The sequence below is a fragment of the Acinetobacter shaoyimingii genome (assembly GCF_011578045.1).
GTDB lineage: Bacteria > Pseudomonadota > Gammaproteobacteria > Pseudomonadales > Moraxellaceae > Acinetobacter > Acinetobacter shaoyimingii.
In genome coordinates, this window is sequence record NZ_CP049801.1 from 1,557,127 (window position 1) to 1,614,797 (window position 57,671).

47 protein-coding genes, 2 tRNA genes, 3 rRNA genes and 1 pseudogene (2 of these 53 only partly in view) are annotated in these 57,671 nt (G+C 38.4%); 36 read left to right on the forward strand and 17 right to left on the reverse strand.

Annotated elements, in window-relative coordinates; translation table 11 throughout:
- A protein-coding gene (locus tag G8E00_RS06925; protein ID WP_166223035.1) for an OmpW/AlkL family protein crosses the window boundary here: on the forward strand, positions 1-203 show its end. 955 nt of this gene lie to the left of the window's left edge; the window shows 203 of its 1,158 coding nt (coding positions 956-1,158); its start codon lies off the left edge, out of view; it ends in the stop codon at positions 201-203.
- Positions 204-1,503: 1,300 nt separating this feature from the next.
- Here G8E00_RS06925 and G8E00_RS06930 read toward each other — a convergent pair.
- Complete coding sequence (locus G8E00_RS06930; protein ID WP_166223038.1) at positions 1,504-3,042, reverse strand: acetyl-CoA C-acetyltransferase; 1,539 nt, start codon at positions 3,040-3,042, stop codon at positions 1,504-1,506.
- 237 nt (positions 3,043-3,279) lie between these two features.
- Between G8E00_RS06930 and G8E00_RS06935 the strand changes: the two genes are divergently transcribed.
- The 5 genes from G8E00_RS06935 to dnaX all read left to right on the forward strand — a co-directional run bounded on the left by G8E00_RS06935 (position 3,280) and on the right by dnaX (position 10,263).
- Positions 3,280-4,671, forward strand: coding sequence for a 3-oxoacyl-ACP reductase (locus tag G8E00_RS06935; RefSeq protein ID WP_166011979.1), 1,392 nt, complete (start codon positions 3,280-3,282; stop codon positions 4,669-4,671).
- 268 nt (positions 4,672-4,939) lie between these two features.
- Complete coding sequence (locus G8E00_RS06940; RefSeq protein ID WP_166226467.1) at positions 4,940-5,794, forward strand: MaoC family dehydratase; 855 nt, start codon at positions 4,940-4,942, stop codon at positions 5,792-5,794.
- Positions 5,795-5,909: 115 nt separating this feature from the next.
- Positions 5,910-7,193 carry a serine hydrolase domain-containing protein gene (locus G8E00_RS06945; RefSeq protein ID WP_166223041.1) on the forward strand — a complete coding sequence of 428 codons (1,284 nt, stop codon included), beginning with the start codon at positions 5,910-5,912 and terminating at the stop codon, positions 7,191-7,193.
- 11 nt (positions 7,194-7,204) lie between these two features.
- A complete protein-coding gene (locus tag G8E00_RS06950; RefSeq protein WP_166223044.1) occupies positions 7,205-7,945 on the forward strand; it encodes a hypothetical protein in 741 nt (246 codons plus the stop codon).
- A 68-nt stretch (positions 7,946-8,013) separates the two neighbouring features.
- Entirely contained in the window at positions 8,014-10,263 is a 2,250-nt protein-coding gene (dnaX, locus tag G8E00_RS06955; protein ID WP_166223047.1) for a DNA polymerase III subunit gamma/tau, read from the forward strand.
- A gap of 20 nt (positions 10,264-10,283) precedes the next feature.
- Here dnaX and G8E00_RS06960 read toward each other — a convergent pair whose 3' ends face one another.
- Complete coding sequence (locus G8E00_RS06960) at positions 10,284-10,739, reverse strand: acyl-CoA thioesterase (RefSeq protein ID WP_166223050.1); 456 nt, start codon at positions 10,737-10,739, stop codon at positions 10,284-10,286.
- A 45-nt stretch (positions 10,740-10,784) separates the two neighbouring features.
- Positions 10,785-11,942: an iron-containing alcohol dehydrogenase gene (locus tag G8E00_RS06965; protein ID WP_166223053.1), complete on the reverse strand. Its 1,158-nt coding sequence runs from the start codon at positions 11,940-11,942 to the stop codon at positions 10,785-10,787.
- 113 nt (positions 11,943-12,055) lie between these two features.
- On the opposite strand from G8E00_RS06965, the gene G8E00_RS06970 reads away from it, so the two are divergent.
- The 5 genes from G8E00_RS06970 (at position 12,056) to G8E00_RS06990 (ending at position 17,291) form a co-directional block, all read left to right on the forward strand.
- Positions 12,056-12,577 (forward strand): low molecular weight protein-tyrosine-phosphatase, encoded by a 522-nt coding sequence (locus tag G8E00_RS06970; protein WP_166223056.1) that lies wholly within the window; start codon positions 12,056-12,058, stop codon positions 12,575-12,577.
- Positions 12,578-12,598: 21 nt separating this feature from the next.
- Positions 12,599-13,633, forward strand: a complete 1,035-nt coding sequence (murB, locus tag G8E00_RS06975) for a UDP-N-acetylmuramate dehydrogenase (protein ID WP_166226469.1) — start codon at positions 12,599-12,601, stop codon at positions 13,631-13,633.
- 18 nt (positions 13,634-13,651) lie between these two features.
- Positions 13,652-14,839, forward strand: coding sequence for a YdcF family protein (locus tag G8E00_RS06980; protein ID WP_166223059.1), 1,188 nt, complete (start codon positions 13,652-13,654; stop codon positions 14,837-14,839).
- Positions 14,839-15,867, forward strand: a complete 1,029-nt coding sequence (locus G8E00_RS06985; RefSeq protein ID WP_166223062.1) for an alpha/beta hydrolase — start codon at positions 14,839-14,841, stop codon at positions 15,865-15,867. The genes G8E00_RS06980 and G8E00_RS06985 overlap by 1 nt, the downstream gene beginning before the upstream one ends.
- Positions 15,868-15,935: 68 nt before the next feature.
- Complete coding sequence (locus tag G8E00_RS06990) at positions 15,936-17,291, forward strand: hypothetical protein (RefSeq protein WP_166223066.1); 1,356 nt, start codon at positions 15,936-15,938, stop codon at positions 17,289-17,291.
- A 37-nt stretch (positions 17,292-17,328) separates the two neighbouring features.
- Here the strand turns inward: G8E00_RS06990 and G8E00_RS06995 are convergent, their stop codons facing one another.
- Both G8E00_RS06995 and G8E00_RS07000 read right to left on the reverse strand, forming a co-directional pair.
- Complete coding sequence (locus G8E00_RS06995; protein WP_166223070.1) at positions 17,329-18,999, reverse strand: FMN-binding glutamate synthase family protein; 1,671 nt, start codon at positions 18,997-18,999, stop codon at positions 17,329-17,331.
- Positions 19,000-19,108: 109 nt separating this feature from the next.
- Positions 19,109-20,275, reverse strand: coding sequence for a ribosomal protein uL16 3-hydroxylase (locus G8E00_RS07000; protein WP_166223073.1), 1,167 nt, complete (start codon positions 20,273-20,275; stop codon positions 19,109-19,111).
- Positions 20,276-20,548: 273 nt separating this feature from the next.
- Here G8E00_RS07000 and G8E00_RS07005 point away from each other — a divergent pair, with 273 nt between their 5' ends.
- On the forward strand, positions 20,549-20,977 hold the full coding sequence (locus G8E00_RS07005) for a hypothetical protein (protein ID WP_166011992.1): 429 nt from the start codon (positions 20,549-20,551) through the stop codon (positions 20,975-20,977).
- Between the two features lie 260 nt (positions 20,978-21,237).
- Here the strand turns inward: G8E00_RS07005 and G8E00_RS07010 are convergent.
- Positions 21,238-21,858: pseudogene (locus tag G8E00_RS07010) on the reverse strand (Maf family protein).
- A gap of 27 nt (positions 21,859-21,885) precedes the next feature.
- Positions 21,886-22,269, reverse strand: coding sequence for a DUF2237 family protein (locus G8E00_RS07015; protein WP_166011993.1), 384 nt, complete (start codon positions 22,267-22,269; stop codon positions 21,886-21,888).
- A gap of 140 nt (positions 22,270-22,409) precedes the next feature.
- Between G8E00_RS07015 and G8E00_RS07020 the strand changes: the two genes are divergently transcribed.
- The 6 genes from G8E00_RS07020 to G8E00_RS07045 all read left to right on the forward strand — a co-directional run bounded on the left by G8E00_RS07020 (position 22,410) and on the right by G8E00_RS07045 (position 28,047).
- Positions 22,410-23,597, forward strand: coding sequence for a phosphoglycerate kinase (locus G8E00_RS07020; RefSeq protein ID WP_166223076.1), 1,188 nt, complete (start codon positions 22,410-22,412; stop codon positions 23,595-23,597).
- Between the two features lie 169 nt (positions 23,598-23,766).
- Positions 23,767-24,459, forward strand: a complete 693-nt coding sequence (locus tag G8E00_RS07025) for a hypothetical protein (protein WP_166011995.1) — start codon at positions 23,767-23,769, stop codon at positions 24,457-24,459.
- Positions 24,460-24,610: 151 nt separating this feature from the next.
- A complete protein-coding gene (locus G8E00_RS07030) occupies positions 24,611-24,856 on the forward strand; it encodes a hypothetical protein (RefSeq protein ID WP_166223079.1) in 246 nt (81 codons plus the stop codon).
- Positions 24,857-25,017: 161 nt separating this feature from the next.
- Positions 25,018-26,055, forward strand: a complete 1,038-nt coding sequence (fba, locus tag G8E00_RS07035) for a class II fructose-bisphosphate aldolase (RefSeq protein WP_166223082.1) — start codon at positions 25,018-25,020, stop codon at positions 26,053-26,055.
- Positions 26,056-26,197: 142 nt separating this feature from the next.
- Positions 26,198-27,055 carry a DMT family transporter gene (locus tag G8E00_RS07040; RefSeq protein WP_166223085.1) on the forward strand — a complete coding sequence of 286 codons (858 nt, stop codon included), beginning with the start codon at positions 26,198-26,200 and terminating at the stop codon, positions 27,053-27,055.
- A gap of 233 nt (positions 27,056-27,288) precedes the next feature.
- A complete protein-coding gene (locus G8E00_RS07045; RefSeq protein ID WP_166223088.1) occupies positions 27,289-28,047 on the forward strand; it encodes a hypothetical protein in 759 nt (252 codons plus the stop codon).
- A 39-nt stretch (positions 28,048-28,086) separates the two neighbouring features.
- Here the strand turns inward: G8E00_RS07045 and G8E00_RS07050 are convergent, their stop codons facing one another.
- Positions 28,087-28,740 carry an A1S_1983 family putative colistin resistance protein gene (locus tag G8E00_RS07050; RefSeq protein ID WP_166223091.1) on the reverse strand — a complete coding sequence of 218 codons (654 nt, stop codon included), beginning with the start codon at positions 28,738-28,740 and terminating at the stop codon, positions 28,087-28,089.
- Between the two features lie 100 nt (positions 28,741-28,840).
- On the opposite strand from G8E00_RS07050, the gene ispF reads away from it, so the two are divergent.
- On the forward strand, positions 28,841-29,329 hold the full coding sequence (gene ispF, locus G8E00_RS07055; RefSeq protein WP_166012001.1) for a 2-C-methyl-D-erythritol 2,4-cyclodiphosphate synthase: 489 nt from the start codon (positions 28,841-28,843) through the stop codon (positions 29,327-29,329).
- Between the two features lie 51 nt (positions 29,330-29,380).
- Here ispF and G8E00_RS07060 read toward each other — a convergent pair whose 3' ends face one another.
- The 7 genes from G8E00_RS07060 to G8E00_RS07090 all read right to left on the reverse strand — a co-directional run bounded on the left by G8E00_RS07060 (position 29,381) and on the right by G8E00_RS07090 (position 36,545).
- Positions 29,381-29,908: a protein tyrosine phosphatase family protein gene (locus G8E00_RS07060; protein WP_166012002.1), complete on the reverse strand. Its 528-nt coding sequence runs from the start codon at positions 29,906-29,908 to the stop codon at positions 29,381-29,383.
- 55 nt (positions 29,909-29,963) lie between these two features.
- A complete protein-coding gene (locus G8E00_RS07065; RefSeq protein ID WP_166012003.1) occupies positions 29,964-31,055 on the reverse strand; it encodes a 3-deoxy-7-phosphoheptulonate synthase in 1,092 nt (363 codons plus the stop codon).
- A 127-nt stretch (positions 31,056-31,182) separates the two neighbouring features.
- Positions 31,183-32,070 (reverse strand): sulfite exporter TauE/SafE family protein, encoded by an 888-nt coding sequence (locus tag G8E00_RS07070; protein ID WP_166012004.1) that lies wholly within the window; start codon positions 32,068-32,070, stop codon positions 31,183-31,185.
- 115 nt (positions 32,071-32,185) lie between these two features.
- Entirely contained in the window at positions 32,186-32,503 is a 318-nt protein-coding gene (locus G8E00_RS07075) for a hypothetical protein (protein WP_166012005.1), read from the reverse strand.
- Complete coding sequence (locus tag G8E00_RS07080) at positions 32,500-34,056, reverse strand: PepSY-associated TM helix domain-containing protein (protein WP_166223094.1); 1,557 nt, start codon at positions 34,054-34,056, stop codon at positions 32,500-32,502. Before G8E00_RS07080 ends, G8E00_RS07075 begins: the two co-directional genes overlap by 4 nt.
- 3 nt (positions 34,057-34,059) lie before the next feature.
- The gene (locus G8E00_RS07085; RefSeq protein WP_227591251.1) at positions 34,060-34,371 is read right to left on the reverse strand and encodes a hypothetical protein; all 312 of its coding nucleotides are present in this window, start codon (positions 34,369-34,371) and stop codon (positions 34,060-34,062) included.
- Between the two features lie 41 nt (positions 34,372-34,412).
- Positions 34,413-36,545 carry a TonB-dependent siderophore receptor gene (locus G8E00_RS07090; protein ID WP_227591413.1) on the reverse strand — a complete coding sequence of 711 codons (2,133 nt, stop codon included), beginning with the start codon at positions 36,543-36,545 and terminating at the stop codon, positions 34,413-34,415.
- Between the two features lie 286 nt (positions 36,546-36,831).
- Between G8E00_RS07090 and lpxB the strand changes: the two genes are divergently transcribed.
- Positions 36,832-38,004 (forward strand): lipid-A-disaccharide synthase, encoded by a 1,173-nt coding sequence (gene lpxB, locus G8E00_RS07095; protein WP_166223100.1) that lies wholly within the window; start codon positions 36,832-36,834, stop codon positions 38,002-38,004.
- 67 nt (positions 38,005-38,071) lie between these two features.
- On the opposite strand, the gene G8E00_RS07100 is transcribed toward lpxB, so the two are convergent.
- A complete protein-coding gene (locus G8E00_RS07100) occupies positions 38,072-38,944 on the reverse strand; it encodes a DUF2797 domain-containing protein (RefSeq protein ID WP_166012009.1) in 873 nt (290 codons plus the stop codon).
- Between the two features lie 32 nt (positions 38,945-38,976).
- Between G8E00_RS07100 and G8E00_RS07105 the strand changes: the two genes are divergently transcribed.
- The 8 genes from G8E00_RS07105 (at position 38,977) to G8E00_RS07140 (ending at position 47,939) form a co-directional block, all read left to right on the forward strand.
- Positions 38,977-39,504 (forward strand): DUF6231 family protein, encoded by a 528-nt coding sequence (locus tag G8E00_RS07105; RefSeq protein WP_166012010.1) that lies wholly within the window; start codon positions 38,977-38,979, stop codon positions 39,502-39,504.
- A 137-nt stretch (positions 39,505-39,641) separates the two neighbouring features.
- Complete coding sequence (locus G8E00_RS07110) at positions 39,642-40,247, forward strand: YidB family protein (protein WP_166223103.1); 606 nt, start codon at positions 39,642-39,644, stop codon at positions 40,245-40,247.
- A gap of 452 nt (positions 40,248-40,699) precedes the next feature.
- Positions 40,700-41,299, forward strand: a complete 600-nt coding sequence (locus tag G8E00_RS07115) for a fimbrial protein (RefSeq protein ID WP_166012012.1) — start codon at positions 40,700-40,702, stop codon at positions 41,297-41,299.
- Positions 41,300-41,331: 32 nt separating this feature from the next.
- Entirely contained in the window at positions 41,332-42,045 is a 714-nt protein-coding gene (locus G8E00_RS07120; RefSeq protein ID WP_166223106.1) for a fimbrial biogenesis chaperone, read from the forward strand.
- Positions 42,046-42,051: 6 nt separating this feature from the next.
- Positions 42,052-44,583, forward strand: a complete 2,532-nt coding sequence (locus tag G8E00_RS07125; protein WP_166223109.1) for a fimbria/pilus outer membrane usher protein — start codon at positions 42,052-42,054, stop codon at positions 44,581-44,583.
- Positions 44,584-44,591: 8 nt separating this feature from the next.
- The gene (locus tag G8E00_RS07130) at positions 44,592-45,722 is read left to right on the forward strand and encodes a fimbrial protein (RefSeq protein WP_166223112.1); all 1,131 of its coding nucleotides are present in this window, start codon (positions 44,592-44,594) and stop codon (positions 45,720-45,722) included.
- A 151-nt stretch (positions 45,723-45,873) separates the two neighbouring features.
- A complete protein-coding gene (locus G8E00_RS07135) occupies positions 45,874-46,350 on the forward strand; it encodes a hypothetical protein (RefSeq protein WP_166223115.1) in 477 nt (158 codons plus the stop codon).
- Between the two features lie 2 nt (positions 46,351-46,352).
- Positions 46,353-47,939 carry a GMC oxidoreductase gene (locus G8E00_RS07140; protein WP_166223118.1) on the forward strand — a complete coding sequence of 529 codons (1,587 nt, stop codon included), beginning with the start codon at positions 46,353-46,355 and terminating at the stop codon, positions 47,937-47,939.
- Between the two features lie 124 nt (positions 47,940-48,063).
- Here the strand turns inward: G8E00_RS07140 and G8E00_RS07145 are convergent, their stop codons facing one another.
- Positions 48,064-48,729: a YczE/YyaS/YitT family protein gene (locus G8E00_RS07145; RefSeq protein WP_166223121.1), complete on the reverse strand. Its 666-nt coding sequence runs from the start codon at positions 48,727-48,729 to the stop codon at positions 48,064-48,066.
- A gap of 524 nt (positions 48,730-49,253) precedes the next feature.
- On the opposite strand from G8E00_RS07145, the gene G8E00_RS07150 reads away from it, so the two are divergent.
- The 8 genes from G8E00_RS07150 to G8E00_RS07185 form a co-directional block, all read left to right on the forward strand.
- Positions 49,254-50,791: ribosomal RNA gene (locus G8E00_RS07150) — 16S ribosomal RNA — on the forward strand.
- Between the two features lie 61 nt (positions 50,792-50,852).
- Positions 50,853-50,930, forward strand: a tRNA-Ile gene (locus G8E00_RS07155).
- A 74-nt stretch (positions 50,931-51,004) separates the two neighbouring features.
- Positions 51,005-51,080 (forward strand) — tRNA-Ala (locus G8E00_RS07160).
- Between the two features lie 472 nt (positions 51,081-51,552).
- A 23S ribosomal RNA gene (locus G8E00_RS07165) occupies positions 51,553-54,447 on the forward strand.
- 212 nt (positions 54,448-54,659) lie between these two features.
- A 5S ribosomal RNA gene (rrf, locus tag G8E00_RS07170) occupies positions 54,660-54,774 on the forward strand.
- The 16S, 23S and 5S rRNA genes sit together here with 2 tRNA genes alongside, the layout of an rRNA operon.
- 817 nt (positions 54,775-55,591) lie before the next feature.
- Entirely contained in the window at positions 55,592-56,941 is a 1,350-nt protein-coding gene (locus G8E00_RS07175) for an MFS transporter (protein WP_166223124.1), read from the forward strand.
- 90 nt (positions 56,942-57,031) lie between these two features.
- The gene (locus tag G8E00_RS07180; RefSeq protein WP_166223127.1) at positions 57,032-57,364 is read left to right on the forward strand and encodes a hypothetical protein; all 333 of its coding nucleotides are present in this window, start codon (positions 57,032-57,034) and stop codon (positions 57,362-57,364) included.
- 80 nt (positions 57,365-57,444) lie between these two features.
- Positions 57,445-57,671 carry the 5' portion of a hypothetical protein gene (locus tag G8E00_RS07185; protein WP_227591407.1) on the forward strand. Its footprint extends 85 nt past the window's final position, so the window shows 227 of its 312 coding nt (coding positions 1-227); it begins with the start codon at positions 57,445-57,447; its stop codon lies off the right edge, out of view.

Consider the following 57,671-nt stretch of genomic DNA (forward strand, 5'->3'; position numbering starts at 1 on the left):
TTGCACCGCTTGTAACACTTGGGGCAACTTACGACATCAATGAAAATTGGTTTGGAATCGCATCGCTTTCTTATGCAAAACTGAGTAATCGAGCTAACATTGATGTGATTGATAAAAATACTGGTAATAAACTGATACGCTCGTCGACCAAAATTGATATTGATCCTTTAATTACTTATGTCGGTGTTGGTTATAGATTTTAATTTCTGAGGAATTTATTTACATACCTCGTTTTTAAAAACTGTGTAATAGTTTCGCTTTAAAAAAGGCTCAAAGTTTATCTTTGGGCTTTTTTATTTCTGTGTAGAATTTAAAATGTTGTGGGTATATACAAATGAATAATATAGAGCGTTTTTAAACTTTAATTTTTCATACATATTTTCTAGAAGCAAGTATGGCACTTTATTCATACATTAAATTTGAAATAATGATTCAACTGCTTTGGTGAATTATTTATAACCAATTAAAATTCACAATACATTTCTCACTCCTGAGCAAGTTTTAAAGCACGTTACTGCATTAAAATAAAGCGCAAGTGATGAGCTTCTTCAGAATGTGATCTAAGTGCGCAAGGGAGTGGTTATTTTAAGTTTAATACCCTTCATCTTAACCTTCTCCCTGAACTATATATGGGGCGAGAGAAGGGAGTTTAAAAGGTTTGGATTCTGAGTCAATGATCATTGATTGATTTTTGAAAGAACTTTATTGATGTTTCGTATTTGTATAAAAACTTTGATTAGCTTTAAGTATAAACTACGAATAGGATAATAAAAAGCAAAGTCGAGGCGGACTGAAGAGATCGAGGCCTCGACTTTGAAAAGGGAAAACCAATAACAAATTTAAAAATTAGCTACGGTTAAATGGATAATCTTTAAATTCTTTAGAACTCTGTTCAAACTTTAAGAAACAGCAGTTACCATATCTAGTTCATCTGAATCTAAAACCTTTTTATAAGACTCAGTATGAACAAAACTTTTCATTGGATTTGTTCATCACATAGATAAAATAATTGTTGTAATTTTATTCAATTCTCTATCTCCATAAATAACTACTCAATTGATATTTAGGCATTATTATAAACAAAAAACTAACTTTTGTTGGATAAATCGAATGACATTGGTCGGAAAAAAGTGTGTGATAAAACAATCATTTAAATTATTTTGTGTCTATTATTATATTAATATGTTTATTGTGGGAATTTGATAAGTTGTGGAGTTTATAAATATATTTATCAATAATCATAGGAATAATTAAAAAACATTTATATGAACAAACACATTTAAATTACACCAAATATTGATTTTAACAATGCAAAGTCTAAGAACTTAAAGAAAATAAAATTTTCAGATTGTATTTTAGTCTTATCTGATGGAAGTATATATTTTTATAATTTCAATTTTGTTTAACTTTCACAAACATTGATCATTTTCTTTAATAACATTCGAGTTAACTCATAAAAAAGCACTTCAATAGAAGTGCTTTTTTAGACCGAATTCTAGGAAATTATTTTTCTACGATGGCTGTTACACCTTGACCGCCAGCCGCACAAATAGAGACTAAAATGCGACCAGAACCTTTTTCATTTAAAAGCTTAGCTGCAGTCGCTAAAATACGACCACCAGTCGCAGCAAACGGGTGACCAGCTGCAAGTGATGAACCTTTAACGTTTAATTTAGAACGATCAATAGAACCAAGCGGTGCATCCAAACCTAAACGCTCTTTACAGAATTTAGGATCTTCCCATGCTTTAAGTGTCGATAATACTTGTGATGCAAAAGCTTCATGAATTTCGTAATAGTCGAAATCTTGAAGTTTAAGACCAGCACGCTCAAGCATACGAGGGACTGCATAAGCAGGAGCCATGAGTAAGCCTTCTTTTTTACCAATAAAGTCAACGGCCGCAGTTTCAGAGAAGCTCAAGTAAGCTAAAACTTCATGTCCATTTGCTTTTGCCCATTCTTCAGAAGCGAGCAATACAACTGATGCACCATCAGTAAGCGGTGTAGAGTTACCCGCAGTCATCGTACGTGCATCACCTTTACCAAATGCGGGTTTAAGTTTTGCAAGTTTTTCAACTGTAGAGTCAGCACGCAAGTTGTTATCACGCTCTAAACCTAAAAATGGAGTGATCAGGTCATCGAAGAAACCTTCTTCATAAGCTTTCGCCATTTTTTGATGAGAAGATGCAGCAAGTTCATCTTGCGCTTCTCGTGAAATACCCCATTCAAGCGTAGTAATTGCTTGATGATCACCCATAGATAGACCTGTACGTGGTTCACCATTTTTCGGCGCATCAAGCAGATCTTTTACATTGATTTTAGTCAATGCTTTTAAACGGTCTTTTGCCGTTTTAGCGATATTCAGTTCAAGTAATGCTTTACGTAAACCATCACCAAAAGCAATAGGGGCATCAGAAGTGGTATCGACACCACCCGCAATACCTACTTCAATTTGACCCAAAGCAATTTTGTTGGCAACAGCAAAAGCCGCTTGTAAACCTGTACCACACGCTTGTTGAATATCATAAGCTGGCGTTTCAGGAGCAAGTTGCGTGTCGAGGACACATTCACGTGTCATATTGAAGTCACGACTATGTTTTAAAACTGCGCCTGCAACAACTTCGCCTAAGCGTTGACCTTGTAAATTAAAACGTTCAACAAGACCATTTAACGCAGCAGTCAGCATGTCAGAATTGGTTGCTTTAAAGTAGGCACCATTTGAGCGTGCAAATGGAATACGATTACCACCTAAGATTGCAACGCGGCGAACAGTATTTTGACTCATAGTTTTATCCTGTTGAGCAGAAATTGGTGTTGAAGTAGAAGTCTTGCTAGATTCAGACTTAGAAGTACTCGCAGTGTTTTTTTCACGAGGTGTTGTGCTACGAGGACGTGAAGTTTTTGTCGAAGTTGCGACTTGAGTTTTAGAATCTGTGTTCTTACGTGAATTCGTCGTACTCTTTGCAGAGTTCTTTGATGTATTTGACACAGATTCTTTGGCAGTATTTTCTGCTTGTGTGTTTTGTTGGTTTGTTTTGCTCATAAGGCTTTTCCAAGCATGTTGGCAATATTCTTAAGACTAGATTAGCATATTTGAAAAAAGGTCGTATTGACTATAATGACATTTAACCATGCGCTCAGGTCAAGACATACATAGCCTAACTCAAGTATCATCATATACATAATCTTGGATCATGATAAATTTAAGTGTTTGAGACTAAAATGAACTTCAATAAACACCATGGTCCACCCACATTCAATTTGTTGAGAGATCAAACTTATGACCGACCAATATCAAGCATTCGCAAAATCTCCGATTGGTAAATTCGTCATCAAAAATTTAGGTTTGCCATCACCAATCTCCCTTGACCGTTTTGAGTCCGCAGCACCAGTTGTGCAAGGCGCTGTTTTGGTGGGTTCTGCAGCGAAAAGTGTCTTTTCAGGCGAGATTGCTCAAGTCTTAAGTAATATTCATGCCAATGCTTATGCAGGTAATAATACTGAGCTCCAACAAGCTGCTGCAAAAGCTGGACTCAGCTTAAGTGCATTTAATGATGGCGATAAAGAGTCAAAATTTAAAGCAGTGGTTTTTGATGCGTCTGGTATTCAAGATTCTGAACAACTGAAAGCGCTTTATGCTTTCTTCAACCCAGTGGCTCGTCAAATCCAAACTTCAGGGCGTGTGATTGTCGTAGGTTTAACGCCTGAATCTGCACCAACTGTTAAACAAGCCATTGCTCAACGTGCGCTTGAAGGTTTTGTTAAATCTGTAGGTAAAGAGTTTAAAAAGGGTATAGCTGCACAACTGGTGTATGTCGATCAAGATGCAGCGCAAAATATAGAGTCAACATTACGTTTTGTTTTGTCTCCACGTTCTGCTTATGTTTCAGGGCAAGTGATTCGTGTGTCTAAAGGTGCTGTTGTCGATGTAGATTGGGCAAAGCCTTTAGCGGGTAAAACTGCAGTGGTTACAGGTGCGAGCCGTGGTATTGGTGAGGCGATTGCACATGTACTTGCGCGTGATGGTGCTCATGTGATTTGTTTGGATGTCCCACAACAACAAGACGATTTGGATCGTGTGGCAAGTGCCATTGGTGGTTCAACGTTGGCTATTGATATTACAGCTGCTGATGCGGGTGAAAAAATCAAACAAGCAGCGTCAACACGTGGCGGTTTAGACATTATTGTACAAAATGCTGGAATCACACGAGACAAAACTTTGGCGAACATGAAGCCTGAGCTTTGGGATTTGGTCATCAATATTAATTTGTCAGCGATTGAACGAGTAAATGACTATTTGCTGTCAAACAAAGGCTTAAATAAAAATGGTCGTATTGTTTGTGTATCTTCAATCTCAGGTATTGCGGGTAATCTAGGTCAAACCAACTATGCAACGTCTAAAGCTGGTGTAATTGGTTTAGTGAAATTCACTGCACCAATACTCAAAGATGGCATCACTATTAATGCCGTTGCACCTGGTTTTATTGAAACGCAAATGACAGCGGCAATTCCTTTTGCGATTCGTGAAGCGGGTCGCCGTATGAACTCAATGAGTCAGGGTGGTTTGCCTGTCGATGTCGCTGAAACCATTTCACTGTTTGCTGCGACAGCATCGACTGGTTTAAACGGTAACGTGGTTCGTGTATGTGGCCAAAGCCTATTGGGTGCTTAATCTTCATGATTAAGGATTGATTATTTAGCGTTAAAGTTAGATTGATCACCGTGTCATAAAAGGACAAAGAAAATCTTCTCACCTGAGTGGGATTTTCTTTGTTCTGTTTTTAATTAAGAATAATTTGCAAATATTATTGTTTTTAAATTATTGTTTTGTAGATTATTCTTTTGAAAATTATGCTATTAAGTCAAGGTGGAGCTTTATCGTATTCTTAGTAGGTGGAGCTTAATTCCCCATTGAAATTAAAACTATATAAAGGTTTATGATGATTACTCGCCATTTTAAAGAATTGCCAAAAGCCTATATGGCTTATCCAAAAGTGATTCAAGGGTTAATTTTTAAAAAGCAAAAAGGTGAAAAAGTTTTACCGCAAGTTGAATATGTTGTAGATGCTTATCGTGTAGATGTTGATCACTTAAAAGCCTATAACGAAATTTGTGGCTATAAAAATAATGGTTATATTCCTGCGACTTATTTGGCAGTGATTTCTCAGAGCTTGCAAATGCATATGATGACCTCTGAGGCTTTTCCATTTGCATTATTGGGATTGGTTCATATACGCAATCAAGTGAAACAATTACGTAAAATAGGTGTCAATGAAACCCTTACTTTGTCTTGCAAATTTGGTGAATTAAAACCACATGATAAAGGGCTGCAGTTTGATTTTCTGACCACTGCAAAGGTCGGAAATGAAGTGGTGATGGAAGGTTTAACAACTTACCTTGCTCGTCAAAAAACCGATGCTCAAGTTGCGCCAAAAGTGAAAGATGACAAAGTGTTGGATTATGCTGTGCAAGCGACTTGGGATGTTGCTGAAAATACAGGTCGCCGTTATGCAAAATCATCTGGTGATTATAATCTGATTCATATCCATGCATTTACAGCGAAAGCATTTGGCTTTAAGCAAGCCATTGCTCACGGAATGTGGAGTAAGGCACGGGCACTTGCAAGTTTAAATTTGCCTGATGCGTATGAAGCGGATGTTTATTTTAAGCTGCCGATGTATTTACCTTCAGAAGTCGAGTTCTTAACAGCTCAAGATGGCAAAGATCAACATGTTTTGATTCGCAATAAAAAGACCAAAAAACCGCATGTTTCAGGTGTGATTCACACACTTTGATGAAGAAACCCAAATCTCTAGATTTGGGTTTTTATTGTGTTAAAGACTTACAAAAAGTTTCTCAATATTCGCTATGCTGAATAAAGTAAAATAAGCTGTGCATAAGGACAATGGAATGAATGCAATTAAAGAGATCTTGTTTGCTGATCAAGATCACTATCACGGACATGTGGACGTTCGTTTTCAAGATGTGGCAAAAACCTTTAGTCGACTCCAAGATCATCGTGCTGAACAAGGTGGCGCTGCTTTAGTTGTTTATTTTCAAGGTCAAAAAGTCGTTGATATTTTTACAGGAAAAAAATCTTTAGATGAAGATTGGGCTGAAGATACTTTATCAATCTGCTATTCAACTGGAAAAGGTGTTATTGCAACGCTGGCGCATATTTTAGTCAGTGAAGGCATTTTGGATTACGACTCACCAATTTCAAACTATTGGCCTGAGTTTGCTCAAAATGGTAAAGCTGAAATGACTTTACGTCATGTACTGTGTCATCAATCTGGACTTTACGATATCCGAAATAATATTGATGCCGCAGTTGAAATGGCGGATTGGGCTCATATGCTCAAAGTTATGGCTCAAGCCAAACCCCGTTTTAAAATTGGGCAGGATAGTGCATATCAAGCACTGACTTTTGGTTGGTTGGTAGGAGGTATATTAGAAAAAGCTGCGAAACAGCCTCTTGCTTGGCTTATGCAACGTTATTTGGTCGATCCTTTAGAGTTGGATGGTGCTTATTTTGGTGTTCCTCAAGCTCAATTGAGCCGTGTTGCTCGCCCGTTTAAAATTAAAAAAGCACAGCAGGAAAATCAGTCATCCTCCGAACAAAAAACCAAGCAAGTGCAGTCAAAAGCTCAGTCAAAACCGAAATTCTCAATTTCTGAAAAATTCATACAATGGTCGGGTCAAAATCCTCAAGATTTTGTCGATGCCATGATTCCTAAAAAAATGCGTGATTTTAGTTTTTTTAGTGATCAAGGTATTCAGGCGGTTATACCAGCTGCAAACGGTGCGTTTACAGTACAAAGTTTGGCAAAAATATACGCCATGCTTGCCAATAAAGGGCAGTGGCAAGATCAAACTTTAATTCAACCTGAAACATTTAAAGCTTTGAGCAAAGTTCAAAGTACACGCCGTGATCGTGTCATGCCAATCCCAATGAACTGGCGTTTGGGTTATCACAGAGTATTGAGTATGGGTAAACGTGCGCCAGAAGGATTTGGTCATATTGGATATAACGGCTCTGGGGCTTGGTGTGATCCTGCACGTGAATTAAGTTTTGCGTATACGCATAATTTTGCCATTGGTTCGATTACAGGGGATTATCGACTGTGGGGATTAACCCAGGAAACTTTACGTTGTGCGGATGCTGTGTTAAAAGGTCGTAAAGGGTGGTTTTGAATTTTAAGTGAATGATTAAAAAAGAATTATCGATAACTGAATTGTTTGGGGTGTTGAGTATAATAGGAATAAGTATAACGGTCATATCCAATACTTATTTCTATTATCAATTAGATGCAATTTGGATGACATCGCTGTTATCACCAACATTTTATTTATTTGAAGTATTTAAGGTCATGTTGGTTTTCTGTTCAGCGGTCATATTTGTAGATTTTTTTGTTGAGAGATATGATACGTGTGCAAGATATTTATACAGAAAAATTTTGAGAAAAAAATCCTTTAAATTTGATGTACTAGGTCATAATCATTCGTTCATTAAAGCTCAGATGGTTGGATATTTTAATCGATATACATGTTTTAAGACTTTATTCTTAACTTTTTTATTATCAATTCCGATTATTGTTTTGAAATCAATGCATTTAGTTAATAAAGCAAACTTTTTTTGGTTATGTGTTTTACTTGGGTTGATTGCTGGTTTGCAAATTAATCGTCATATTAAGCAAGACAAAATTTTTCACTATTTCATACTCTTTTTAATTATTGTCATCTGCTCATTTATTACAGCGCATATAAAGCTTGATCACCTGAATGATCTTCCAATTGCTGTCCTGAAGAGCTCAAGCGATGATAGAAGTTGGTTGGTACTCGAAAGCAGTAATGATAAAACAATTTTATTAAATGCAATGAACCATCAAGATTTTAAAATTGTAAAATTCGAAGAAATTGATCGAATTATCTCAAAGAAAAAATAACTCTATGCTTCTTCATTCACTAATTGCAAAAAAAACAGTATCCTTAGACCTGTAATCAGGGAGCATTCATGTATCAGGTACTTGCACGTAAATATCGCCCACGTAATTTTATCGAATTGGTTGGTCAAAACCACGTATCACGTGCACTCACCAGCGCCTTAGAACGTGGGCGTTTGCATCATGCCTATCTGTTTACAGGAACTCGAGGTGTAGGTAAAACCACCATTGCCCGCATTTTGGCAAAATGCCTCAACTGCGAAACTGGGGTAACCTCTACACCATGTGAAGTCTGTGCAACATGTACCGCAGTCAATGAAGGTCGCTTTATCGATCTCATCGAGATTGATGCAGCATCACGTACCAAAGTTGAAGATACGCGTGAACTGTTAGATAACGTACCTTATGCGCCAACTCAAGGGCGCTTTAAAGTCTATCTGATTGACGAAGTGCATATGCTGTCAACGCATTCATTTAATGCGCTATTAAAAACGCTTGAAGAACCACCTGAACACGTCAAATTCTTATTTGCAACCACCGATCCACAAAAGTTACCAATTACGGTGATTTCACGTTGTTTGCAATTTACCTTACGTCCTTTGACAGTCGATGAAATTACCTCGCACTTAACCAATATCCTAAGCAAAGAAAGCATTCCTGCTGAATCAGATGCCATTTGGCAAATTGCAGAATCTGCGCAAGGTTCATTGCGTGATTCGTTATCGCTGACAGATCAAGCCATTGCCTATGGTCAGGGCGAAATTCGTCATCAAGATGTCAAAGAAATGCTTGGACTGATTGATCGAACGATTATTTATGATTTAATTTTGGCGATTCACCAAAACCAGCGTCAACGTGTCAGTGAGTTATTGCTACAATTTAGACAACAAGCTTTAGATGTGTCTTTGGTCTTAGATCAATTTATATCTACCTTGCATGAATTGGCATTACTGCAATATCTGCCAGATCTTGCATTGAAATATAGTGCTGAAATTAATCAAAAAATTATGCAACTGTCGGCGTTGCTGTCAGCGCAAGATTTACAGTTGTATTATCAAATTGCATGCAAAGGCCGTGCAGATTTACAAATGGCGGTGACCCAAGAGCAAGGCTTTGAAATGTGTGTGTTGCGCTTATTGGCATTTCGTCCAATGCAGCCCAATGAAGTTGTGGTTCAACAACATACGCAAGTTTCAACATCCCAAGTATCAGCTCAACAGTACTCATCTTCCGCATTAATTTCTCAACATGTCATTGAGCAAAAACAAGATGATTTGTCAGAAACACTAACAAATTTAAATCATGATGATGAAACACAAATCATCAATCAGGAATCAAAAACTGTTGATACACCTTTAGCCTCTGATTTTGATGATTTTCAAGGTTCATATGACGATGATGAATTCAGTCTGAATTCAAACGTAGAGGGGACTGATCAGGCAACTGTTCACGAGCCAAGTAGTGATGATTATTTGGAGGATGAAATCTTAAATGAAGACATCACCCCTCATTTGGACACGCTTGAATCATCGTCATCAAGTGCGATCGCTGCTGAAAATGATGTTGAACCTATACATGTACAACAAGCGATTCAGCATGAACAAACGTCTCAATTGGATGAACCTAGCTTAACTTCATTTGGAGAGCCAATTGTTGCTGAAGCAGTGCTAGCGACTACAGAACAGCAAGATGTATTTTTCTTGGCACCAGAGGCTGATGTTGCAGATGCTGTAGTCGATTCAAATGCTCAAACACCATCTTTGCCTTTAGATTCAATGCAGTTGGATACTGAACAAGTCATTGTGGATGAGGTTGTTGAAGATAACCAATCTACAGAAAATCCTGTACAGCATGCTGCAACATTGAAGCAAAAGATTGAACATTCTTCAGATTCAAAACTGCTTCCTCAAGACATTTTAAAGTTACAACCGCAAGAACTCAGTGGTGAATGGACTTTAGATAAATGGGAATATTGGTTTAGACAGAGTGATTTGTCTCCAGCTGTGCAAGAGCTGGCACAACAAGGCATTATGAGTGGTCAAATTGATGGTGCATCAACCTTTACTATTCCAGCTGAATACGAGCAAATGCTGACACAGCTACAACATGTGTTAGAGGGCGAGTTGAAGAAACAGTGGCCTCATACAGTATTTCATGTTCAGTATAAAGAGATAACAACTACGACGCCTTATACCTTACAAGCTGAACGAAAAGAGCGTGCATTCAATCGTGCTTCAGAGTTGTTACATGCAGAGCCTGTAGTGAAAAGCTTGGTTGAAGCCTTTGAAGGTGAAATTCATCAAATTCAATTAAAGCCTTAATGAAGTTAATATGCAGAGATTCAATGCATGAGTTGATGATTTTCTTTTGCTAGAAATTGATTTAAAGCATCTCGCATTTCTTGTGGAATCGGGGTGCTTTTTCGTGTTTCACGATCGACAAAAACATGCACAAAATGCCCCTGAGCTGAAGCATTGTCATCAGCACTTTTAAAAATAGCCAAGTCATAAATGAGTGAAGAATTGCCAATTTTTTCAATGCTGACACCCACCTCAATGATTTCAGGATATGACAATTCTTGATGGAACTTGCATGAAGACTCTACCACCAAACCAATAATTGGAGATTCACGGATGTCGAAACCACACTTTTCAATGAGCAATGCGTTAGCCGCAGTATCGAAATAGCTGTAATAGGTGACATTATTGACATGACCATACATATCATTGTCAGCCCAGCGAGTTTGGATAGGAAATATAAATTGATAATCATGTCTTTGTTTTATTTTAGGTCGCATATTTCATTCCATTGATTTTTTGATATCGCAAAATCATTTAAAATTTTAAAAAATGGCTTGATAGATGGCGAGGGCATCTTGCTCAGTCATGTCTTTTGGATTGTTTTGAAGCAGTCTGGTTTGTAGCATTGCATCTCGCGCTAGCATTTCTAACTGATGTTCTTTTACACCAAGCTGACTTAATTTGAGTGTTAATCCACTTTGATCTAAATGTCGTTGCATATGATCAATAAATAAATCACAAAGACCATCTGTACTGCCTTGGCTATAGGGGTCAAGCCATTGCATCAATTCAGCGTAATATTGTTTTGCTTCGGGTGCATTAAATTTCAAAACTTCAACCAAGACCAATGCATTGGTATGCCCATGAGATAAATGAAAATGCCCACCTAAGGGATATGCGAGTGCATGCACTGCACCTACAGGGGCGTTGGCAAATGCTTGACCTGCAAGCATAGACCCCAAAAGCATATTCTGTCTGGCTTCTAGATTTTGACCGTCTTGTAAAACGTATTTCAGATTTTTATTCAGTAGTTTTAACGCTTGTTTTGCCAGAACATCGGAATAGAAATTCTTTTTGATTTTTGATGTGTAAGCCTCTATGGCATGGACCATCGCATCAATTCCTGTTGCTGCGGTAATTTGAGCAGGCAAGGATTGGGTAAATGTTGCATCCAATATTGCTGTATCTGCATAGAGCACAGGGGATACAATACCCGTTTTGGTGGTTTCACCTGTGGTGACGATTGATATAGGCGTGACTTCTGAACCAGTGCCAGCGGTAGTTGGAATTAAAATAAGAGGAAGGCGCTGTGCTTTGGTATTGTTGACGCCGTAAATATCCTGAATGCTTTGTGTTTGTTTTGGATCGGCTAAAACAGCAATCACTTTGGCGACATCTAAAGAACTACCACCGCCAAAACCAATGATCGCATCAACTTGATGTTGCTTGGCAAATTCGACAGCATTGAGGACCACATGTTCAGGTGGATCGGCTTGAACATCTGCATATACTGCATAAGCTGTGCAAGTACTTGAAAAAATATCAAGAATTGGTTGATGTAACTGATGGGTGATCATGCCAGCATCGGTCACCAATAATACTTTCGAGTATGAATGTTCAAGCAGTATGGTTTTAAGTTCTTGCACAGTACCTAAACCAGAAATAATGTTTTTTACAGTTTGAAATTGAAATTGACTCATCGCGTATCCTTTTCAGTATAAATTAAACATTATTGTTTTCTTGCTCTATAGGATTCATCCCTTAAATAACTTAACATAAGCATCTGTAAAAGAAATGAACTTTTGAGGTTGTTATGTCGTCCAAAACGCCATATAAGGTGTTATGTGTTTGTTTAGGTAATATTTGTCGTTCTCCTACGGCTGAAGTAGTCCTTCGACACTTTTGTGACGCAGCGCAATTGAATGTTCAAGTTGATTCTGCAGGCACCAGTAATTATCATCCCAATAAAGCCCCTGACTTGCGTAGTCAAAAACATGCTTTAAAACGTGGCTATGATTTATCTGCACTTCGAGCAAGACAACTGACACAACAAGATTTCTTAGATTTCGATTTGATTCTCGCGATGGATTTGGAAAATTTAAGGGATATTCAAGCGCTTTTACAACATGCGATCATTCGTTTTGGTCAGCATCAAATCCGAGCTCAAGTTGCGCTGATGAGTGAGCACGATCCAAAGTATCTCAAACAAGCTTTGCCTGATCCTTACTATGGTGGCGATGACGGTTTCGAACGTGTCTTAGATCAATGTGAATCGGGTAGTCAAGCTTGGGTCAATGTTTTCCAAAATCAGTTCCAGACTTCAGCACAGCACTAAAATGAGTTATGAAATAAAATGATTGATGTTCAAACACAATTTCAATTGAAGTCATTCAATACCTTAAATTTGAATGCTGTGGTCTCTCATTACACACAGGTCCATTCGCAAAACGATCTTTGTGAAGCTTTGGCATATGCAGAGCAGCATGGCTTAAATGTTTTAATTTTATCGGGTGGCAGTAATATGCTGTTGCCTTCACACATCGATGCTTTAGCAGTTCACATGCAGATTCAGGGCATTGAAATTTTAGCCGAAGATAATACGACACATACTGTTCGTGTTGGTTCAGGACAAATATGGCATGACTTTGTGCTGTGGACGACTGAACATCAGATGTATGGGCTTCAGAATCTCGCTCTTATTCCAGGTTTAGTCGGGGCATCACCTGTACAAAATATTGGTGCTTATGGAGTTGAAGTTGGTGAATTTATTGATTATGTTGAAGTTTATGATCGTATAGAAAAGAAATTGACTCGAATCAATGCCCAAGACTGTCATTTTTCGTATCGTCATAGCATTTTTAAAGATGATCCAAATCGTTATGTGATTACCCATGTTGTTTTTAAATTGTTGAAGCAACCGAATTTAAAAATGAATTATGGTGATTTGAAAACCGCCATGGGGGATGACATCACGGCTGAGAATTTACAACGGCAGGTTATCCATATCCGTCAAAGTAAATTGCCCAATCCGAATGAATATCCAAATGCGGGAAGTTTCTTTAAAAATCCGATTATTTCACAAGCACAGTACAATGCATTGAGTGAATCATATCCTCAAGCGCCGCATTATCCGCAGGGCAATGATCAAGTTAAAATTGCAGCAGGCTGGTTGATTGATCAAGCTGGGTGGAAAGGAAAACAGCTTGGCAAAGTGGGGATGTTTCAGAAACAAGCGCTAGTCTTAGTGAATTATTCCGACGCAGATTTATCTGATGTACAAGCGACATATCGCGCTGTGCAACAAGATGTGGTAAAAAAGTTTAATATATTATTGGAACCTGAGCCTGTTTTGTTTAATGAAATTGGTTTAATTCAATCACATACAACATAATTTTGATTAAAGGACACTATGACGAAGCAACATTGGATGATTCGCTCAGTACGAGTAATGACGATATTTTTCGTTTTGCTCGGCTGTTTCATAGTGTTTTGGTATAGCCCATTTTATTCAAATATTGTGGTTAGAGCATTAAATGCTTTGGTTCCAGTTGAAGTTGATCAAGTTGCTGCACAAAGTCAACAAATGGCCGCTTTAAGTGAATCTGAAGGTTTAGAGCCAGGATCAGCAGCATGGATTGCACGTCAAGCTTATTTAAGGGTCATGGAAGAAGCGATTCACTCTGCAAATACCCAAGATTTAACCTTGATTCAAGCACGCTACAAGCTGCTCAAGGCAGAATTAGAAGAGCAACAATTGGAAGAAAGTGACAAAAAAGAGGAAAAGCCTCAAATTCCGTTGTTGCCAAAATATGAAGAGAGTAATAGCCCAGCTTCTGAGCCTAAAACCCAAAAGGTGGCTCTAGACAAAAATGCAGATGATGAAAGTGGTGCAAGTGAAGTACTGCAAGATAGTCCTTTTTTGCTCAATCAATATGATACTGAAGAAAATAAAGCGCTGATGGATAAGTTTTTAGCTTTTTTAAGAACTCATCCGATTAAAGAGGAGAACAAAGAAGCGATTGATAAAGAAATTTATCAAGATATTGCTTTAATCCAAAATCAGAGTAATGAAAAGAAAAAGTCTAATTCTGAACCTTATGCCATTGTGATCTTAGGTGGAGGATTAACCTTGGCTGAGAATAAATCAGATATTGTGGTCAATGACTATACTCGTTTAAGATTAGAAAAGACTTTAGAAATAGAAAAACAAACCCGTTTACCCATTGTGCTTAGTGGCGTTGAAGCAAGCTATATGCAAGCTTGGTTGAAAGAACGAGGGGTTGAAGCCAAATTATTAGAAGATCGAAGCATGAATACCTGTGAAAATACACGTTTCAGCTCATTATTATTACAAAAAAAAGGAGGTGCGCCGACCGTATTACTCATTACTGACCGTTACCATATGCCAAGAACGCGTCGCTTATTCGCTTTGAATGGAATTGAAACCATTCCCGTTGAAGCACCTATGCCGACACAGTTGACGCCATGGCAACCGAGTAAGAGTAATTATGATCACAGTCGTCGTGCCAATTATGAAATGTTAGCAACCATTCGAGATGTATTGTTTGGTTCAAGTGGTTGTCGAGAGGTGCCATAATGGCAGATATTCCATTTTTAAATCCAAATATACTCAAATCATTGGATTTGCCTGTACCAAGTCGTCAGGAAACACCACTTTTACTTGAACCATTGAATCTGAATCGTGCCTATGAACCGAGTAAGGCCCTTCAGGCTTATCGGCATTTATACGCTTTGGATAAACTGGATGCAGACTTTTGGCAGGGCTATATCAAAATGCCATTGTTTAAGCTGCATACGCAAATTTATCGTCCTAAAATTGATAACATCAAAGGTACTGTGTTTTTGCTCCATGGTTATTTGGAACACAGCGGTATTTATCAACCGATTATCCGTGAATTGTTAGAGCAGGGCTTTAGTGTCTTGACCTATGATTTACCGGGTCATGGTTTAAGTGATGGTAATGCTGCCAGTATCCAAAATTTTGATCATTATCAACAAGTACTCCATGCTGTACATCAGTATGTGAAACATGCTGAGCAACTGCCTCAGCCTTGGTTGGGCATTGGCCAAAGTACAGGTGGGGCAATTTGGATGCATCATCTTTTGGACTATGCACAGCAACGAAAAAATCCGATAGTTGAGCGGGTTTTATTGTTATCACCTTTGGTTCGACCTGCAAAAACGTCATGGTGGCACAATCCAGTCGGTTTGGGCATTATTCGCCGTATTAAGAAAGAAGTTCCCCGCCATTTTAAACGCAATAACCACAACCCTGAGTTTCTGCGTTTTGTACGCTTAAAAGATCCATTACAACCTCGTATGATGGGCATGGACTGGATTTTGGCCATGTCAAAATGGATGCAGGAAATGGAAGATCGCCCTGCGTGTCGAATTCCTGTTTGGTTGGCGCAAGGTGCGCAGGATCAAACGGTCGATTGGCGTTATAACATTGAATTTATTCGCCGTAAGTTCCGTTTACAAACCTTATTGATGTTAGAAGAAGGTTCACATCAACTTATCAATGAACGAGCTGATATACGAGCAGCACTGACAGGGCTTATTCCTGCTTTTTTACATGCACAAAGTACAAAGGATTATTATTAACCCTTTGTTTTAAAATACTTTAACTTTAAAAATCTAAACTTTATAACGATAATAATGGTCATTCGGCTGTGAAAGAATATCAGTTAAAAACCCATACCTTTAAACTTAACCATGTCTTAAAAGATAAAAATTCAGTACTGACACGTTTTGGCGCAGACAAAAATTTAAAGTATGAAATTTATATAGACAATGAACAAAAATTCTTGTGTCACAACGATCATGTCCAAGTGATTTATGAAGAACATAATCAGAAAATTTTAGCCGTACTCAATCAAACTCAACAGCTTTTGTATCTTGCACCTGTGTTAAATGCCTCACAATCAAAACCAATGGGTTATTCAATCAGGCGTTTCTCGCTGATTTGTATCATTTGCTTTGTATTTTGTTTTGCTATGGTCATTGTCAGTCAAATGATCCGTTACAGCGATATTTTCTTAGGTGACCTTTATGATGTGTTGCCGTATATTTCTTTGAGTGGTGGTGTAATAGCATTGTTCTGGTTTTGGACAACTGAAGTAAAAGCTAATGAGCATTTAGTCCAAGCCATTTATCAAACATTGGGATGGCCGAATATGAAACCGGAAACATTAATTTGTTTTCAGGCAACCAATTCGTATTTTGAATTACAAGATCATCTTTATGATGTCAGTGCAATTTTAAACGTCATTGAAAGATTCGATGTTGAAAAGGTAGAACATATACAGAAGTCTTGGTGTGAAGAAAAAGATGAGTTCAATTTATGCGAAGCTCAACGAAACCAGTTCAAGTTAGTAGAACAAAGTGGACAACTAAACACATTAAAATTAAAACAAATAGCAGATTCAGAAGAACATACAGATCCATTTACCCAGCTTAAAGCCAAAGTCGATGATATTCCAATTTATGGTTATGTGGATGAATTTTACACTCAAGACAAAAGCCAAGTCAGTGTTATTCGATCGTCATTTCGTGATCATTTAGGATATTATTTTTGGTATATGTATGATGAAAAGCGTTATCTATATATGGATGAGGATGCTGTTACGAGTCTCATTAACGTAACGTCGAATTGGAAAGCCAATTTATATATTTGGAGTTTTCTTATTGGCATGAATGTGATGTTTGCAGTGATTTGGGGCGTGATTGATGAAGGTGAGTTTGTTGATCAATTTGCCTTTGCTTTCTTACATATCCTTGCATTTTATTTGTTCGTAGGAGCATTGGGATGGGTATATCTGTTCTTTTTTAACGCCGAAGACAAATGGACGAGGCAGCGAAATATCAATCAGTATGTATTTCATCAACTTAAAAACATGATAAAACTTCCAAATTCTATGCATGTTGATGCTTTACAAAGTTTAAGAATGAAAAGAAGAAATAAAGATTTATTGAGTCGGACAGGTTTTGATCTGAAATCAAAATTAGGACGCTTTGAATATAAATAGCCTAAGCAAATTAAAGCCTTAATTTGCTTAGAAAGTGCTAAAAACGTTCACAGCTCGACATATTCCACATACGATAGTAGAAATTCTCATCATCTTTATTGTCACAGGTCAGCAGTTCACCATCTTTCAGCCAGAAATGTAATTGAGCATAATTTTTGATTTCACGATCATTGACTCGTTGTGCCAAATGATGCGCTTTAATATCCCTTGGATGGTCAAGGCCTGCAGCAGCAATCATCTCAGAGAGTGCATGTAAGGTATTTTCGTGGAAGTTAAACACACGCTCAGCTTTAGACGGCACATGTATCGCTTTTTGACGATCTGGGTCTTGCGTTGCAACGCCTACAGGGCACTGATTGGTATGACAACTCTGCGCTTGAATACAACCCACGGCAAACATAAAACCACGAGCTGAATTGACCCAGTCTGCGCCAATTGCAAAAGTACTGGCAATATCGAATGCACTGATGATTTTACCACTTGCCCCAATTTTGATTTTATCTCTAAGCCCAACACCCACCAATGTATTGTGCGTAAACAGGAGGGCTTCACGGAGCGGTGTACCAATATTGTCACTAAATTCAATGGGCGCGGCGCCTGTTCCACCTTCAGAGCCATCAACCACAATAAAATCTGGATAAATTCCCGTTTTGAGCATGCCTTTGACAATACTCATAAATTGCCATGGTTGGCCCAAACACAATTTAAAACCGACTGGTTTTCCACCTGATAAATCACGCAATTGTTGAATAAAATGCATCATTTCAATGGGATTATGAAAGGTCGAATGTGATGGTGGCGAAATACAATCACGATCTCGTGGTACGCCTCGAATTTTAGCAATTTCCTCTGTGATTTTGTGTTTCGGTAAAATCCCGCCATGACCTGGTTTAGCGCCCTGCGAAAGCTTCACTTCAATCATTTTAATACTGGGAAGTTTGGCTTGTTGCGCGAATTTTTCAGGATCAAATTTGCCATCTTCAGTACGACAACCAAAATAACCACTGGCAATTTGCCAGACAATATCACCGTTATTTTCAAGATGATAAGGGCTTAAACTGCCTTCGCCGGTATCGTGATAAAAATTCCCCATGTGCGCACCTAGGTTTAATGCACGAATGGCGTTGGCACTTAGACTCCCGAAGCTCATAGCCGAAATATTCATGATTGAAGCGCTATAAGGTTGTGCGCATTGTTCATTGCCAATGGTGATTCGGAACGTTTTAGGATCGGCAGGTAATTTGGGTGATAAAGAATGCGTGATAAAACGATAATCTTGCTGATAAACATCAATTATCGAGCCGAAAGGTTTATCGGCATTTTCATTTTTGGCACGTTGATAAACCAAGCTACGTTGCATACGTGAAAATGGCAGCGCATCTTGATCAGATTCTATAAAATACTGGCGAATTTCAGGACGAAAATCTTCAAAAATAAAACGAAAATGTCCCATAATGGGGTAGTTTTTTAAAATCGAATGTCGGTTTTGTAAAACATCATATAGCCCTACAAGGCTGAGCAGGCTGGTGATGAGCCATAAGATGTTTAGCGTTACATCTGACATGAAATAATAAATATAATGCAGATGATAAAACAACCTAAACCATGTGATGCTTAAGGCTATGATAATACAAAGAAACCAAATTGAGTGGCGAGAAAAAAAGGTATTCAGGAGCTTATGTCTTATTGCTTGCGATGGGCTTGCCATTATTATATTTTCCAAATTCTTTAATGATTAAAATAACGAAATTTAATCAATACTCGCAAGTAGTGATTTGTGAGACCTAAGTTTTTTTAACTTAGATCTCTTTAAAATATTATTCTTGTTCAGCTGGAATGAGCATTACAATTGAATCATTTAAAAGGTCAACCAAGTCTTCAAGCATATCTTGATCATAGAAATCTTCATTCAGCTCAACATATTCACCATTGGCAATCTGTTTGAGTTTTTCAACGAAAACTTCACTGATACATAGACTTTCACCATTCGCCCAGAAGCGAGTTTCACCTTCAATATCGCTATAAAGAAGACGTGAAGCCGGTTCAAGTTTGAGTAAGTAACCTTGATCCAATGCTTCTTCTAAATCACCTGTTCCTACAGGTTCATTTTCAGGAATATTATTTGGATAGCTGGGTTGTGAAAGTGAACGCATAATCGCTTCGTTCAGTACATGTGGATTATTGAGCTGAGCCAAAAGCTGTTCACGTAAATAATCGAGTTCTACAGTGCTGATTTCACCAATCGCTGTTGCTTGTTGGCGTTGAATATCGACGACTGGATTTTTGAGTATTTCATTTTCAGCAAGACAATCACCCACACTATCCATCATGTCTGAAACGTTTGGCATACGGAAACCAAATGAATAGGTTAAGCACTCATCTTCAGCAACACCATAATGTGACAGGCCTGGTGGAACATAGAGTAAATCACCTGGTGCAAGCACTTCATCAAAATGTACATCCATTGCAGGTAGTAGTTTTAGTGGCTGACCTGCTACAAACTCAGTATTTTCATCGCACATTTGACCCAATTGCCAACGACGATGTCCATAACCTTGCACTAAAAATACATCATAAAAATCGAAGTGTTTTCCGACCGAACCGCCTTTAGGGGCATAAGACACCATAATGTCATCACGTCGCCATTGTGGAACAAAGGGGAATTTATTCCACATTTCAGCCAAATCGAAAGAATAATGATCAACAGCTTGAACAAGTAAAGTCCAAAGCTTAGGCATCTTTTGAAAATCGCCTTTAATCAGTGGAGATGACTTAACCGTCCACTGATTGGGATCTTTATCTTTTTGCTTAATCAGACGAGCTGTGACTTCATCTTCAAGTGCCAGTTCCATGACATCATTGGGTTCTAATAGACCTGCAATTTCAGGCAATGCATTACGTACTAAAAGCGGTTTTTTTTGCCAGTATTCTGAGAGAAATTGTTCAGCGGTAATGCCGCCTAATACTTCTAAAGCTTGAGACATGATAAGGACTACAATTAAATTTAGTGTATTGTCCCTTGAACTGTGGAGGCACTGCAAGGGACATCGCTTTAAAAGCTATTATTTTGTTGTGGATGAGTGATATAAAAGGATATATTCAATGATTGAACATGGTAGTTTTTGAGAAATTAGAAATTTCTACTTTGGGGTTACAATTTCATTTCGTAACAGCCATTATTTTAAATAGAAGTCAAAAAACTCCAAGGAAATCGGTATACTATTAATATTTATTGAGTAGATAAGAGAATTAAATTAGTGAAATACTCAAATGAAAAAATAGTAAAAGCTCTCTTATTTGCTCCTTTACCGTTACTTTTTTTCACAGCAGTCCTGTTTATCGTAATGAATCAGGAGTACAGCTTATACTCGATTTTCGTGGTTCTGGTAGGGCACGGTCTTGTCTACTTGGCTTATTGTATTTTGACTGTGCCTTTTAGCTTCATATTCTCAATTCTTTTAAATCGTTATAACAGTCTTAATTTATTAACCATCTGTATTACCTCTATAATTATCGCTGCTCCATTTTTTATTCTTTTTGGATGGAGTCACACAGGACAAATTTCGAAAGAATGGTGGAAAATGTATACCAATACATGGACTATCCTTATGGCTTTATTTCCTGGCTTATGCTATTGGCTATTTCTGATTAGCCTAAAAGATAAGAAATCAAAGGATGTTGGATAAATCATTGCGTAGAGATTCTTAAATTTTCCTAAAATTAATATAATACACGTTATGCGAGATAATTTTAATTTTTAATAAATTTCATTATCTTATATTGATTTTTGGCGCTCGATTATTAATGGTATGGCTTTTTTGTTTAGTAAAATTAATTACGATCAGTTGTATTCATCTGAGCTAAGAGCAGACCGTTTTTTGAACGATTACATTACAATCAAAAAAAACCGAGTGATTCAACTCGGTTTTTTACGAAAAACAGAAAATCAAGGAACCAAAATTTTTAAATCTCTTAAAATTTCGCACAGCTTAATCATCGGCATACCCATCAATGTTGTTTGGTCTTGCCCCATCATTTGTTCAAAAAGACTAATACCAAGACTTTCACACTTAAAACTACCGGCACAATGCAGTGGCTGATCACGCTCAACATAACGCTCAATTTCGGTCAAACACAGTTTGCGAAATTTGACCTTTTAATGTTCAACCAGTGTTTCTTCAAAACCAGTCGATTTCTGTTGCACACTTAAGGCAGTACTAAAATACACAATGCGATCTGAATTGCCCTGCAATTGCTTAATGGCTTTTTCAACGGTTAAAGGTTTCCCTATAAAAATATCAGGAGCACCTTCACGCCAAGCCACTTGATCAGAACCAATCACGATAGCATCGGGATATTGTTCAGCAATCGCTTGGGCTTTTTCAAAAGCCAAACGTTTGGCTAAATCATCGGCATGCAGTTCACCACGAGGTGACTCATCAATATCAGGGGATATGCTGCGGTATTGAATTCCTAAACGATTCATCAAATCTTTACGTGTTTGGCTACTGGATGCCAGAATCAGATCAAGTGAGTCCCCAGCCTGTAGAATTCGATTATGTGTCATAGGTCATCGCCTTTGAAGAGTCGAACATTAAACGGCATATTCCATGAGTAAATCTAAAGGTACATAAGCCAAAACAGCTTGATGGCATGCTTGTAATTTCACATTAGGCGCTTTATCTGCTTGGTATGCTTCAACCCAACGGGTCACACAAAGACACCAAAAATCTCCAGGTTTAAGACCAGGAAAACCAATTTCTGGTAAAGGGGTGGTCAAGTCATTGCCGACACTTTGAGAAAAACTTAAAAACTCTGATGTCATTTCGACACACACCGTATGCTGTCCAAGGTCGGTTGTCGCTGTATGACAAAATCCATTCCTGAAATAACCTGTGATTGGGTCAAAACAACAACTGGCCAAGGGTTCGCCAAGAACATTTAAGCGATTGATATTTGGATCTGGATGAATAGACATAAGCTCACAATTTTAGTTGGTCTGTAACTATGATAATCAAATACACAGCTTTCGACAGCATTTCTGCAAAAGTTGCTAACTTTTTTTACCATAATCATTTAGAATCTACGCGATTTTAATATCTAAAAAGTGAGCGATACATGAACTTTCAGCGTATGACTGATCTGGATTTGGCAGGTAAGCGTGTACTTATTCGTGAAGATTTAAACGTTCCTGTTAAAAACGGTGTGATTACAAGTGATGCGCGTCTTCGTGCTGCATTACCAACAATTAAAGCAGCGATTGAAAAAGGCGCAGCGGTAATGGTTTATTCTCACCTTGGTCGTCCAGTTGAAGGTGAGCCTAAAGAAGAACAATCTTTAGCACCAGTAGCTGCTTACTTAACTGAAGCTTTGGGTCAAGACGTTAAACTCATTACTGAATACTTAGATGGTGTAGACGTTGCACCAGGTCAAGTGGTTCTGCTTGAAAACTGCCGTTTCAACGTGGGGGAAAAGAAAAATAACCTTGAATTGGCAGCAAAATATGCAGCACTTTGTGATGTTTATGTGATGGATGCATTTGGTACTGCACACCGTGCAGAAGCTTCAACTGAAGGTGTTGCGCGTTTAGCGAAAGTGGCTGCTGCTGGTCCTTTACTTGCTGCTGAACTTGATGCTTTAGGTCGTGCTTTACAAACACCTGAAAAACCAATGGTTGCAATTGTTGCAGGTTCTAAAGTTTCAACAAAACTTGATGTATTAACTTCACTTTCAGATATCTGTGATCAATTGATCGTGGGTGGTGGTATTGCTAACACATTCTTGGCTGCTGCAGGTTTCAATGTTGGAAAATCACTTTGCGAAAATGATTTGATCGACACGGCAAAAGCGATTGCTGCAAAAGTATCTGTTCCATTGCCTACAGACGTTGTTGTTGCAGATGCATCTGAAATTGATTTTGCGGATTTCTTAGGTTCGTTGGCTGCTGCAAAAGCTGTAGTGAAGAAAGTAGAAGATGTGTCAGACAACGACATGATCTTGGACGTTGGTCCAGAAACAGCAAAAGCATTTGCTGAAATTTTAAAAACATCGAAAACCATTCTTTGGAATGGCCCAGTCGGTGTGTTTGAAGTTGATCAATTCGGTGAAGGGACAAAAACACTGTCTTTAGCCATTGCTGAATCTGCTGGTTTCTCTATCGCAGGTGGCGGTGATACTTTAGCGGCAATTGATAAATACAATGTTGCGGACAAAATTGGTTATATCTCTACAGGCGGTGGTGCTTTCCTTGAGTTTGTAGAAGGTAAAACACTTCCAGCTGTAGCAGTGCTTCTTGAACGTGCTTAATGTCCATGTGATATTTGATATAAAAGGGGGAGCTTTGGCTAACCCTTTTTTATTAGAGGATATGAATGTTCTTGTGAATTTTAAAGATAAATGATTTTATGATGATATTTGAGTGAATTGGTCGTATATTAATTGGGTATAAACTTAATTTTATTTAGAAAATATACCAATGAAAACATATAGAAAAATTTTGGTTTTATCGATTATTTGTACTTCATTTTCTTGTTTAACAAAATCTGAAGAGACTCTCAATCATGTAAAAGTAAGAACAGAACCCCGAATTGATAAAGTTTTAGGTCAGAAAATTGATTTTTCTAATAGTTCCTTGTTTGAATATGAAGAATTATATGAGATTAATCTAGAATTTGATCATAGAAAAATCATATTAAATAAAAATAAAATGGATGTTACATTTTATACTGACCCTAAAGATAATTTTAATAAAATAAAAGCAAATATAGGTTTTGATTTATATGAAAATAATGTCCAACAACCTGGCCAATATCACTTAAATTTAAATTGTCCCGTAACTAAAGAATGGTTTACGGAGGAAAAAGTTTTACATCAAGAGCAGATCAAAGAGGGAAAGAAAATTTCAACTTATAATCTCATTTTTTATGTATTGAAGAGTGAAGTTGTAGATAAAGGTAGTTATGCTTTTAGTTTTAATCCTCAAGACTTGAAGCCTATAAAAATTGAAGAGACAGATTCTCAAAAAGAGTTACTACGCTTGGAACATACTTCATCTGATCAAGAAATGTTAAGAATGAGTATAATGAATATTTGTCAAACTATTGATACAGATTTGTTTATGGCAGATATCAATAGAAATGTGATTACAGAAATTACCCCACTTAATTAAAGTCAATTGGCGCGGGTAGGGAGAATTTTACGTGAAATTTTTCTGAATGCCTTTTAATTGATTGATTTACAATGCCTATTTAATAACGTAATAAAAATGAAATATATCTGTAATAAACTATTTTTATGCAATCATGTACTTGGGTAAAATAATGAAACTTAAATTTGCACTTGCAGTACTTTTAATCGCTCCTTTGGCTTTAACAGCTTGTGCAAAACCAGACGCACCAGCTTCACATGAAGCGTCATCATCGGAAGCTGCAACTGAAGTGACAACAATTTCAGCAGAGCAACAAGCAGCGATTGATGCCTTGGATCAACCAGTCCAAGATGAAAAAAATACAGATGTTCCCGCATCAGTTGCACAAGCGCCAGCAGATGCAATTACGACTGAATAGTACGAAGAAATGTGTTTGAAATGAGATGTTGTACAGCAGTATTGTTGTAATTTATTTAAATGTCCCTGCAAAAGCAGGGATTTTTTTTGAAATAGTGTCATTTGTTGCTGAATTGAAACACATGACAGGGTAGAATATGAGGCATTACCTGGGAGGAAATTATGGCTCTTATTTCATTGCGCCAGCTCTTGGATCACGCCGGTGAACACAGCTACGGCGTACCAGCATTTAACGTAAACAACTTAGAACAAATGCGCGCAATTATGTTAGCCGCAGATGAAACGAATTCACCTGTTATCGTACAAGCATCAGCTGGTGCACGTAAGTACGCAGGTGCTCCTTTCTTACGTCACCTTATTTTAGCTGCGATTGAAGAATGGCCTCATATTCCAGTGGTTATGCACCAAGACCATGGTACAAGCCCTGACGTATGTCAACGCTCTATTCAATTGGGCTTTTCATCAGTGATGATGGATGGTTCTTTAGGTGCAGATGGTAAAACACCGACATCATACGAATATAATGTTGATGTGACTCGCCGTACAGTTGAAATGGCGCATGCGTGTGGTGTTTCTGTTGAAGGTGAGATTGGTTGCCTAGGTAGCCTTGAAACAGGTATGGCGGGTGAAGAAGATGGTGTAGGCGCAGAAGGCGTTCTAGATCATTCTCAATTACTTACTTCTGTTGAAGAAGCACGTCAATTCGTTGCAGATACGAACGTAGACGCATTAGCGATTGCTGTCGGTACTTCACATGGTGCGTACAAGTTCACTCGTCCACCTACAGGTGATATTTTGGCAATTGATCGCATTAAAGAAATTCATGCGGCTCTTCCAAATACACATCTTGTGATGCACGGTTCAAGCTCTGTGCCACAAGAATGGTTAGCGGTAATCAATGAATTTGGCGGTGACATCAAAGAAACTTATGGTGTTCCTGTTGAGCAGTTGGTTGAAGCAATCAAACACGGTGTACGTAAAATCAACATCGATACTGACTTGCGTTTAGCTTCGACTGGTGCAATGCGTCGTATGATGGCTGAAAAACCAAGTGAATTTGACCCACGTAAATTCTTTGCTTCTACTGTAGATGCAATGAAACAAATCTGTATCGATCGTTATACAGCATTTGGTACAGCGGGCAATGCAGATAAAATTCGTCCAATTTCTTTAGAGAAAATGGTTGATCGTTATAAATAATGGTTAAAATTATTTATACAGATCTGTTGATCTTTCAAAGAAATTTGAAATGTTGATAGACTCACATAAAAAGCCCACTTGATTGTGGGCTTTTTTATAGCATAATGATTTTTTTAAAATTTTTAATAAGAATGAGTCATAAATGGAATTAATATTTTCCGCTGCTTTATGTAGTGTTTTAGTCTCAATACTGCTTAAGGTCTGTAAAACGAAAGGATTCGATGCCTTGCAGATGATTGCTTGGAATTATGCGATCGCCAGCATTTTATGTTTCTTTTGGTTTAAACCTGATTTAGCGCACATCTCAATTGAAAAAACACCTTGGTGGCTCATTGCGACCTTAGGGGTGGTATTACCCACTATTTTTTTATTATTAACAAAATCCTTAGAAACTGCGGGCATCATAAAAACAGAAATGGCGCAGCGTTTATCTGTTGTTCTGTCATTAAGTGCAGCCTATTTTTTATTTCATGAACAGTTTAGCCAACTCAAAATCATCGGAATTGCTTTAGGTATTGTTGCGGTCTTGATGATTATTTTTCCAAAATCAGGATCAGGATCAGGATCAAGCAGTCAATCTGCCAAAGCCATGTTGTATTTACTTTGTGTATGGGCGGGATATGCTTTGGTGGATATTTTGCTTAAATACACCACAAGCTTGGGTTTGCAGTTCGCCGTTTCACTGAATTTAATGTTTATTTTTGCTTTTGTGCTCACCATAGGATATTTGAGTGTCACAAAAACGAAGTGGAATACTGCAAATATATTGGCTGGTTTTAGTCTTGGGGTTTTAAACTTTGCCAATATCGCACTTTATGTTAAGGCGCATATGTTGCTTAAAGATTCACCTGCGATTGTTTTTGCTGGCATGAATATTTTGGTGGTTTTATTTGGTGTTGTGGCGGGTTTAATGATCTTTAAAGAGAAACTCAATATGGCAACAGCATTCGGACTGACGTTAGGCATTGCTGGGGTGATTTGTTTGGCTAAGGCTATCTAAAGTGTTGTAATCAATGCTATATTGGAAAAATAATTAAGGCTCAAATTGGTTGATAAAAAGCAAGAAAAGAAGTAGAGATGTGTTAGTTTTCTTCTCTATATGACGAATAATAATTGTGGATAGATGTATTGTGAGTAACATGCTTGAAATGGTAGCGTCAATTGAGAAGTGACTACTGGTATAAGTAATAGAATATAAAAGCAATAATGATGATCAAAATAAGGGGGAATAATTTGCTCAATTTTAGTATTCAGTCATGGAATGATTTGATTGCACAGCAAGGTGATTTAGAAAATGAATTGTCGGCGCTTAAAAAATCACTTATATCGCACGCAACGTCTAAAACCTTCTTGGCAAAAAAAAGTGATGCAAAAACGTCTCTAGAATCGTTGACGAATAATGTATTTTTAAAAGAAAAATATACCGAATTGCAAGGTCGTATCATTGATCAAGCGCTAGATCATCCTATAGAACAACATGTCAATAATTTGCAGCATGGTGTAAAAATACTTCTAGAAATTCCTCAATTACAAATAGCGTTTTTAAATTTTCAAAATCAACTCAAACACCTTGATGCCAGTGCTTTTGGTCAAACAGCGGTGCAATTGAGAGAAAAAATCTCAGATCAAATCCGCGATCATCAAGTTCAGCTCGATACCATTGATAAATCTAAAATAACATCAATAGTCTTTCACTTATTACTCAGTTTGGTTTACGTCAATTTTCAGAATTTTGATAAAAAGCAAAAAATAGAAGATGTATATTTGAATTATTTAAATAATATTCAAGCCAATGCCATTGCCATATCCAGAACACATTTAAGACTTGAAGCGAATGTTCAAAGTGATTCCTTAGCAATATTAGCGAAAAATTCCACACTCAAGTTGCTTAATGAACCTGCAGAACCACTCTGGGCAAAAGCCATTACGGTGTTGGATGGCCAAGAAATATCGGGATATATTGCAAAAGCTTATTTAAAGGAAATCCATTAATTTTAAAGACGATTCAAGAACAGTATTTAATGTTTTGGATTAGTCATATAGGCGGTAAATACCTTTAAAGCGTTCACAACCTTGTTGTTTTGTATTCACAACCAATACAGCGGTTTGAAAACTAAGTTGATACTTACAGTCATTTTCATTATCTAAAATTTCATTTTTCTTATTAGGCGTTGTATATGCCAGCAAGGGAATGACTTGGGATTTTATGCCATTATTCGGGTTGCGATAGGCGATTCCCTCAACCTTGATACGATCTTTAGTCAATTGATGGATTCGTAAATGAACAGGTTGCTTAGCCAATTGACCAGCTTCATATTTTAGATAATGCTGTGTCAACGTTTGGTTCATAGACGTATAGACGTTCAGATCTTCTTGTCGACGTTCTAACTGTTGCTTCACACAATGTGTACTTCTGCATTGTTGTACATAACTGAGCCAGAGTTGATGTGTGTCATCTAACAATCGTAAGGGCGCATCAGTCACCAATGTCGCAGTCAAAGACATGTCATCAAGCTCAGTCCGTATAGATTTGAACTCATCACGACAAAGTTTGGCATAATTTTTTTTAAAATCAGATTGCTCACATTGCAAAGGCTTTGCATATGACAATGTTGTGCCTATATAGCTTATAAATAAGACAGAAATAACTGTTTTAATCTGATTCGATACGTTTTTCAACAACATGATCGCTTATACTTTTAGAATGTTTGCATACGTACTATAGCGAAATACAAAGTGTGAATACAAGATTTCAATTTTTAAAAACGTTGTTTAGGAGCTTAAAGTGATTCTACCTATTCGTATTGGACAAGGAATGGATGTACATGCATTTGAGGAAGGAGACTTTGTCACTTTGGCTGGCATTCAAATTCCACATACGCACGGTTTAAAAGCGCATTCTGATGGTGATGTGGTGTTGCATGCACTTTGTGATGCATTGTTAGGTGCTTTAGCTTTAGGCGATATTGGACAGCATTTCCCTGATACAGATCCTGATTTTAAAGGCGCGGATAGTCGTGTGCTGTTAAAACATGTGTATCAACTGATTCTAGATCGTGGCTATCTACTTGCCAATGCGGATATTACCGTGGCATGTGAACGTCCTAAATTGGCACAGCATAATTTAGCGATGCGCCAAAGCATTGCTAATGTATTAAATGTCGATGTGATGCAAATTAGTATTAAGGCAACAACAACAGAAAAACTGGGCTTTACAGGGCGTCAGGAAGGCATTTTATCGACTGCTACAGTACTCATTACTCATCAAGCATGATGAGTAATAAGTGAAGATATAGCACGATTTTAATGTCTTTAATATCGTGGATTATTCAGATGATGGTTCAACATTCATCAAAGAGTTTTGTAAGTCTTGTGTCGCTTTACGACCTTGGAGTTGTAATGCGACTGCATGGATCAAGCCAGTCCACGTCTCATTAGGTTCCCAAATTTTGTGCATCAGTTCTTGAGCTGTGGGCATATCGAAATCCATATAATATTGACGATATAGATAGATAAGACTACTTACTCGGTAATTTTTAGCACAGTGAACCCACACCACTTTGTCTTGTACTAAATGTGCAATCAAATCTAGGATAAAGAGGCATTGGTCATCTGCGGGAGTGTCCCACAAAATCGGGACTTGAATGTAATTTAAACCCAATTCTGCTGCGAGTTTATCTTCATTGTCCAAATGCGGTTCTGCATCATTAAAGGCAAGATTGATAACCGTATCAACACCATATTCTTTGATATGTTTAAGTTGTTCAGCAGAAGGTTGACCTGAAGTTAACAGGTGATCATGGACGAATTGAAAGTTTAAAATATGGCTCAATTCTGTTTCTAAGTTATTCATAAATCGTTCTTCTGTACGATGAAAACGCCATCATGAAGATGGCGTTTTAATTGAATTATCGATTTGATAAGACATCTTTGAGCGCGGCATCCATTTCAAGCAATACCTGTTCAGTGGTGTCCCAATCAATACAACCATCCGTTACAGACTTACCATACTCTAAATCACAAAGATTTTCAGGAATATCTTGACGGCCGCCTTTCAAATGACTTTCAACCATGATACCGACAATCGATTTATTACCCTCTAAAATTTGCTCTGTAATGTTTTTAAGCACTAGAGGCTGTAAGTAAGGGTCTTTATTTGAGTTGGCATGGCTGGCATCAATCATGATTTTGCTGCTTACTTTGGCTTTAGCCAATGCATTTTCAGCTTCTGCCACAGAACCAGCATCGTAGTTTGGTTTGCCGTTACCACCACGGAGCACCACGTGCGCATATGGGTTGCCTTTAGTGCGAATCACAGACACTTGACCTTGATCATTAAGACCTAAGAAACTATGACCATGTTTTACAGATTGCATGGCATTGGTGGCAACAGTTAAGCCACCATCTGTACCGTTTTTGAAGCCTACAGGAGATGATAAACCTGAAGACATTTCACGATGCGTTTGGCTTTCAGTCGTACGTGCACCAATTGCTGACCAAGAAATGAGATCTTGATAATACTGCGGTGAGTTTGGATCTAGTGCTTCAGTTGCACATGGCAAGCCTTTTTCATTCAATTCAAGCAAAAGCTTACGACCTAAACGAAGACCTTTTTCAATATTGAATGAGTCATTCATATCAGGATCGTTAATCAGACCTTTCCATCCTACAGTGGTACGTGGTTTTTCAAAATAAACACGCATCACGATGTACAAAGTATCTTTCACTTTCTCGCTTAAAACTTTCAAACGATCTGCATATTCATGCGCTGCTTCGACGTCATGAATAGAGCAAGGTCCAATCACGACAAAAAGGCGTTTGTCTTGGCCGTCTAAAATTTGACGTACAGTTTCACGACCTTGAAGCACGGTTTGATATGCTTTTTCGTTTAAAGGGAGTTCTGCTTTAAGTTGAGCAGGAGTAACAAGAGGTTGAAAACTCTGTACATTCACATCATTAATTTCTGATTGTGTAATGGAATTAGACTGTTGTGTGTTCATTGCCGTCACTGGTATTAGAAAGATACATTAATATAGTTAGTTGCTTGAATATAACACGATTTAATCAATCTATTGCGAATTAAAAGACCAATTACAACGTGAACAACCGATATTCCTCACAATTTCACTAAACGATTTGATGTGTTTGCGCACTGGTTTGAATCACAATGACTTGCTCTGCTGGTTTCACAGGTTTTGCTTTAACTGGATGTAGAATAAAGTTTAGACCTAAGGCAAACAGTGTTACCCCCAAGATTTTACGAATAATCTTTTCAGGTAAACGAGAACTCAGCAGGGTACCTAAAACAATTGCTGGAATTGAACCGACCAATAACCACATCAAAAGATTAAAATCGACATTACCAGAATTCATATGACCTAGCCCTGCGACTAAAGTCAAAAGTACAGCATGAACCACGTCTGAACCAATAATACGAATCATTGGTAAATTCGGGAACATGATGATAAGCGCCATTATGCCAAATGCACCAGCACCCACAGATGACAATGTTACAAATACACCTAAGATAATACCCATAATCAGGATGTATAAACGCTTGTCTTTAAGACGCTGTCTCTCTTGTTCAATTGTTACTTCATCTAATTTTTTACCAAATTTGTTGAAAAATTTCTCAATATGTCCACGGAACATAATAGAAATACCGGTTAAGGTCAGCATAAAACCTAAAACAGTGGTCAGCACAGCTTTGTATTGGCTTGATTGGCTTAAATAATTGTCTAAAACCCAAGTTGTAGCCAATGATGCTGGAATACTACCAATGGCAAGCCAAATCACAATTGGCCAAACAATATTAAGTTTCTTCGCATGCACCAATGAACCACAAAATTTAGAAACTGCGGCATAAATCAAATCAGTACCAATGGCAATATGAGGTTCAATGCGAAACAGTCCAATAAGTATAGGCGTCATGAGAGATCCGCCACCCACACCTGTTACACCAACACAGAAACCAACCAAAACACCTGCCAAAATAAATTCAAGAGAATCTAACATGCTGAATTCTTACTTATCAAAAAACCCGCATATCTTATGGCTTTTTCATATAAGTGGTTGTCTCGATTGTTGATTTGCTTATTCTAAAAAATGCTAAAGAAGTCTGTAATAGCCTTTATGGATGATGCTTATGCATGCGTGATGATTTGGATTTGTCTTTTGCTTTTAAATCATTGCAATACAAGATGATCATAAATATCAATGGTGTGGCAAAAATAAAGAAGCTCACAATGCCAATACCAGAACCCAAATTGAGACATAAACAAAAAATTGAAATGAAAAACATGGTATAGGCGATATATTTACAAATTTTGCTATTCTTCGCACAGCAACGCCATGCTGACTTCAGAGTTTTTGGCCTTTGCTTTTCACTGACTAAATACAATAAGTAAAACCCCAGATAAATCAGAATGACAGAGAGGATAATATTCATATGTTCTCCTGTAGTCGTTGTTGTTCAAGTTTTGAGTTGATTTTCTGTGTGGCCTTGATTTGGATGGGCTGAATTTTTTGATGGATAAATAAGGCTGCCATGCCAAATACAAGAATCATGAGATCTACACCTAAGAAATTGCTATAGGTACTAAAGTCGTTCAATAGATCGTTTTGACTCAGACAATAAAGGTTCAATATGGGTAAACAGAGCGCCAGCAGTACAAATACTTTTAGAAAGTTTTTCCACAACAAATGTTGTTGAGTGATTAATGCAAAAATGAGACAGCAAAGCCATACGTAGAAAAATGCATGAATTTCATAATTGCCTATTTGTGGTTGAAATAGACCGAGACGATTGGCATAGAAATAAGACAGTATGGCAATAGGTAAGCCAATCAGCGCAGATATGTTTAAGCGATTAACCAAATAATGCCCAAAATGAAAGCGCTGCTGTTTATTTTGAATTTGACGTTTCAAGCTCCATAACAACAGCCCAGAGGCGATCATCAGGGCACCCAAAATGCCTGAAAAAAACAAGGTCAGACGAAGTAATGGTGTTGCAAATGTCCCCATATGTAAGCCGTACATACTGTAGCTGAGAGTCGCAACGGCGCTTTCATTACGGGTGTTTGTAAGGGCTTTTGCATTGGTCGCATTGAAGGTAATCTGCGCTCTATTTTGACTAATGGACTGATCTTTGGATTCCATTAGGCTAATGACCGCATTTGTTGTATTTGGATTTTTGATAGTAATCACTTCAAATTGCGTCGGACCCCATTTTTGTTCTGCTGTATTTAAAAATGTTTGAATAGGCAACATTTTCGCAGGCTGGCTGTTGATATTTTGCACCACATCAACATTGCGAATTTCTTCGAAATATTGGAAAGGTCGATCGGGATAAGTACTTTTCATGCCCCAAGGTAGATAAATATAGAAAAATATCGCAATGCCTGTGAAGGTTATGGTTAAAAAGAAGGGGATGGCAATTACCGAGGTGATATTATGAAAATCTAAATAAGAGCGTTGTCCCTTAAAAGCGCGCAAGGTAAAGAAATCAACAAAAATCTTTTTATGGGTAATGATGCCTGAAATCAATGCAATGAGCATGATGAATGCTGCGAAAGTTGTAATCATTCGCCCAATCATGGCAGGCAAACCAAACAACTGATAATGAAACTGATAGAAAAATTCACCGCCTTGGGTTTTAGGCTTTTTCAGGATTTCACCTGTGACAGGATCTTGACGCATTCGTTCAAAACCACCGTCTGATTTTTCCCAAATCAGTAAATTAACAGGTTCTTGAGCACTTGCGACATCAATATACCAACGCTTGGCATCAGGTGCATTTTTCTCAAGATATTGATAAGCATTTTGAATGGATTGCTGCTGATTTAATTGAATACTGGCCAGTTCTGGCTGCATCCATAGATTAATTTCATGACGATAATACGATACTGCGCCCATGAGAAAAATCGCAAATAACAGCCAGCCAAATAATAAACCTGTCCAAGAGTGTAACCATGCCATGGATTGACGGATAGACTTTTGCATGACCTACAACACCCATTTCGAGAGCAAAAACAGACACAAGAGAAAACTTAAACACACCACACTTAATTTTTTTAAGGTGTGAATGGAAAAGCTCATCAAAACAAAGAACACAAAAAAGAAAATGGCAATGAATGCAGCCAAAAAAACAGATTCAGCTTTGGGCAATACCCATTTCAGCATTGCGGTCGCATTTAGGGTGAAGAAATAAGTACATAGGTAGCCCATGAGAAATGCAATCAGTACACGATACAAAATCGCAAGTGGATATCGAATGGTGTGTAAATGCATTTTTTTCGGTGTCCTTTGCTGCTTCATTCTTGGTCGTTCTATAGTGATATTTGGTTAGACATAAGCGTTTAATACTTAAATTTCACAGCTGCAGAGTATTGTGTCGGTGCGCCGTAAAAGGCTTGTTCATCTGGAAAACTGAACAGATATTTTTCATTGGTGATGTTGTTGACATTGAGCTGTAGTGAAACTTGAGGATTAAACTCATAATTCGCCATCAGATTGACCAATGCATAGGCATCTTGACGAATGGTGGCATTTAGCCTAGGTACATAAAGTGAAGTGTTGTCTTGCCATTGCACAGATGTGCCCAATTTGAGCTGAGGTATTGCAGGAACGGTATAGGTTGCAAGTAAGTTAAACGTTTTATTGGGATTATAAGTTCTTGCATCACCACCATTGATTTTGTCTTTAATACTAAATTGCGCATAACCCATGGACAGGTTGAAATGATCGGTGATTTGACCAGCTAAACTGATTTCTGCACCTTGAGAACTCAAATCTGATACTTCAACTTTTCGATTCAGTGGATTGCCATCGGCATTTCTTAAGGGGTAATTGCTTTGTTCGGTTTTGAAAACAGCAATATTTCCAGTTAAGCGTTCATCGAACCATGAAGATTTAACGCCCATTTCATAACTTTCACCGTCAATCGGCTTAAGTGCTTGACCCGTCACATTGACGCCTGTCTGCGGTCTAAAAATAGAGCTATAACTTAAATAGCCTGTATATTCGGGAGAAAAGTTATAAGTTAATCCAACATAAGGAGAGAGCTGACTTTCATCAAATGTCACCGATGATCCATAACTTAAACCATCATTTTTAGCACTGACAAAGTTTGCACCAAGTAGTAACTTGAGATCATCATTGAAATGAAAACGCGTAGCAGCGTAGACAGAATTAATTTTAAGTGTGTAATCTGCAGCTGGATTCAAGGTAGACCAGTTCACTTGTTGTGGTGTCCAACCTAACCAGTTGGTTGTGACTGCATTGTCTACAAATGGGTCATTAACAGTACCTATGCGCTGTAAATCTTTTTGGTGATTTTGAATGTAGTTATAACCAAAGATGGCTTCATGCTCACGATTGAAAAGCGAGTATTTGCCTTCAGCTTGCAGATCAAAAACATGGGAGTCTAAATGTTCACGACCTCCCCAGGCGGTTAAACTTACACCAGAGCCATCAACTTGTGGATTCCCATAGTAGTAAAGCAACTTACTTTTATGTGCTGTATCTAAGTAGTTGTAACTGAGTTTCAGATTCCATCGTTCAGATAAACCTTGTTTGAGTTCAATAAATGCATTCTGTTTGGTGTAGTCCCAATATGCCCAATTTGGATTGGGGTTAAATGAACGCTTATATTGAATTTGCTTTCCATCAGCATCCAATAAAGGTAATGCCCCCCAATTATTGGCATTGGGCTTATTACGTTCTTGGTTATATCCAAGTGTTACTAAGGTTGAATCCGTTAAATCGGCTTCAATGACACCAGCAAAACCATTTTTTTCTAATTCATAACGATTAAGATATGAATCTCCCGTTTGTTCAAAACCTAAAATTCGAGCTCTGATTTTTCCATCTTGGGTGAGTGGACCTGAAATATCGGCTTCGTAGCGTAATGTATCCCATGATCCGTATTGAATTGCTGCATTGCCTTGCAAATCAGCTGTAGGGCGTTTACGAATTTGATCAATGGTTGCACTCGGGTCACCAAAGGTATTGGTGAGAGCATCTGCACCTTTAACAATAACCACTCGATCCAAGAAATAACTATCTGGATTGATATTGTTATAGTTAAAACCTGATGCTGGAGAGCCTACGCCATCGGTGAGTATATTTGAGATTTCAAAACCACGAGCAGTATAAACGGCACGTTCAGTCTCTAGATTATTGACTGTAACACCTGGCGTATTTCTTAAAACATCACGAGTATTGGAGAGATTAAAGTCTTCGATTTGTTGGCGAGTGATTGTATTGACGGTTTGCGGTGTTTCTTTGACACTCAAATTTAACTTTGCTGCACTATTATTATTTTTAACAATGTAGGACTGGGTCTGCTCTGAACTTTTGTCTTTTGTATCATCATTTGCATGCAGTTCAATGGCGGGAAGATTTTGCACAGTGTTAGCCCATGAGGAGCTACTGCTGATAAAAGCCAAAAATAAAGGGCTAAGTTTAAAACATTGGATAGGTCTTGTAATTGTCATATTTTTATGCAAATGAAAATAATTATCATTTATATTATTATTTATAAAATAAATATGCTATAGACCATCGTATTTTTAAATAAATCTAAAAAGATAAAAAGGTAATTTAGATGTTCTTTACTTAGGATCTCGTATTTTTGAATCCTAACTGGATTCGTTCAATATGAAACATAGATACAAGGCAATTTATCCTATAGATATTCAATTTCAGATGAGCACTCATCTCAAAAATAACATCCACTGTGTTAGTATGTTGGAGTTGAATTTGAGGATAGAAACCTTGCTAAATCGGAAGCTTAAAATTGGTATTGTTGTTGGTGAAGTCTCTGGAGACACATTAGGCGCTAAACTTATTCGCAGTTTTCGAGAACAAGGCATTGATGCAGAATTTGAAGGTATTGGTGGTCCACAAATGATTGCTGAAGGCTTTAACAGTTATTATCCAATGGACATTTTATCGGTCATGGGGATTGTTGAAGTATTAAAGGACATCAAAAAATTATTTGCAGTCCGTGATGGTTTAGTTGAAACATGGACGGAAAATCCAGTCGATATTTTTATCGGGATTGATGCGCCAGATTTTAATTTGCGTCTGTCTAAAAGCTTAAAGCAAAAAAAACTACCCATTAAAACTGTGCAATATGTGAGTCCTTCAGTTTGGGCTTGGCGTCAAGGTCGAGTGCATGGTATTAAAGCCACCATTGATTTGGTGCTGTGTTTATTTCCATTTGAGAAGAATTTCTATAATGAATATGCGGTGAATGCTGCCTTTGTGGGGCATCCTTTAGCCAGTCAAATTCCAATTCAAAATCCAATTCTTGAAGCCAAAAATGCTTTAGGGCTTTCGAATGATGTGAAGCACATTGCCTTATTGCCTGGAAGTCGCCGTGGTGAAATTGAAAAACTCGGACCTTTGGTGCTTGATGCAGCAAAAATCATTCACCAAAAATATCCAGATTATGAGTTTTTGATTCCTGCGATTAATGATGCTCGTAAACAGCAAATCGAAGAAATTTTGGCTAAATATCCTGAAGAATTAAAAGCTAAAATTAAACTTTTAGAGAATATAGATGCTGAGTCTAAGATTGGTCGTATGGTCATGGATGCTAGTGATATCGTGGCATTAGCTTCAGGTACTGCCACATTAGAAGCCATGTTATTGCATCGTCCAATGGTGACTTTCTATAAGTTGAATACGTTGACGTATTGGATTGCTAAACTTTTGGTTAAAATTCCGTATTACTCTTTACCCAATATTATTGCAGGTAAAAAAGTCATTCAGGAGTTAATTCAACATGACGCAACACCAGAAAAATTGGCTAAAGAAATCGAAAAATTAATGAGTATTGAAACCTCTAAAATTCAATCGATGCAGTTACTGACCATGCATAAGCAATTATTGGCTGATAATAGCGAAGATCCTGTTGCTGCAATTTTGAATCTGATCAAATAACATTTGGATTTGGTAAATCAGTAAAAAAAAGCGACTAGTAAGTCGCTTTTTTTGTACAAGTCAGATGTTATTCGCTACGAACTTTGATTTCATAACCAGTATATTTACGAATATTGATCACACCTGTATCCATAATCAAGTATTGACCTTTGATGCCTTGAAGCTTGCCACGGATGACGGGCGTTTTATCTAGATTGTGAGATTTAATCTTTTCAGGATAAATTTCGACTGGATAAATAAACTCACGCGGTAATTCATGTTCTAAAATTTCAACATTCTCGTTGAAGTCTAAACTCATACTAAATTCATCACGAATGAGCTCAATCTGTGGTTCAAATTCATTCAACAATTCATCACGAATTTGGATCAAATCTAAAGGCTCAGCTTCGCCTTTTAATAATTTACGCCAATCGGTTTTGTCTGCCACTTGTTCGCCAAACATCACTTCTAGCTGACCCGATAAACGACGTGAACCGACTTTCATGACAGGAATCGCTTGTGTAGCACCTTGATCAAGCCATCGTGTTGGCATTTGACCTAAGCGTGTAATCCCGACTTTTAATGCACTTGAATTGGCAAGGTAGACAATATGCGGTTGGAAACATACTTCACGTGCAAAACTTTCTTCTCGACAAGTTCCTAAGTGATAATGGCAAGTTTCAGGTTTCATGATACACATATCACAAGCAGCTTTGGTTTTCATGCATTTAAAGCAATGACCTTGTGAATATGACTTCGGCGTTTTTGCCCCACAAGAAACACAATAAATATTTCCAGTCGCTTCAATCTCAATTTCTTGACCTAGACTGAACGGTAGTTCAATTTCTGCACGATCTAAGATAAATTTGTATTGAACATTTGCCTTGTGTGTTTGTTGTTCAGTTACACTTAGGTTGGTTAGACCTGCATGCATTTTATGACAAATGCCTTGTAGTTCCATTTCAATACTCTCACAATATTTAAGGTGCAGTTATGGCTGAGAAAAATGTCATCACGTCAATGCTAGACGATTTATCTAAAGAACAGCCAATTCAAACTGCAGTGTGCATTGGGCAGAACCTATCCAAAGATCATGCCCAGGACCATCATCGAGATCATATTCAACAGGGTGTCGAAAACAATCTTCAGAATCATGATGATTCAATTCAATGGGATCATTTTAACGTAACTACGTTTTTAAATCTGCCTTTTACCAAACGTTATGACTTGGGTTTCGTGATATTAAATGGGGTTGAATTGGATGAAATTCAAGCATCTCATAAAACACAGTTGTTGGTGAAATTACGTGATTTAATGGCAAAACGCATTGTAGTCGTGAGCCGTTTAGATGATGAACAGTTGCTTAGAAGTTTAGGCTTTACCCAACTCATTGACAAAACTACTCATGATCAAGACTTTGCATTGTGGCAATTTAATATTTTAACCTACAAGCATGTGCCAGATTGGTTCAATTCTAAATTTTGGGCAAATCCTGAAAATTGGAATAAATTCCGTTGGTAATGCTTCTAGTAATGTCACCGATAGTTGTTTAAGATCATTCATTGACCATAACGTTCTTTCATTCTTTTTCTGTTTTACGGGGATACAAAGAACGTTGCAAAATGACAATGAAAATAAGATCAAATTAGGAATATAAAATGACAAATTTAAGCAATATAGTAGAAATTTTAGCGAAGCAAGCTTTAGGTGGTAATCAACAACAGTCACAACAAGGTGGTTTAGGCGGAATTTTAGGTTCTGTACTCAGTGGCTTAGGTGGTCAACAAAATCAATCACAGCAAGGCGGTTTGGGAGGAATTTTAGGGGCAGTACTGGGGGGATTGACTGGGGGACAACAAAATCAAGCACCACAACAAAGTGGTTTTAACGCACAATCATTGTTAATTGCAGTTGTTCCACTGATTTTATCTTGGATTCAAAAAAATGGTGGTTTACAAGGGGCTTTAGATCAGCTCAAAGGGCAAGGCTTAACCAGTCAAGTCAATGATTGGGTGTCTACTGCTCCTGGTGAAAATGCCAATGTTAGCCCTCAAGTTGTTCAGAATTTATTTAATCAGACTGAAGTTGCTCAGGTCGCTCAGCAAGCTCAAGTTCCCGCACAAGATGTCTATGGCGCTATTTCACAAGTTTTGCCTGAAATTATTGATTCACTTACGCCGCAAGCAGATGGAACGGACCATCAAGAAGCCAATAATGATATTCAAAATGTACTCAATTTGGTTTCGGGCTTTATCAATAAATAAGGTCAATTGACACTTAACTGATGGTTTCGTCCCGAAGGATAATGGCTAAAATAGCAACAAAGACGAATCCAAACTAAATATCAATCATATAAAAACCAACTGTGAATAGTTGGTTTTTTACGTTAAGACATGTACTAAATTAAGATTAAAAGCAATATTGTTAACTTAGATTAAGCGTGAAATATACTATTTTAATTCGTGTTTAGGTTGATATGTGAACAATGAATGTTTGCTAATGATTGGAAATTTAGATTCATTTAATCAATTATTTTGCTTGAAATCATCTAAAAAAGTGATAATGTTAACATTTGACAATAGAAATAGTGGAATTTTAATATTTTTTATTACTTAAAAACAAATAATTAGAGTATTAAGCTTAATTTAATAAATTGTAAGTGTTATGTAATTTTTTGTATAGTTATTATAAATCATGACTTAACATTGAATCATTTATGAAATTTAAATCTCTCACAATGGCCGCTGCAGTTGCAGCTTTATCAACCGTTGCAATGGCTGATGATGTTGCTCCAAAAATCTTAACTTCTAATGCAACTATCAATTTTACAGGCTCAGTTACACGACCAACTTGTGTGATTTCTTTGAATGAAGAATCAATTGCATTGCCTAAAGTCGCGACGACTGCATTTAAACAAAAAGGTGATACCGCAGGTGATGCAGTGACATTTACCGTGAATTTACAACAAAATGCAGATAATGGCGGTCAAGCAGGAGCTGCATGTCCATCAGTATCTGTAAGTGGAGCGACTGAAACGCCAAATATTAAATTTAGCCTTACAGATGCTGGTTTAACTTCAGATAAAAAAGCACTTGCAAACACTGCTGATAACTCTAAAACCATTGGTGTAGAAATCTTAAATGATGCAGATACTGTTATTGATTTCTCAACTGAAGAAACTGCTGCTGCAACGCCAAGTACATATAATGTTGATAGCGGTGCATTAACCTATAAAGCTCGTTATGTTGCATTGGCAGATACTGTTGCTGAACAAGACATCAAAGCTTCTTTAAGCTTTAGCGTGATCTATAAGTAATTTAAACTAAGCACTTGTAGGTTGGATATTTGATGATAAGAACTTTTCTAGCAGTCGTACTCACAGCATTCGCAGCTTGCTCATCTATGGCAGGTATTGCTGTTGGAAATACTCGCATTATTTATCCAGCCGACGCCCAAAGTGTGAATGTGAGTTTAAATAACTTGGTCAAAAAACCTGCGCTGGCGCAGGTTTGGATTGACAATGGCGATGCCAGTAAAATTCCTTCTGCCCATGAAATACCATTTTTGGTGACGCCACCAGTCAGTCGTTTGGCACCAGAAGCTGAACAAATTGTTCGTGTGATTATGAAGCCGAATTTTAAATTGGCACAGGATCGTGAAAGTTTGTATTGGTTCAATATGTTAGATATTCCACCTATTGCAAAAGAAAACCAAGATAAAAACCAGCTTCAACTGTCTGTTCGTAGTCGCTTAAAATTATTTTACCGTCCATCAACTTTAAATATGTCTCAGAAGCAAGCGTTTACTGCTTTAGCTTTTCATAAGGTTTTAAATACAAAAAAGATCGAGATTGACAATCCAACACCATATTACATCACCTTAAATAAGCTTGAATTTAAAGGATCAAGTCTCTCTGTATACTACGCAGTGGATACAATGCTTGCACCTTATAGCAAACAAAATATTGAACTTGATAAAGCCAACAGTGCTTTAAATAAAGTGAAATATGAAGTGATCAATGATTTGGGTGGCTATGTAGAATTTGATACTGTTGTCAATTGAATTTGAATGCTGCTGAAACAATTCAATCCCTATTTTTTATTGATCAATGCAGTTGTTGGTATAAACAGTACAACACATGCAATGTCCGAACAAAATAAAACTGATGACTACGTCTTTGAAGGCGTTTCTTTATTTGGTGAGGAAAATAAAGACATCGATCTCGGTCAGTTTCAACATGACTTCGTGCATGGTGAATATTTGTTGCAAACTCAAGTTAATCAGAAATCAATTGGAAAAATTCTATTTAAAATAGATCTCGATCCCAAAACAGGACAGTCCGATCTGTGCATAGACCATAATCAACTCAATAAACTCTCTATAAAAAAACAAGTCTATTCGGAATTTGATGGTTCGCGATGTATTTTTATCAAACAACTTGATCCTTATGTATCCTACGATTTAGATACGGCTCAGCAAAAGCTCAACTTGTCTATACCCGATCTTATATTAGATCTTCAAAATGAAAATGACGTGACTCAAAATGACTTTGATTCAGGGGTAAGCGCTTTATTTAGCAATTACCAATATAGCTATAATTTTTCAAATAATGCGGATACACATACCCAAAATGACAGTCACTTTTTAAACTTAAATGCAGGTTTAAATTTTGCAGGCTGGTATTTTAGACATCAGGGCAATCTGACTTCGGATAATCAAACCAAACTGAAATATAGCAGTAATAACACCGTTCTATATCATGACTTTGTGGAAAATTCGGCGAGAATGAGCCTCGGGCAAATTCAGACCCAAAGTCTCTATTTGGATGCGGTGAGTTTGCTTGGGGTTCAGTATGCCACAGACAATATGATGCGATTAAAATCGCAACGTTATTTTTCACCTGTGATTGAAAATATTGCCAATAGCCAAGCACAAGTCATGGTGTATCAAAATGGTCACAAGCTTTATGAAAAAACGGTCCCGGCCGGGCCATTTAAAATTGATGATATTCGTGGTGTCAGTGATTCAGGTGATCTGAGTGTCGATATTATTGAAAGTGATGGATCAAAACGTACTTTTATTGTTCCACTGAATATGCAATTTAATCTGCTTCGAGCAGGTCAAAAAAACATTAACTTCGCAACGGGATATTACCAAACCCAGGAATCTGTGACCGATTTACAGGTCGTTCAGGCCAGTTTTGATTATGGTTTGAATCATGCAACAAGTCTTTTTTTAGGCGGTCAGTATAGTCCATCCTATTCCAATATTGTTTTGGGAGCTTTGTGGAACACGCCTTTCGGTGGAATTCAAACTTCATATGATCAGGCGATTTTTCAACGTTCAGAGCATACAAAAACGGGGGAGAAATTTAAGCTTGATTATCGGACGGGTTTTTTTGCTCATCAAAAAAGTAATATCAGTGCAAGTTTTGTCTATCAAAGTCCATTGTATCAGTCATTAAGCAATTCACTTTCAAGTGCGTATCAAAATGTACTGACTTCTGCAGAGCAGGAATGGTTACAACGAACAAATTTGATGAAGCAAGAATTACGATTTTCAATGTCGCAGCGGTTTGGGAAAACGCATGGCGGGACTTTATCCGCCAATATTATTCAAAGTCAATATTGGAATGATCCTAAGTCCTATATGCAATATCAAATGAGTTATAGCAATAACTTTAAACAGTTTGCTTATGCATTTTCATTGTCTCAGAGTGAAAGTCAAAAACAAGAGGTGGATCGTAATTTTGCATTCACTTTAATGATGCCTTTAAAGTGGAAAAACCGTCATTACACCACCAATACTCAAATTCAGCATCAATCCTCGCCATCAGATTCTACTTTAGTGAATATGAATGTCAGTTCAAATGGTGGAGCACAGTCAAAATTCGGTTATGGACTCACGGCATCATCTATGAAAACTGAGGAGAAACACCAACAACAATTGGGAGCAACAGTGTCTTATAAACATCCAAAAGTTGCATTGAATTCAACCTTGGCTTGGAATGATCAGCAACAACAGTTTGGGATTTCTGCAAGTGGTGGGCTTGTTGCACATCGTTATGGTTTGACCTTTGCGCGAACTCTGGGAGATACATTTACGATTGCTCATATTCAAGATGTAAATTCCAAGTATGGATCGAAAAAGTGGAGTGAAAACTATGATCGTTGGGGTAATGCCATCTATCCAAATCTGACAGCATATGAAGCCAACTATGTACAGTTTAAACCGACACAATTGCCATTAAATGTCACACTTGATCGTTTTGAAAATCGGGTGGTACCTAAACGCTTTAGTTCAACTATGGCAGTATTTGAAGCGAGTCGTAGTGAAAATATTATTCTCATCTTAAGTTTAAAGGACAACAGTCAAATCCCTTTAGGTTCAACTCTTTATAATGATGAAGGCGCAAAAGTAGGTACGGTCGGTCAATCCAATCAAGTGTTTATCGATGAATTGCAAAAGTTAAAGCCAAATAGCGCTATACGATGGGGCGAGGGTGATCAACAGCATTGTCTCTTAGGAGATGTCGATCTGCAAAATATTGACCTCAATTCTACCCAATATCAAATGATAGAAGCTGTATGCCAAATTTAAGACACATCATGCCCATAATTTTGCCATGTATGTTGGGATTATATAGTCAATTGAGCTATGCAGATTCGAGCTGCTTGTTACAGCAAAATGCAAATTATGCACTGGTTGCAGAACAGATTATGCCTTCTAGTGCAACTGCCATGAGTGGCTTAGGCAGTGGATCTGGTCAAAATATTTTATCTGGATGTACACAAAATTCAGCAATGAAACTGCGTTTCCAAGTCGATTCATTGTCCGATCTTGATCCTACAAATATTCTGCAAAATGGCCAATATACATTTTTTAAAATTCGTTCTTTAAGCGGACAAATAACAGGGAATGCTGCACTCAATTATTTAGTGGCACATGCTTACATCGCTTTGACACTGTCAAATTCTTTAACTGGAAAGCACGTTGGCTTAAATACAGAGGCTTCACAAGTTGAAGGGGTTAATCTGTTCGAAGGATCGGATCAATATCAATTGTTGAATCCAATGCAAAATCAGTTTGATGTTGGTGTAGATGTGCCTCAAGCACGATTGTATCTTGATGCCATGCCTCAAAATGATGACATTATTGATCAACTCAACCATCTGAATATAGCACTGAATATTGGGCATTTTATTGCGAATCTGATCGCTGTAGATGAGGATCAATCTTTGGATGATGCAATTTATGCAAATACAGTAACAACATATACTCAATCACGTTTACAGCTCAGCGTTTCGGGCATCAATATTTTAAAGCCCACTTGTATTGTACAAGATCAAGAAGTTATTCTTTCACCAGTGAGTAGTAGTGCTTTTGATCATGCTGCATTTACGGCACAAGTACAGCCATTTCAATTGCGTATTGATTGTAATGGTTATTTAAATCAGCGAAATTTCACACTCAAAATAACTGATAATAATCAAATCAATAACATAAATTCAGTGGGTTTTCTGAGCAATGTGATCGGGGATTATTATAGTAATGTTGGAGTTCAAATTCTTAATGAGCAGCATCTTCCTGTACTGATTGGTACTGAACAAGATTCCCTTAGTCAACAATCAGGGTCTCATTTTGTGCAGCAAATGTATGCCCGCTATTATTTGAATGAGGCTAAAGCCACAGTTGGAAAAGTCTATGCTCAGGCTACTATTTTATTGAATTATAAATAAATATTTTTAAAATTTTGTTAAGTCTATGTAATTTAAATTGTTTTATTTATAAACAAAACTGTGCATAATCTAAGCAATAATAAAACTCGAATAACAGTTTATTTTTTAATGGAATTAGAATCAAATTTGATGCTATGGAGGGTGTCAGGTCATGATCGATAAGCAGATTAATACTGTTGAAGATCTTCAACAGGCGTCATTAGCCGAAATTAGAAAAACATTTCTACAATTATCCTCACCTGATGAAGCATTTCGTGTTGGGTTTTTTCGTGCCAGTTTTATCGGTCCATTTTGGTTGCGAAAAACGGCTCATCCATCTTTGGCATTGACGGGGTTACCCAATTGGTTAGGTAAACAATTTAAAGATCCACAACATGCAACCAATATTGTAAATACGGCTAAAGGACGCACAGAAAAATATGTCATGTCCTGTCGGCAAGGTCCATCAAAGCTTGATGGACAAATGACGGTGTATTTGGATTATGGCATGAGTGCTCCCATGCCGTGGCGATGGGTTCGAGATGAATTACGGGTTTTAAATGGCCATACACTCTTGTGTATGACGATTATTGATTTACCCATTCTCAGACATTTTCCTATGCCATTTTTACTCAGTCGTGAGTCATGAATATGCCAGAGCAATATGATGTTGTAATTGTTGGTTCTGGTTTTGGTGGCAGTGTTTCAGCGTTAAGACTGGCCGAACAGGGTTATCAGGTGGCAGTTCTGGAACAAGGACGTCGTCTAAGTGCTGATGATCTCAAACAAGCAGGACAAAATTCACGTGATTTAGCTTGGGCACCTGCATTGGGCATGCACGGTATTCTGGCGCAAGATGTGTTTCAACATTTGGGTGTGGTGCGTGGTATTGGGGTAGGTGGTGGTAGCTTGGTTTACGCAGCAGTGTTGCTTGAACCTGGTCAACGCTTTTATAACGATCCAACGTGGACAGATTTAAGTTTAAATTGGGAAACAGAACTTGCACCGCATTATCAAACAACGAAATATATGCTTGGGGTTACAGACAATCCTTATCACAATATTCAAGATCAATGGCTTGAACAAACCGCCAAACAGATGGGCGCTCATCAGACGTTTTCAACTGTGCCTCAAGGTATTTATTTTGGCGATCCAGATCAAGAGATAGAAGATCCATTTTTTAATGGTAAAGGACCTAAACGTCGAGGGTGTAGTCGATGTGGCAGCTGTATTACAGGGTGTTCCTTTGGGGCAAAGAATAGTCTGGACAAAAATTACCTATATCAAGCCGAACAGTTAGGTGTGAAGATTTATGCCGAAACAAAAGTTTCACATCTTGAATGCTTAAATGATGGTGAAGGCTATTTGATTCATACCCAGCATCCTTGGAAAAAAATCCCGAAACAAATCATTCAGGCGAAAAAAGTGATTTTAGCTGCGGGCGTTGTTGGAACATTGGAGATTTTATTTGCTTCACGTGATCGCTATAAAACCTTAGCTATGATTTCCAAACAACTCGGGGAACATGTCAGAACCAATAGTGAGGCGATTGTGAGCATTTTGTCGAATGACAAAGATGTCGATGTCACACAAGGCACCACTATTTCTAGTCATTTCCATGCAGATGAAGGTACGCATATCACGCAAAACCGTTTTCCAGCCAGTTATGAATTTATGAAATTCTATATGGGGCCTTTGGTGAGTCACACATCTCCTATCAAACGGTTATTTAAGGTGCTTGGAAAATTATTATTTCAACCGATACAGTCAACGGTGTCATGGCGCGTGAAAGCATGGCATAAACGTATATCGGTGTTAACAGTCATGCAACAAGCAGACAATGAGCTCAGGTTTGTTTATGGCCGGACTTTATTACGAGGTGGTAGGCGTTTTTTAAAATCTCAAATGTCTGTGGGTGAGAGGTCGCCATCATTTATCCCCTTGGCCAATAAAGCTGCAAAGCATTTTGCAGAAGCCAGTCACGGCATTGCACAGAATAATCTTTTAGAAAGTGTGGGAAATCTGTCTGTGACAGCGCATTTGCTTGGTGGTGCTGTGATGGCAGCAGATCCGTCTAAAGGTGTGATTGATACTAATCATCAAGTTTTTGGATACCCAAACTTATACGTTGTTGATGGTAGTGCAATACCGGTGAATGTGGGCGTTAATCCAAGTTTAACCATTACTGCATTAGCAGAGCGATTTGCAGAAAGATTTAAGCTGAATCATCAAGATTAACTTTAATCAATGATCATCAGGATCTTTAAATAGATCCTGATGATGCGGTGACTTTGAAATGATTAGATCAAGAAATTTTCTATTTTATATGGTCGTAGCTTAACTCTATTGTCGACTAGCCCTATTATTGTTGTAAATCTGAGCTTGATTTGAGGGGGGGATCTAACTGAATTAGGTCAAAATACGGTTTAATCATTCTAATAATCGAGCCAACCAGTAAGGCTGTAATAATCGTACCTTCACGGACGCCAACGACTTCATGCAAAACGAGATATGAACTCAGAATAGAAATACTGACCAAAATACAGTCACCAACAGTTTTACAATTACCTAGATTAAATCCGAATCTTTTTACAAATGCGATATACAAGCCATCACCGGCCAATAAAATTAAATTCGCTTTCACCATTAAGCACACACCAATAGCAGTCAGCACACAGCTCATCAAACTTATAAATAATCGTGTAGCATAGAATTCGAATGACCAAGATGCAGTCAGATTTAAAATGCCATCAATCAAGAAACCAAAAATAATGCCCATAAATAGTTGTGACCACTGGAACCATTGGAAATTCCTACCCAACAACAGCATTTGTATGACAATAAATAGGGCATGCATCAGTATAGTTAAAGTACCGACACTTAATGGCACCAAATAGCTAAATGTATAAGGTACAGATGAAATAGGCGCTGTACCTAAATGCGAATGAATGGAAAGGACAACACCAAAAGCCAGTATGGAAATGCCCAGTAACAATAAGAGGCTACGATAGAAGATTAAGTGTGGCATTTTATAAACAATAATGAGAGAGTGGAATTATTCTATGGAGCGAATGTTTATTTGCCTAGTTAGACCAAAGTGAAGTCGTGACATGGTGTGGCATTTTGATTAGTGCTATCTAAATATCATTTAAATTGGTTGTTATGGTGTTTTTATACGCATTACAAGTGCTAAAAATGATCATTGATTTAAAAATTGAATAAAAAATAATCACACGGTTAAATAAATTGAAAATAGGGGTTGCGCTCCATTTAAATCTGTATAGAATACGCAGCATCCCGACGCGATACAGCAAAACGAACTTAGCTGAACAGGTTAAGTTGTTAGTTTTTTTGCGTCGAACTTGTCTCTGACGAAGAGCAAGAAGATCATTAAGAGATTATGAAGAACAACTTGTGTGGATTTTTACTGGTTGATTGATCGAAATTATTTTCATTGATTGATGGTAGAAATTACTCGAAGTTTATTTGAGAAATTAATGTCAGAAAATTGATGAGCCAAGATTGGCGCCCTTTAAGGCGCTACGAAGTATTAAACTGAAGAGTTTGATCATGGCTCAGATTGAACGCTGGCGGCAGGCTTAACACATGCAAGTCGAGCGGGGGAAGGTAGCTTGCTACCTAACCTAGCGGCGGACGGGTGAGTAATACTTAGGAATCTGCCTATTAGTGGGGGACAACATCTCGAAAGGGATGCTAATACCGCATACGCCCTACGGGGGAAAGCAGGGGATCTTCGGACCTTGCGCTAATAGATGAGCCTAAGTCGGATTAGCTAGTTGGTGGGGTAAAGGCCTACCAAGGCGACGATCTGTAGCGGGTCTGAGAGGATGATCCGCCACACTGGGACTGAGACACGGCCCAGACTCCTACGGGAGGCAGCAGTGGGGAATATTGGACAATGGGGGGAACCCTGATCCAGCCATGCCGCGTGTGTGAAGAAGGCCTTTTGGTTGTAAAGCACTTTAAGCGAGGAGGAGGCTACTTGGATTAATACTCTGAGATAGTGGACGTTACTCGCAGAATAAGCACCGGCTAACTCTGTGCCAGCAGCCGCGGTAATACAGAGGGTGCGAGCGTTAATCGGATTTACTGGGCGTAAAGCGTGCGTAGGTGGCCAATTAAGTCAAATGTGAAATCCCCGAGCTTAACTTGGGAATTGCATTCGATACTGGTTGGCTAGAGTATGGGAGAGGATGGTAGAATTCCAGGTGTAGCGGTGAAATGCGTAGAGATCTGGAGGAATACCGATGGCGAAGGCAGCCATCTGGCCTAATACTGACACTGAGGTACGAAAGCATGGGGAGCAAACAGGATTAGATACCCTGGTAGTCCATGCCGTAAACGATGTCTACTAGCCGTTGGGGCCTTTGAGGCTTTAGTGGCGCAGCTAACGCGATAAGTAGACCGCCTGGGGAGTACGGTCGCAAGACTAAAACTCAAATGAATTGACGGGGGCCCGCACAAGCGGTGGAGCATGTGGTTTAATTCGATGCAACGCGAAGAACCTTACCTGGTCTTGACATAGTAAGAACTTTCCAGAGATGGATTGGTGCCTTCGGGAGCTTACATACAGGTGCTGCATGGCTGTCGTCAGCTCGTGTCGTGAGATGTTGGGTTAAGTCCCGCAACGAGCGCAACCCTTTTCCTTATTTGCCAGCGGGTTAAGCCGGGAACTTTAAGGATACTGCCAGTGACAAACTGGAGGAAGGCGGGGACGACGTCAAGTCATCATGGCCCTTACGACCAGGGCTACACACGTGCTACAATGGTCGGTACAAAGGGTTGCTACCTAGCGATAGGATGCTAATCTCAAAAAGCCGATCGTAGTCCGGATTGGAGTCTGCAACTCGACTCCATGAAGTCGGAATCGCTAGTAATCGCGGATCAGAATGCCGCGGTGAATACGTTCCCGGGCCTTGTACACACCGCCCGTCACACCATGGGAGTTTGTTGCACCAGAAGTAGGTAGTCTAACCGTAAGGAGGACGCTTACCACGGTGTGGCCGATGACTGGGGTGAAGTCGTAACAAGGTAGCCGTAGGGGAACCTGCGGCTGGATCACCTCCTTAACGAAAGATTGACGATTGGTAAGAATCCACAACAAGTTGTTCTTCATGAAGATGTATCTGAGGGTCTGTAGCTCAGTTGGTTAGAGCACACGCTTGATAAGCGTGGGGTCACAAGTTTCAAGTCTTGTCAGACCCACCATTCTGACTAACGCAGTATGAAAGTACTGAGGCGAACAGAGCGTAAAGATATATCGAATCTATAGATGATAAGCTGGGGACTTAGCTTAGTTGGTAGAGCGCCTGCTTTGCACGCAGGAGGTCAGGAGTTCGACTCTCCTAGTCTCCACCAGAGTTTCGAAATAACAAAGCAACGCTTTGTCGAAACGCAAGACAAGCAGCTACGCTGCGCGTAGTGTTTGATCATATAAGTACTGCTTTGCGCAGGCTTTAATCGAACGAAGTCGTAGATTATAGAATTTAATAAGAAGTTAGCGTAATATGCGCGTCTTGTTAACTTCTGTGATTTATCACAGTTGACCACGATCTGACGAAGACGTGGTGAATCATTAACAGAATATATTTGAGTTGAAATAATTTGTTCAAACTCATACAAAAGCGGAAACGAAGTAACGCAAGTTATGGAGTTGAAGTGATTGAATGAGAACTAGCGAAATTAACTGAATCAAGCGTTTTGGTATATGAATCTAATTGAAGCTGTATAGTGCTTAAGTGCACAGACGCCAACTGTATGATTGACTAAGAAATTGGTTGATCTGTTGCTTATCCTGCTTGTAGGGATGAACGACTGTTTGGGGTTGTATAGTCAAGTAATTAAGTGCATGTGGTGGATGCCTTGGCAGTCAGAGGCGATGAAAGACGTAATAGCCTGCGATAAGCTTCGGGGAGGCGGCAAATATCCTGTGATCCGAAGATTTCTGAATGGGGAAACCCACCGATCATAAGGTCGGTATCGTATGATGAATACATAGTCATACGAGGCGAACGAGGGGAAGTGAAACATCTCAGTACCCTTAGGAAAAGAAATCAATTGAGATTCCCTCAGTAGCGGCGAGCGAAAGGGGAAAAGCCCATTAAGTCATATCAGCTTTAGTGGAACGCTCTGGGAAGTGCGACCATAGTAGGTGATAGTCCTGTACACGAAAGGGCTGATATGATGATGTCGAGTAGGGCGAGGCACGTGAAACCTTGTCTGAATATGGGGGGACCATCCTCCAAGGCTAAATACTACTCCTGACTGACCGATAGTGAACCAGTACCGTGAGGGAAAGGCGAAAAGAACCCCTGTGAGGGGAGTGAAATAGATCCTGAAACCGCATGCATACAAGCAGTGGGAGCCGACTTGTTCGGTGACTGCGTACCTTTTGTATAATGGGTCAGCGACTTACATTCAGTAGCAAGGTTAACCGCATAGGGGAGCCGTAGAGAAATCGAGTCTTAATAGGGCGTTTAGTTGCTGGGTGTAGACCCGAAACCAGGCGATCTATCCATGAGCAGGTTGAAGGTTGGGTAACACTAACTGGAGGACCGAACCCACTGTCGTTGAAAAGCCAGGGGATGACTTGTGGATAGGGGTGAAAGGCTAATCAAGCCTGGTGATAGCTGGTTCTCCCCGAAAGCTATTTAGGTAGCGCCTCGGACGAATACCATTGGGGGTAGAGCACTGTTTCGGCTAGGGGGTCATCCCGACTTACCAAACCGATGCAAACTCCGAATACCAATGAGTACTATCCGGGAGACAGACTGCGGGTGCTAACGTCCGTAGTCAAGAGGAAAACAATCCAGACCGCCAGCTAAGGCCCCAAAATCATAGTTAAGTGGGAAACGATGTGGGAAGGCATAGACAGCTAGGAGGTTGGCTTAGAAGCAGCCACCCTTTAAAGAAAGCGTAATAGCTCACTAGTCGAGTCGGCCTGCGCGGAAGATGTAACGGGGCTAAAACTATGTGCCGAAGCTGCGGATTTGCAATTTATTGCAAGTGGTAGGGGAGCGTTCTGTAAGCCGATGAAGGTGGATTGAGAAGTCTGCTGGAGGTATCAGAAGTGCGAATGCTGACGTGAGTAACGACAAAACGAGTGAAAAACTCGTTCGCTGAAAGACCAAGGGTTCCAGTCCAACGTTAATCGGGGCTGGGTGAGTCGACCCCTAAGGCGAGGCCGAAAGGCGTAGTCGATGGGAAATTGGTTAATATTCCAATACTTCTGTGTAATGCGATGAGAGGACGGAGAAGGTTAAGTCAGCCTGGCGATGGTTGTCCAGGTGAAAGGTTGTAGGCATGTATCTTAGGCAAATCCGGGGTACTCTATGCTGAGAACTGATAGCAAGCTAATTTATTAGCGAAGTGGCTGATACCATACTTCCAGGAAAAGTCTCTAAGCTTCAGTTACACAGGAATCGTACCCGAAACCGACACAGGTGGTCAGGTCGAGTAGACCAAAGCGCTTGAGAGAACTCTGCTGAAGGAACTAGGCAAAATGGTACCGTAACTTCGGGAGAAGGTACGCTGTCGACGGTGATTCCCCTTGCGGGATGAGCTATTGACAGCCACAGAAACCAGGCCCCTGCAACTGTTTATTAAAAACATAGCACTCTGCAAACACGAAAGTGGACGTATAGGGTGTGATGCCTGCCCGGTGCTGGAAGGTTAATTGATGGGGTTAGCGTAAGCGAAGCTCTTGATCGAAGCCCCAGTAAACGGCGGCCGTAACTATAACGGTCCTAAGGTAGCGAAATTCCTTGTCGGGTAAGTTCCGACCTGCACGAATGGCATAATGATGGGGGCGCTGTCTCCAGCAGAGACTCAGTGAAATCGAATTCGCCGTGAAGATGCGGTGTACCCGCGGCTAGACGGAAAGACCCCGTGAACCTTTACTGCAGCTTGACATTGAACTTTGATCTTACTTGTGTAGGATAGGTGGGAGGCTTTGAAGTCGCGACGCTAGTTGCGATGGAGCCAATCTTGAAATACCACCCTGGTAATATTGAGGTTCTAACTCTGCTCCATAATCTGGAGCGAGGACCATGTCTGGTGGGTAGTTTGACTGGGGCGGTCTCCTCCTAAAGAGTAACGGAGGAGTACGAAGGTGCGCTCAGCGTGGTCGGAAATCACGCGTAGAGTATAAAGGCAAAAGCGCGCTTAACTGCGAGACCCACAAGTCGAGCAGGTACGAAAGTAGGTCTTAGTGATCCGGTGGTTCTGTATGGAAGGGCCATCGCTCAACGGATAAAAGGTACTCTGGGGATAACAGGCTGATACCGCCCAAGAGTTCATATCGACGGCGGTGTTTGGCACCTCGATGTCGGCTCATCTCATCCTGGGGCTGAAGCAGGTCCCAAGGGTATGGCTGTTCGCCATTTAAAGAGGTACGCGAGCTGGGTTTAGAACGTCGTGAGACAGTTCGGTCCCTATCTACCGTGGGCGTTGGAAATTTGAGAGGATCTGCTCCTAGTACGAGAGGACCAGAGTGGACGAACCTCTGGTGTACCGGTTGTGACGCCAGTCGCATCGCCGGGTAGCTATGTTCGGAAGGGATAACCGCTGAAAGCATCTAAGCGGGAAGCCTACCTCAAGATAAGATTTCCCAAGGACTATATGTCCTCTAAAGAGCCGTTGAAGACTACAACGTTGATAGGTTGGATGTGGAAGCATAGTGATATGTGAAGCTGACCAATACTAATTACTCGTGAGGCTTGACTATACAACACCCAAACAGTTGTTGTATAAAGCTCGATTGATTCGAAATCAAACGATCAAACTTGATTTAGTTAAATAAACCGCTAAACTGAACGAATTAAAGAAACTCAAGTATTTCTGTTAATAACTTCTTTGACCAAGCAAAGGCAATGAGAAACATCGTTTCGCAAGAGAGATGATTTCGATATAAGACCCAAGCAAAGTCACAACAGTTGTGCTGGCGACAATAGCAAGAGTGAACCACCTGATCCCTTCCCGAACTCAGAAGTGAAACCTCTTCGCGCTGATGGTAGTGTGGCGTTTGCCATGTGAGAGTAAGTCATCGCCAGCTCATTATTCGAAATCCCTCTCTACGAAAATGTAGAGGGGGATTTTTTTATGTGTGGGGTTCAACAAAGAAAAGGAAATAAAATACGATCAGTCCTTAAAAGATTCCTTTATGACTATTTATACTTATACAGGTTATACAGGCTGTATTTATTCGGAACTGAACAATATGATGAATTGACTCAGCTCAAATGAACAATGAACATAGATTTGGCTATTCTTAGATTATTTGAAGCTTAAAGGATTCAATGTAAAAATAGATTAATAAGTCATTTGCTAAAACAATATGATTTACTTAATACCTAATCGTTTATGAATATGGCATAAGATGATCAGATATAAAATTAAGTGTAAATATCATTTAATAATTCTTCATTATTGAGGCATGATCAATATTATAATCGATTAAATTTAATACAAATAAATGTATTTAATAAAATAATTTATCTGATTTTAATCTTCTATTAATCGTTATTAGGTCTTAATAAGTAAGTATTTACATAATTTTGATGATTTATAAAACGATAATACATTTAAAAAATTACCATTAATACTCACTATATAATAATTAAGCACCAATAAATTTGTATTTTTATTAAGAAAGATAGATGAATTATTGAAATATTAATATACAAAAAACAATCTATTTTATGTGATTTGTTTTGTAAAAATTAGTAACAAACAAAAACTTATAAATCATTTTAGCTCAAATCTTTAGTCTTATAGCGAGTAGGTATGACATTCAATTAATCTGAAGAAATACAAATCGAACTATAAAAATAGTGTGATTTTAAGACATGCTTATATGGAGACAAGCATTGATGAATGCAGAAACAATGAATGTAAATAAGATTATTGATCATGCAAAATTTACTCCTTTCCATTTTAAGGTAGTTGCATGGTGTTTATTGATTATTCTTTTTGACGGTTATGATTTAGCGATTAATGGCGTAGTTTTACCACTATTGATGCAAGAGTGGGGACTTTCCGCAGTTCAGGCAGGTATGCTTGCAAGTACAGCTTTAGCAGGCATGATGTTTGGTGCGATGATTTTTGGTTCTTTAGCCGATAAAATTGGTCGTAAGAAAGTCATTATGATTTGTATTGTGCTCTTTAGTGGCCTGACTTTTGCTGGTGGTTTTGCATCCAATCCGACTGAATTTGGTATTTTACGTTTCTTAGCTGGTTTAGGCATTGGTGGTGTGATGCCGAATTTGGTGGCATTAACTTCTGAGTATGCACCTGCAACTAAACGCAGTACTTTAGTGACCACAATGTTCAGTGGTTATGCGGTGGGTGGTGTGATGGCAGCGTTATTGGGCGCGCAATTTACACCGAACTTTGGCTGGGAAATTATGTTTTTTATTGCGGGCATTCCATTATTTTTATTGCCAGTCATTTGGAAATTCTTGCCTGAATCTTTGACGTTTATTGTTCATCAGGGCAAGCAAACTGAAGCACGACAAATTATTCGAGACTTGGCCCCTGAACTTAAAATATCTGAACATACAACATTTGAATTAAATAAAGTTGAAGTACCTGAATCTGCGAGCGTTGTGAGTTTATTTAAACGTGGACGTATGGCAAATACATTATTGTTTTGGCTTGCATTCTTTACTTGTCTGTTAACCATGTATGCATTAAGCAGCTGGTTACCGAAATTAATGATGGCGGCAGGGTATTCAATGAATAATAGTTTGATGTTCATGCTTGCAATGAATATGGGCGCTGTCGTTGGAATTATTGGTGGTGGTGTACTGGCAGATCGATTCCATTTAAAACCTGTGTTGATGTGTTTAGGTCTCATGGGTGCCATTGTCATGAGTTTAATGGGCTTTAATCCACCACAAGTTGTGTTGTACGTGTTGGTATTCTTGGCGGGTGCTGCTTCAATTGGTTCGCAAATGTTGTTGTATAGCTATGTGGCGCAATATTATCCTTTGGCTGTTCGCTCAACGGGTATTGGTTGGTCGTCTGCAATTGGTCGTATGGGTGCGATTGTGGGTCCAATCTTGATTGGTGCGTTATTGGGCATGAGCCTACCTGCTTACATTAACTTTATGGTTGTTGGTTTACCTGTGTTGATTACGGCAATTGCTGTGGCGTTAATTGTGCATGAAAATGAAGCTGAACAAATTGGTGATGTAAAACCTGCAATTGCTAAAGCGTAAATTTAGATTGTTTTAAAGAGCCTCCGTAAGGGGGCTTTTTGATTTAATAATGTATATTAATGACTGTAAATATTAGATATTAATAAAATTATGATCGAAGATTATTTCAAACCGTTAGCTTTGCAGATAGATTTAGGGTTTGGGGCGACAGCGGACTCGTTCTATTGTGCTGCACAGGCACTAGATGATAATAAACATAGTAAATATGGCTTTGGTATTGGTGGGGGTAAATTACCAATATTATATCTTTATAGGCATTCTATTGAACTGTATTTAAAGTCAGCAATTACTTTAATACATAAAGTAAGTATCAAAAAAGCAAAAACTGGAAATGGGGAAGATTTCCCAAAGTTAATTGAAAATGGTAAAGATAAAAAAATATTTAATGTTCATTCAATTAAAATTTTATTTGAAAATTTTTAATTATTCTGCAAAAGAACCGTGATTTTATAAATAGTAGAAGTGGATATAACTGGTTTGATATTCCTGTAGAAATACCTATATTGATTGATAAATTAGAAGAGTTTGATAGTAATTCAACAATGTTTAGATACCCTATTAGTACGAATGAAAATTTAGATCATCAAAAATCTACATTTAAAAAATGTAATTTTGTTAAAGGAAATTTTCCAATAGTATCGAAAAGTGAATCAAAATCTAATATATTTTTGCTTGTTCATAATAGTAATGGTGAAATCATCGAATCATACGCTAGTAATAATGACGTGTT

What these genes read in the sequence shown, in the direction of transcription:
- G8E00_RS07020 (WP_166223076.1), top strand. Translation starts at nt 22,410, where the DNA reads ATGAACTTTCAGCGTATGACTGATCTGGATTTGGCAGGTAAGCGTGTA.
- G8E00_RS07050 (WP_166223091.1), bottom strand. Translation starts at nt 28,740, where the DNA reads ATGTTGTTGAAAAACGTATCGAATCAGATTAAAACAGTTATTTCTGTC.
- G8E00_RS06995 (WP_166223070.1), bottom strand. Translation starts at nt 18,999, where the DNA reads ATGGCAAGCCCATCGCAAGCAATAAGACATAAGCTCCTGAATACCTTT.
- dnaX (WP_166223047.1), top strand. Translation starts at nt 8,014, where the DNA reads ATGTATCAGGTACTTGCACGTAAATATCGCCCACGTAATTTTATCGAA.
- G8E00_RS06980 (WP_166223059.1), top strand. Translation starts at nt 13,652, where the DNA reads ATGACGAAGCAACATTGGATGATTCGCTCAGTACGAGTAATGACGATA.
- G8E00_RS07110 (WP_166223103.1), top strand. Translation starts at nt 39,642, where the DNA reads ATGACAAATTTAAGCAATATAGTAGAAATTTTAGCGAAGCAAGCTTTA.
- G8E00_RS06965 (WP_166223053.1), bottom strand. Translation starts at nt 11,942, where the DNA reads ATGAGTCAATTTCAATTTCAAACTGTAAAAAACATTATTTCTGGTTTA.
- G8E00_RS07060 (WP_166012002.1), bottom strand. Translation starts at nt 29,908, where the DNA reads ATGAATAACTTAGAAACAGAATTGAGCCATATTTTAAACTTTCAATTC.
- G8E00_RS07120 (WP_166223106.1), top strand. Translation starts at nt 41,332, where the DNA reads ATGATAAGAACTTTTCTAGCAGTCGTACTCACAGCATTCGCAGCTTGC.
- G8E00_RS06970 (WP_166223056.1), top strand. Translation starts at nt 12,056, where the DNA reads ATGTCGTCCAAAACGCCATATAAGGTGTTATGTGTTTGTTTAGGTAAT.
- G8E00_RS06940 (WP_166226467.1), top strand. Translation starts at nt 4,940, where the DNA reads ATGATTACTCGCCATTTTAAAGAATTGCCAAAAGCCTATATGGCTTAT.
- G8E00_RS06930 (WP_166223038.1), bottom strand. Translation starts at nt 3,042, where the DNA reads ATGAGCAAAACAAACCAACAAAACACACAAGCAGAAAATACTGCCAAA.
- G8E00_RS07105 (WP_166012010.1), top strand. Translation starts at nt 38,977, where the DNA reads ATGGCTGAGAAAAATGTCATCACGTCAATGCTAGACGATTTATCTAAA.
- G8E00_RS07140 (WP_166223118.1), top strand. Translation starts at nt 46,353, where the DNA reads ATGCCAGAGCAATATGATGTTGTAATTGTTGGTTCTGGTTTTGGTGGC.
- G8E00_RS07040 (WP_166223085.1), top strand. Translation starts at nt 26,198, where the DNA reads ATGGAATTAATATTTTCCGCTGCTTTATGTAGTGTTTTAGTCTCAATA.
- G8E00_RS07085 (WP_227591251.1), bottom strand. Translation starts at nt 34,371, where the DNA reads ATGAAGCAGCAAAGGACACCGAAAAAAATGCATTTACACACCATTCGA.
- G8E00_RS07070 (WP_166012004.1), bottom strand. Translation starts at nt 32,070, where the DNA reads ATGTTAGATTCTCTTGAATTTATTTTGGCAGGTGTTTTGGTTGGTTTC.
- G8E00_RS06945 (WP_166223041.1), top strand. Translation starts at nt 5,910, where the DNA reads ATGAATGCAATTAAAGAGATCTTGTTTGCTGATCAAGATCACTATCAC.
- G8E00_RS07130 (WP_166223112.1), top strand. Translation starts at nt 44,592, where the DNA reads ATGCCCATAATTTTGCCATGTATGTTGGGATTATATAGTCAATTGAGC.
- G8E00_RS06960 (WP_166223050.1), bottom strand. Translation starts at nt 10,739, where the DNA reads ATGCGACCTAAAATAAAACAAAGACATGATTATCAATTTATATTTCCT.
- G8E00_RS07145 (WP_166223121.1), bottom strand. Translation starts at nt 48,729, where the DNA reads ATGCCACACTTAATCTTCTATCGTAGCCTCTTATTGTTACTGGGCATT.
- G8E00_RS07100 (WP_166012009.1), bottom strand. Translation starts at nt 38,944, where the DNA reads ATGGAACTACAAGGCATTTGTCATAAAATGCATGCAGGTCTAACCAAC.
- G8E00_RS07135 (WP_166223115.1), top strand. Translation starts at nt 45,874, where the DNA reads ATGATCGATAAGCAGATTAATACTGTTGAAGATCTTCAACAGGCGTCA.
- G8E00_RS06985 (WP_166223062.1), top strand. Translation starts at nt 14,839, where the DNA reads ATGGCAGATATTCCATTTTTAAATCCAAATATACTCAAATCATTGGAT.
- G8E00_RS07115 (WP_166012012.1), top strand. Translation starts at nt 40,700, where the DNA reads ATGAAATTTAAATCTCTCACAATGGCCGCTGCAGTTGCAGCTTTATCA.
- G8E00_RS07175 (WP_166223124.1), top strand. Translation starts at nt 55,592, where the DNA reads ATGAATGCAGAAACAATGAATGTAAATAAGATTATTGATCATGCAAAA.
- G8E00_RS07000 (WP_166223073.1), bottom strand. Translation starts at nt 20,275, where the DNA reads ATGTCTCAAGCTTTAGAAGTATTAGGCGGCATTACCGCTGAACAATTT.
- G8E00_RS06950 (WP_166223044.1), top strand. Translation starts at nt 7,205, where the DNA reads ATGATTAAAAAAGAATTATCGATAACTGAATTGTTTGGGGTGTTGAGT.
- G8E00_RS07075 (WP_166012005.1), bottom strand. Translation starts at nt 32,503, where the DNA reads ATGAATATTATCCTCTCTGTCATTCTGATTTATCTGGGGTTTTACTTA.
- G8E00_RS07025 (WP_166011995.1), top strand. Translation starts at nt 23,767, where the DNA reads ATGAAAACATATAGAAAAATTTTGGTTTTATCGATTATTTGTACTTCA.
- G8E00_RS06935 (WP_166011979.1), top strand. Translation starts at nt 3,280, where the DNA reads ATGACCGACCAATATCAAGCATTCGCAAAATCTCCGATTGGTAAATTC.
- fba (WP_166223082.1), top strand. Translation starts at nt 25,018, where the DNA reads ATGGCTCTTATTTCATTGCGCCAGCTCTTGGATCACGCCGGTGAACAC.
- G8E00_RS07080 (WP_166223094.1), bottom strand. Translation starts at nt 34,056, where the DNA reads ATGCAAAAGTCTATCCGTCAATCCATGGCATGGTTACACTCTTGGACA.
- G8E00_RS07030 (WP_166223079.1), top strand. Translation starts at nt 24,611, where the DNA reads ATGAAACTTAAATTTGCACTTGCAGTACTTTTAATCGCTCCTTTGGCT.
- G8E00_RS07180 (WP_166223127.1), top strand. Translation starts at nt 57,032, where the DNA reads ATGATCGAAGATTATTTCAAACCGTTAGCTTTGCAGATAGATTTAGGG.
- G8E00_RS07015 (WP_166011993.1), bottom strand. Translation starts at nt 22,269, where the DNA reads ATGTCTATTCATCCAGATCCAAATATCAATCGCTTAAATGTTCTTGGC.
- G8E00_RS07065 (WP_166012003.1), bottom strand. Translation starts at nt 31,055, where the DNA reads ATGAACACACAACAGTCTAATTCCATTACACAATCAGAAATTAATGAT.
- G8E00_RS07125 (WP_166223109.1), top strand. Translation starts at nt 42,052, where the DNA reads ATGCTGCTGAAACAATTCAATCCCTATTTTTTATTGATCAATGCAGTT.